The sequence below is a fragment of the Roseovarius salinarum genome, from assembly GCF_002834145.1.
GTDB classification, from domain to species: Bacteria; Pseudomonadota; Alphaproteobacteria; order Rhodobacterales; family Rhodobacteraceae; genus Roseovarius; species Roseovarius salinarum.
The window spans coordinates 247,553-302,665 of the sequence record NZ_PHNT01000001.1 but is presented as its reverse complement, the minus strand read 5'-3'; the positions used below and the strand labels follow the sequence as shown (position 1 = coordinate 302,665).

The window sequence follows — 55,113 nt, the reverse complement described above, 5'->3', positions numbered from 1 at the left end:
GGGTCGGGATAGGCGCCGCCGCGCGCGTTGCGCAGCGTCGCCACGTGGTCGATGTTCACGCCGAGGCGCAGTTTTCCGAGCGGCGTCATGGCCCGTCCTCCGGAGTTTTCGATTCCCTGCAAGCCTAGTCCTGATTCTCGCCCGCGTCAGCCTTCGCCGCTGCCTTTTCCCGAAGTGCCGTCCACTTTGCCTTGAGCACCCCCTTGCGCCGGTTCCGGTAGGCGCGGATCAGCGGAAGGCTGATGTGATAGGCGATCAGACCCGTGACCAGCCCCGGGATGATCCCGCCGACCATGTAGGGAAAGAACACCTCGTCGTAGAACAGCGCCAGCTTGCTCCAGTTGGCCGGGGTGTCGGTGAATATCGCGATCAGGTTGCTCTTGAAATCCCGCCACGCGTCGATGGACTTTGCCCCGAGCGACCGGCGCGCCGCGGCGCTGTCCAGCCCCTCGCGGCCCAGAAGGAAATACCCCGTCTGCAATGACACCACGCCGATGGGCAGGAAAGTCAGCGGGTTGCCCACGAAGGTCGCGAGCAACGAGGCGACGATATTGCCCCGGATCACCCATGCCAGGGCCACCGCACCGAAGAAATGCAGGCCGAAGAACGGCGTGAATGTCACGAAAACGCCGGCGAAGATACCGCGGGCGATCCGGTGCGGCGGATCCGGCAGCCGGCGCAACCGATGCTTGACGTAGTGAAAGGCACGCGCCCACCCGCCCTTCGGATAGAAGAAGTCGGCGACGATCCGCCAGATTGGCCGTCTGTCGCGTCGCTTGAAGACCACATCCCGCTCCCTGACTCAGGCCTGCACGGACGCTGCGGCACGCACCGGTTCGCGATGGCGCTCCACGGCCGCGACATCGCTTTCCGCGGCAAGTGCCGACATCAGACTGTGAAGCTGCTCGGCATTGCGCAACTCGACCTCGACCAGAAGGCGGTAGAAGTCCGGCTTTCGGTCGATGAACGTCAGGTTTGAGATATTGGCCTTCCTCTCGCCGATCAAGGTGCAGACGCGCCCCAGGACACCGGCATCGTTGCCGATGGTGACATCGAGCGCCACGTCGTAAACCGCCGGGTGGCGCCCGGCATGCCAGTGCAGGTCCAGCCAGCGGTCCGGCTGGTCCTCGTAGGCCGAGAGGGATTCGCAATCGATGGCATGGACCACCACGCCGCGACCGCGGAAGGTGATGCCGACGATGCGCTCGCCCGGCAAGGGCCGGCAGCAGCGCGCGCGTTCGAAGCTCTGGTCCGAGGCCAACCCGATGACGGCCCGCTCCTGCGCGATGGCCTCTCCCTGCTCGGGCGCCAGATCCGGGTAGACCGCGTTGAGCACCTGGCTCGCCGTCAGCTCCGCGCTGCCCAGCCGCGCGAGTATCTCGTCGGCCTCCTTGAAACGCAGGTTGCGTGCCGCCGTTTCCAGCGCCTTGTCGGTCGCCTTCTTGCCGACGTGTTCGAAGGCCGAACGTGCCAGTTCCCGCCCCAGCTTGATGTAGCGGTCGCGGTCGAGTTCGCGCAGCGCCCGGCGGATCGCGGCCTTGGCCTTGCCGGTGGTCGCGATTTCCAGCCAGGTGGCCTGCGGCGTCTGGCCGTCGGCGGTGATGACCTCGACGGACTGGCCGTTCTTCAACCGGGTCCAGAGCGGCACGCGCATTCCGTCGACCTTGGCGCCGACACAGGCGTTGCCGATGCGCGTGTGGATGGCATAGGCGAAATCGATGGGCGTCGCCCCGCGCGGCAGCTTGACCACGTCACCCTTGGGCGTGAAACAGAAAACCTTGTCGGCGTACATCTCCAGCTTCACCGCCTCGAGGAACTCGTCGTGGTCCTCCTCGGCGTCGAACTGTTCGGTCAGCGAGGAAATCCATTTCGCCGGGTCCACGGCAAAGGGGTTCTCCGCGCGCACGCCGTCGCGATACGACCAGTGCGCCGCGACGCCGGCCTCGGCCACGTCGTGCATCTGGCGGGTACGGATCTGCACCTCGACCCGCTTGCCGTCGCGGCCCGACACGGTGGTGTGGATGGAGCGGTAGCCGTTCGACTTCGGCTGGCTGATGTAATCCTTGAACCGCCCCGGCACGGCCCGCCACCGGCGGTGGATCGCACCGAGCACGGCATAGCAGTCCGCCTCGGACCGGGTGATGACGCGAAAGCCGTAGATGTCGGACAGGCGCGAAAACCCCATCTCCTTTTCCTGCATCTTGCGCCAGATCGAATAGGGTTTCTTGGCGCGGCCCAAGACCTCGGCCTCGATACCCGCCTTTTCGAGTTCGTGGCGCATGTCCTTGGTGATGCGGTCGATGATATCGCCCGATTCCTTCTGGAGCGTCAGGAACCGCCGGATGATCGAGGCACGCGCCTCGGGGTTGAGAACGCGGAACGCGAGATCCTCGAGCTCCTCGCGCATCCACTGCATGCCCATGCGGCCCGCGAGCGGCGCGAAGATGTCCATCGTCTCGCGCGCTTTCTTGACCTGCTTGTCCGGGCGCATCGCCTTGATGGTGCGCATGTTGTGCAGGCGGTCGGCCAGCTTGACGAGGATCACCCGCAAGTCCTTGGACATCGCCATGAACAGCTTGCGGAAGTTCTCGGCCTGCTGGGTTTCGGTGCTGGAAAGCTGCAGGTTGGTCAGCTTGGTCACGCCGTCGACCAGATCGGCGACCTCGGTGCCGAAGCGTTCGGCCACCTCCGCGTAACCGGCCTTGGTGTCCTCGATCGTGTCGTGCAGCAGAGCGGTGACGATGGTGGCATCGTCGAGCCGCTGTTCGGCCAGCACATGGGCCACGGCGACCGGGTGGCTCACGTAGGGTTCGCCGGAATGCCGCGTCTGACCCGCGTGCATTTCGCAGGCGAACGCGTAGGCGTCGCGAATCAGCGCCTCGTCTGTCTTCGGGTTGTAGGAGCGGACCAGTCCGATCAGGTCGTCGACGGCGATCATCCGCTCCGTATCCATGTTCCCTTGCGCCGTCCGCGGATCAGCCCTGCCCCTGCGCTTCCATCAGGGCGCGGAGCAGCTTTTCCTCGGACATGTCGTCCTCTGCCGGTTTGTCGGGTTCACCGCCCATGAGCAGCGACATCGAATCCTCTTCGGGTTCGTCGACCTCGATCTGGGTCTGGTTCGACTCGATCAGGCGCTCGCGCAGTTCGTCGGACGTCTGGGTTTCCTCCGCGATCTCGCGAAGTGCCACCACGGGGTTCTTGTCGTTGTCGCGGTCAACGGTGATCGGCGCCCCGGCCGAGATTTCGCGCGCGCGGTGCGCGGCGAGCATGACGAGCTCGAAACGGTTGGGAACCTTGTCGATGCAGTCTTCGGTGGTAACGCGGGCCATGCGGTCTCCGATCGGTTGGGCAGGCAGGAAGCCGGTTTTCTACGAGGTCGACGTGGGATTTGCAAGGGCGGAATCAAGGTCATGGGCCGCGCGGGCCGCCATCACACCGGTTCTGCGGCGTCACGCGCGTCACGCGGCAGTGCCGCGAGCATCTGCGCGACGGTCAGGCCAAGCCGGGGGTGCTGCCAGTCGGCAGCGACATCGGCCAACGGGACAAGGACAAAGGCGCGTTCCTGAAGCCGCGGATGCGGCAGGATCAGCCGCTCCGGCGCGCGGCGGGGCCGCTCGGCCTCGGGCAGGTCACGCCACGCGTCCTGCGTCGCCGCATCGGGCAGCACGGCATCTCCGGCGGCAATCAGGTCCAGGTCGAGCGTCCGCCGCCCCCAACGTTCCTGCCGCTCACGGCCGTACATGCCTTCGACGCGATGAAGCAGATCCAGGAAATCGGCGGGCGGACGCGCGCTGCCCAACCGTGCGGCGGCGTTGACGTAGTCGGGGCCGGCACCCGCCGGGAAACACGGCGTTGCATAGAAGCGGCTGACCGCCTCGACGCGTGTCCCGGCCGCGTCCAGCGCATCCAGCGCGGCGCGGAGCGTGTGCGCCGGTGGCCCCGCGCGCGAGGGCAAATTCGCGCCGAGCGCGACCAAGTACGGTTGATGACGATCCATCGGGCACCTATCCTTATGGGCGGGCGGATTGCCCTTGCAGAGCACCGGCAACGCTCCTAATTTCACCGTCCAGTCGTTGCCCGCCCTCACCACTCACGAACGAACAAAAGGGCAATGACATCCGATTCGGAAGGATATTTGATGTTCTACAAGGACGAACGGCTCGCGCTGTTCATCGACGGCTCCAACCTGTATGCCGCCGCAAAATCGCTCGGATTCGACATCGACTACAAGCTTCTGCGCGCCGAGTTCATGCGCCGGGGCAAGCTTCTTCGCGCCTTCTATTACACCGCCCTGCTGGAAAACGACGAGTATTCCCCCATCCGGCCGCTGGTGGACTGGCTGAACTACAACGGCTTCACCATGGTCACGAAACCGGCGAAGGAATACACCGACAGTCAGGGCCGCCGCAAGGTCAAGGGCAACATGGACATCGAACTTGCCGTCGATGCCATGGAACTGGCCCCTCGGATCGATCACATCGTGCTGTTCTCGGGCGACGGCGACTTCAAGCCGCTGGTCGAAAGCCTGCAGCGCCAGGGCGTGCGGATCTCGGTGGTGTCCACGATCCGCAGCCAGCCGCCGATGATCGCGGACGACCTGCGCCGGCAGGCCGACAATTTCATCGAGCTCGAAGACCTCAAGGAAGTCATCGGCCGCCCGCCGCGGGACAACCAGGGCGAACGCGATACCGCCTGACCTGCGCGACGCAGAAAGATCGTCTCTGGACGGGCGCATGTCGCAGGATTACCTCTCCCGCGATAGGAGGCGTAGCATGACCAAACCATCGCTGACCCTTTATCTGGCGGCGCCCCGCGGTTTCTGCGCGGGCGTGGACCGCGCGATCAAGATCGTCGAAATGGCGCTGGAAAAATGGGGGGCGCCTGTCTACGTGCGCCACGAGATCGTGCACAACCGCTACGTGGTGGACGATCTGCGGGCAAAGGGGGCCGTCTTCGTCGAGGAACTCGAGGAGTGCCCGGACGACCGGCCCGTCATCTTTTCCGCCCACGGCGTGCCGAAATCGGTGCCCGCCGAGGCCGCCAAGCGCAACATGCTCTACGTCGATGCGACCTGCCCGCTGGTGTCGAAAGTGCATATCGAGGCAGAGCGGCACCATGCGGACGGCTTTCAGATCGTCATGATCGGCCACGCCGGCCACCCCGAAACGGCCGGCACCATGGGCCAGCTTCCCGAGGGCGAGGTGCTGCTGGTGGAAACGCCCCGGGACGTCGCCGACCTCGAGGTGCGCGACCCCGAACGGCTGGCTTTCGTCACCCAGACGACGTTGTCGGTGGATGATACGATCGACGTGGTCGCGGCGCTGAAGGACCGGTTTCCGAACATCAAGGGCCCGCACAAGGAAGACATCTGCTACGCCACCACGAACCGGCAGGACGCCGTCAAGGCGATGGCCGCCAAGGCCGACGCGATGCTGGTGGTGGGCGCGCCGAATTCGTCCAACTCGCGCCGCCTGGTCGAGGTCGGCGCGAAAGCCGGCTGCGGCTATGCACAGCTGGTTCAACGCGCCACGGACATCGACTGGCGTGCTCTCGAAGGGATCACCACCATCGGCGTGACGGCGGGCGCCTCGGCACCCGAGGTCCTTGTCGACGAGGTCGTCGAGGCCCTCAAGGCCCGTTACGAGGTGACCGTCGAGGAAATCGAGACGGCCCGCGAGAACGTGGAGTTCAAGGTGCCGCGCGTCATGCGCGAACCTGCGTGAGCGCGGCGCGAATGCGGATCGTGACAAAAGCCGAGCGCGGCCATTGCCACCGCGCACGCCGCGCGCCATGTTGCCGCGCATGACGATACCGCGTTCCGCCCTCGCGCTCGGCATTGCCGGACTGATCCCCTTCGTCTGGGGGGCAATCACCGTGCTCGCCCCGGATCTCGGCCTGTGGACGGCGCAGACGATCGGGCCGCGCTTTGCCGGCCCCTATGTCATGCTCTTTTACGGCGCGATCATCCTGGCGTTCATGTCCGGTGTGCTCTGGGGGTTCGCCACGCGGCTGGACGACACCCGCGCGGCCATGGGCTACGTGCTGTCGGTGATCCCGGCCCTCTGGGCGTTCTTCATGACAGGGGGCGGCCCCACGGGCTCCGGCATTTCGCTGATCGCGGGCTTTGCCGGGATCCTCGGCCTGGATTGGCTGTTCTGGCACCACGGCGCCGCGCCGGGCTGGTGGATGCAGTTGCGCGTGCCGCTGACCGTGGTCGTGCTGGTTTGCCTGGCGATCGGGGTCTTCGCATGAGTGGCGATGCGGAAACGCTGAAATCCTATGCAGACCGCGCCGAGGAGTACGCGGCGTACATCGAAAGCGGATGGCACGACCCGGCCCGCGATGCTTTCGTCGCGGCCATGCCGCAGGGCGGGCGCGTGCTCGACCTCGGCTGCGGACCGGGTCGCGACGCGGCCGCGATGGCCGAGGCCGGCCTTCACGTCGACGCCTGGGATCCGGTGCCCGCGATGGTGGCGCTTGCCGGGGAACACCCCGGCGTGACGGCCCGGCAAGCCGGCTTCGACGAAATCGCGGGAGACGTCGTCTATGATGGTGTCTGGGCAAGCTTCAGCCTGCTGCACGCCCCCCGCACCGACCTGCCCCGGCACCTCGCCGCGCTGCACCGGGCCCTGAAACCCGGCGGGCGGCTGCACGTCGGCATGAAGCTGGGCGAAGGCGAGCACCGCGACAGCCTCGGGCGGCTATACACCTTCGTCACCGGGGCCGAACTGGACGGGCTCTTGCAGGCGGCGGGCTTTACCCCGGTCGCGCGGCAAACCGGCCGTGACACCGGTCTGGAGGGCCGCCCGCAGGACTGGATCACGGTGACCGCACGTGCCTGAGCTCTTCGCATTCACCGACGGCGCCTGCTCGGGCAATCCCGGCCCGGGCGGCTGGGGCGTGCTGCTGCAGGCGCGCGAGGGCGACCGCGTGCTGCGCGAGCGCGAGATCAAGGGCGGCGAAGCCACCACCACCAACAACCGGATGGAACTTCTGGCGGCGATCGCCGCGCTCGAGACGTTGGAGCGGCCCAGCACCATCACCATCGTGACCGACAGCAACTACGTGAAGAACGGCGTGACGACGTGGCTGCACGGCTGGAAGCGCAACGGCTGGAAGACGGCCGCGAAGAAACCGGTGAAGAACGCCGAACTCTGGCAACGCCTGGATGCCGCCCAGGCACGACACGACGTGACCTGGCAATGGGTGCGCGGCCACGCCGGCCATCCCGAGAACGAACGCGCCGACGAACTGGCGCGCGCGGGCATGGCGCCCTTCAAGCCGGGCAAGGCGGGCTGACCGGCGCCGCCTATTTGCCCCGCGGGCCGTAGGTCTGCCACAGCCAGATCAGCAGCAGCGCCCCCAGCACCGCGCCGATCAGCCCGGCGATCAGCCCCACCACCGCCAGCAGAAGGTGCAGCACCACCCAGCCGATCACCGCCCCGGCGATTCCGATGGCGATGGTGGTCAGAACGTCGGTTTGCAGGTTCATCATCCGCGTGGCGAGGAACCCCGCAGCTGCGCCGATCACGATCAGCCAGACAAACTCCATCATTCCGCTCCCTACCTGCGGCGCCGCCAGTGGGTCGGCACGATGACAAGTGCGCCGATGGCCGACAGGATCGCGTCCAGGCCCGGCGGCCCGAAGCTCACCCCGAACATCAGCCGGACGAAATAGAAGATGAAGGCCCCGCCCACGCAGATGATGATCGAGGCCAGGATCCCGTTGCGCGTGAACCCCGTCCGCTCGGACAGGTAGCCCACGATCCCCGCGATCACGACCGTGCCCGCGATAGCCGGAAACATCTCACCCCTCCCCCAGCCGGGTACCGGGCCGCACGGCCGTCCCGCGCAGGAAGGCCGCGGCGTCCTGCGGGCTGCGCCCTTCGCGCTGCACGCGCAGCAGTTGCACCGCCCCCGTGCCGCACGCCACGGTCAGCGCATCATCCAGCACCTCGCCCGGCGTGCCGGCACCCTCGGCCACGCGCGAGGCCAGCACCTTCACCCGCTGGCCGCCGATCTCGCGCCATGCGCCCGGGAAGGGCGACAACCCGCGGATCCGCGCGTCCACTTCCGGCGCCGGGCGGGTCCAGTCGATCCGCGCCTCCGCCTTGTCGACCTTGGCGGCGTAGGTCACGCCCTCCTCCGGCTGCGGCTGCGCGACGAGATCGTCCAGCCCCGCGAGCACCTCCACGATCAGCCCGGCCCCGATCTCCGACAGCCGGTCGTGCAGGTCGCCGGCGGTGTCCTCGGGCCCGATCGGCGTGGTGCGGCGCAGCAGCACCGGGCCGGTATCCAGCCCCGGCTCCATCCGCATGATGCACACGCCCGTCTCGGCGTCGCGGGCCATGACGGCGCGCTGGATGGGCGCCGCGCCGCGCCAGCGCGGCAGCAGCGAGGCGTGGATGTTCAGGCAACCGTGCCGGGGTGCGTCAAGCACCGGGCGCGGCAGGATGAGCCCGTAGGCCACGACCACGGCGACATCCGCTTCCAGCGCGGCAAAATCCGCCTGCTGCTGCGTGTCCTTCAGGCTCTCGGGATGCCGAACCTCGAGCCCCGATGCCTCGGCGGCCTGCTGCACGGGGCTGGGGCGTGGCTTCTTGCCCCGTCCCGCCGGCCGCGGTGGCTGGCAGTAGACGGCGGCAATGTCGTGGCCCGCGTCCACCAGCGCCCGCAGCGCGGGCACCGAGAAATCGGGCGTTCCCATGAAAACAACGCGCATCACACTTCCGGGCGTCAGCCCGCCTTTCTCGCTTTCCTTACCAGCATGTCGCGCTTCACCTTCGACAGCCGGTCGAAATACATCCGCCCGTTCAGGTGGTCGATCTGGTGCTGCACGCTGGTGGCCCAGAGCCCGACGAAATCGCGCTCCTCGATCCCGCCGTCGGCGTTCATGAACCGCACCGTCACCGCGCGGGGGCGCTCTATGCGGGCCGACACACCCGTCAGGTTGGGGCTGGCCTCATCGTGAGCGCGCAACTCGACGCTGGCGTGCAAGACCTCGGGGTTGGCCATGCGCACGGCCTGTCCGCGTTCGGAACTCGCGTCCACCACCGCGAGCCGCTGCATCACGCCGATCTGCGGCGCGGCCAGGCCCACGCCCGGCATCGCCTCCATCGTGTCGATCATGTCGGCCCATGTGGCCCGGATATCGTCGGTGATCCCGTCCACCGGCGCGGCGGGCGTGCGCAACCGCTTGTCCGGCCAGGGCAGGCAGTGCCGCACGGCCATCCGTGTCAGGCCCTTGCCTTCTCGCGCTTGCGCTTTTGCATGCGGCGCGTGATCATCTGGCGCTTCATCGGGCCGAGATGATCGATGAACAGCTTGCCGTTGAGATGGTCGATCTCGTGCTGAACGCAGGTGGCCCACAGACCGTCGAAGCCGGCCTCGTGTTCCCGGCCGTCCCGGTCGATCCAGCGCACCTGCACCTCCGCGGGGCGGGTGACCTCGGCGTATTCGTCGGGGATCGACAGGCAGCCTTCCTCGTAGGTGTTCTTTTCGTCCGAGGCCGCCACGACCTCGGGGTTGAACATCACCATGGGGTGCGGCGTGGCGCCTTCCTCCTTCACGCAATCGAGGACGATCAGCCGCTCCAGCACGCCCACCTGTGGCGCCGCGAGCCCGATGCCCGGCGCGTCGTACATCGTCTCGAGCATGTCGTCGGCCAGTTGCCGGCGCGCGTCGCCGAGGTCGTCCACGGGCGCGCACAGCTTCTTGAGCCGGGGGTCGGGATGGATGACGAGGGATCGCTTCATGATGCCTGATTTAGGCGATGGCGCGGCGAACCGCAACGCCCCTTGCACGCCGCGTGCGATCCACTAGCGTGGCCGCCAAAGGGAGGTTCGGCATGGATTTCGACGCAATCATCGACCGCCGGGGCAGCGGCTCCACCAAGTGGGACAAGATGGAGGAACTGTTCGGCGTCTCGCCCGATGACGGGCTGGCGATGTGGACGGCCGATTCCGACTATCCAACCGCGCCCTGCGTGCGCGAGGCCGTGCAGCGGGCCGTCGATCACGGCATCTTCGGCTATTACAGTGACTACGCCCCCTACAAGGCCGCGATCGCGTGGTGGATGCGCGAGCGCCACGGCTGGACGGTCGAGCCCGACTGGATCCTGACCTCGCAGGGGCTGGGCAACGCGATCGCGCTGTGCCTCGATGTCTGGAGCGCGCCGGGCGACGGCGTGGTGACCTTCCCGCCCGTCTATCACGAGTTCGCCGCCAAGATCCGCAAGACCGGCCGTCGCGTCGTCGAATGCCCGCTGGCACGCGACGGAGAGTCCTATGCCCTCGATCTCGAGGATGCGCAGGCGCGGCTATCGGGCGACGAGAAGGTGCTGCTGTGGTGCTCGCCGCAGAACCCCTCGGGCCGGGTCTGGACGGCCGACGAGTTGCAGGCGGTTGCCGATTTCGCCGCGCGCAACGACCTGATCCTGGTTTCCGACGAGATCCACCACGACCTTGTCTATGCCGGCCACAGCTTCCTGCCCACGGACGTGGCCGTGCCGCAGGTGCGCGACCGGCTGGTGGTGCTGACGGCGGCGTCGAAAACCTTCAACATCGCCGGCCAGCGCACGGGCAACATCATCATCCCCGACGACCGGCTGCGCGACGCGATGTCGCACCGCCTGCGCACGCTGGACTACGCCCCGTCCTCGTTGGGCGTGATGATGATCCAGGCGGCCTATTCGCCCGAGGGCGCGGACTGGGCCGACGCCCAGCTGGCGCATCTCGACGGCAACCGGCGCATGTTCGACGACGGCATCAACGCCATCCCCGGCCTGTGGTCGATGCCGCTTCAGGCGACCTACCTTGCCTGGGTGGATTTCTCGGCCACGGGGATGGACCACGACGAGATCGCGCGACGCATCCGCGACGACGCGCGCATCGCCGCCAGCCCCGGCCCGGCCTTCGGGGCGGGCGGCGAAAGCTTCATGCGCTTCAACCTCGCGATGCCCCGCCCGCAGATCCGCGAGGCCGTCACGCGCCTGCAAGCGGCCTTCGCCGACATTCAGTAGCACACGACGACCCTAATCCTTTCCCAGCAAAGCGATCGGCGCATCGGGGGCGCGCTCGAAATCGACGGGCTGTTCACCGGTGGCCTCGGTCATGCGCTTGTACTCGAACCGGATCTCGCCGGCCTCTTCCTCGGAGGCCACGATCAGGCACTGCGACAGGTGCCGCGCGCCGTCGTAAAGGTCGACCAGCCCGCGCAGGTGCGGCGCGTCCTCGGCGTCCAGCGCAAAGCCGCCCTCCCACGCGCGCAGGACGGGGTACCAGTCCTCGCCGACCTGCACCCGCAGCCGGTGGCTTTTCTTCTGCGCGCGCTTGCGCGCGGCATCCAGCCCCGCCTGCACGTCCTTGGGAAGGAATGTCGTCATCGGTCCGCGCCTTGCCGTCGTGTCGGGAAAATGGTTTCGCGACAACCGAGTCGCGTCAAGACACGAGTCGCACGCCCCGGGGCACGGACGATCGTGTCACCCTTTTGCAACCGCCCGCGGGCGCAGCACGTGCGGGTGCGCCGCATCGTAAAGCGCGCTGTCGGTGAAATCGCGGATCTCGCCCAGGACGGGGCCGACGAAAACCAGCGCGGTGCGCGTGATCTTCTCGGCGCGCACCCTGGCCTGGATGTCCGACAGCGTGCCGCGGATGAACATCTGGTCGGGCCAGCCCACGCGATAGGCCACCACCACGGGGCAATCGGCACCGTAATGCGGCGTCAGCACGCGCTCGATCTCGCGCAGGTTCCGCACGCCAAGGTGAATGGCCAGCGTCGCGCCGCTGCGCGCGAAATTCTCCAGCGTCTCGCCCTCGGGCATCGAGGTGGACTTCATCGAGACACGGGTCAGCACCAGCGACTGCGCGACTTCCGGCACCGTCAGTTCCTGGCCCAACGCCGCGGCGGCGGCGGCATAGGCCGGCACGCCGGGGACGATCTCGTAGCCGATGCCCTCGGCGCGCAGGCGGCGCACCTGCTCGGCGATGGCACCGTAAAGCGACGGGTCCCCCGAATGCACCCGGGCCACGTCCTGCCCCCGCGCGTGCGCGGCGACGATCTCGGCGTGCGTTTCCTCCAGCGTCATCGGCGCCGTGTCCAGAACCCGCGCGCCCTCTGGCGCGCAGGCAACGACCTCGGCCGGCACGAGGCTGCCGGCATAAAGGCACACCGGGCACTGCCCGATCAGGCGCTCGGCCTTCTTCGTCAGAAGCTCCGGGTCGCCCGGGCCCGCGCCAATGAAAAACACCGTCATGCCGAATCCCCCGTCTTCATCCTGCCCGAAATACTCATGTCCCGCCCCGGGCCGCCAGGTCGCCGTCGATCTTCCGGGCATACCCGCGCGGCGTGAACATGCGCGGGCCCGCACCGGTCCAGGCCAGGCGCGAGTTGCTCGACCCCACGAGCACCACCGTCAGCATGTCCACCTCGTCCACCTGCAGGTCTGCCAGCCGGCGATAGGCGACCTCTTCCTCGGCGCGACCCAGGGACTTCGCCAGCATCACCGGCGTGTCGCCCGGCCGGTGCCGCAGCAGGATATCCCGCGCCTCGGCCAGAAGCGTGCGGCGCGTTCTCGAGACCGGATTGTAGAAGGCGATCACGAAATCACCCTGCGCCGCGGCCTGCAGGCGGCGCAGGATGTCGTCGCGCGGGGTCAGCAGGTCGGACAGGGAAATGGTGCAGAAATCGTGCCCCAGCGGCGCGCCCGCCCGCGCGGCCGCACCCTGAAGCGCTGACACCCCGGGCGAGCAGATGACCTCGGCCCGCCGGGCCGCGTCCGAGACGCCGTGCGACTCCGCGCCGCGATCAAGAAGCTCGAACACCAGCGCGCCCATCGCGTAGATCCCTGCATCGCCCGAACAGACAAGCGCCACGTTGCGTCCCTCGCCCGCGGCCTCCAAGGCGTAGCGGCAGCGCGCCTCCTCGCCGCCAAGGGGAAAGTCGCTGCGCCGCTTGCCCGCGGCCAGCGGCCCCAGCAGGTCGATGTAAAGGCCGTAGCCCACCAGCTCCTCGGCCTCCGCGATCAGCCGGGATACCTCGGGCGTGCGCCAGCCCGCCTGCCCCGGGCCGATGCCCACGACAGAAAGCCGCCCGCGCGGCCGGCCCGGCAGCCCGGTCAGCGGCGCAGGCGCCCGGCCCAGCGCGCAGGTCGCGTTGGCGGTCTTGCATTTTTCGGCCGCCAGCGTGCCGCAAGCCGCCAGCGCCGCCCCCTCGGCCACGCCGTGGCAGCCGACCTCGGCAAAGACCACCTCGGACGGGTTGGCGAGCCGGCCGGCCTGCTCCTCGAGTTCGGCAGCGGTGAACAGGCGCAACGGCACGTCAAGGCGGCGGGCAACCTCCGCCATGGCCGGTTCGTCCGCCTTCAGGTCGATGGTGGCCACGCAGGCCACCGCCCCGGGAGCGACGCCGGCGCCTGCCAGCGTCTCGGTCACAAGCTGCCAAAGCTCATCCGTCCCGCACCCGCGGGCGCACCCCAGACCCAGAACATACCTCTGCGGATGGTAGACCAGCCGGTGCGGTCCGCCGTCGGCCGGGGCGTCGCCCACGACAAGCACGACATCGCCGCCGGTGTCGTCGATTCCGAAGATGTTGTCGCCGCGCACGGTGATCCCCGCGCCGCCCAGCAACGCCGCCATCGCCGCTTTCGCGTCGCCGGGATTGGCCAGACGGTAGCCCGCCGGCGGGGCATCCAGCGCCACGCCCATCGCGACGTCGCCCGCCGTGGTCACGGCCGCGGTCGCGTCCAGCGCCGCACCGACCGTGGCGGCCAGGCGGTTCGCACCACGGTGCCCGCCCAGCAAGGGCACAACGACCGCCCCGTCATCGCTGACCGAAACGACCGGCGGCTCGGCCCGCTTGTCGGCCAGAAGCGGCGCCACCGCACGGATCAGGATGCCGCTGGCGCAGACGCCCACCACCGGCACACCCGCGGCGAAAAGGTCGCGCGCGTGATCGAGCGCGTTGTCGAAAAAGGCATCGGCGCGGGCCACGCGGCCCGCGCGCCCGTGGACAGGCGCGCGCAGCGCCTCGGCCACGCGGTGTGCCGTGGCCTCGCCCGAGGACGACAGCGCCAGAACGACAGGATCTAGAGCCAAGGGTCCGCTCCCTTCGTCAAGAGGATCATCGAGAAATACGGCGCGGCCCGGGGCGCCTCGGCCAGCGGGCGGATCACCTCGCTTTCGAGGCTGGCGCGTTCGACGTAGACCGCACTGTCCGTCAGGCCCAGCGCGTCGATCACGCCGCGGATCTTGGGCAGGTGGCGCCCGACCTTCATGATCGCCAGGCTCTCGGCGCCGGCGATGCGCGCGCGCAGTTCGTCCTCGGGCAGTGGCCCGGGAAGCACGGTCAGCCGCTCGTTGCGCGCGGCCAGCGGCATACCGGCGCGCGCCGCGCAGGCCGTCACGCTGGTGACGCCCGGCACGACCTCCACGGCGTGCGCGCGCCGCAACCGCGCGAAGAGATACATGAAGGAACCGTAGAAGAACGGATCGCCCTCGCACAGGCAGACGACATCGCGGCCCGCGTCCAGCTCGGCCTCGATCCGCGCCGCGCCGTCGTCATAGGCGGCCTGCGCGGGCGCGCGCTCGGTCGTCATGGGCACCTCCAAGACGATCTCGCGCGCCGTCGGCGGGATGACCCCGGCCACGATGGCGCGCGCGAAGCTCTCGCCGCCGGCCAGCGACGGGTAGGCGACCACCGCCGCCTCGCGGATCAGCCGATGCGCGCGCAGCGTCAGCAGCTCCGGATCGCCCGGCCCGAGGCCCACACCATAGAGAATGCCGCTCATCGCTTCACCACGCTCCATTGCGTGACCGGCATCATCGGCCGCCAGCCCCGCCGCGGGCCGACGGGTTCGGCGCGCGCCACGGCGAGCCGTGTCAGTTCGCCGCCGTGGCGGGCGTGCGCGTCGAGCAGGACCGCCTCGCTGTCCAGCGTGACCGCGTTGCACACGAGCCGGCCCAGAGGGCGCAGCGCCGCGAGGGCGGCCGCGAGGCCGTCGGCCGAGACCCCGCCGCCGAAGAACACCGCGTCCGGCGCGGGCAGGTCGGCCAGCGCGCCGGGCGCGCGGCCCTCGATCAGCTCGAGCCGCGGCGCCCCCAGCGCCTGCGCGTTCTCGCCGGCAAGCGCGCGGCGGTCGGCGCGCGGTTCGATCCCGATGGCGCCGGCGTCGCGCGCCGCGCGCATCCATTCCACCGCCACCGAGCCGCACCCGCAGCCCACGTCCCACAACAGCGCCCCGCGCTGCGGCATCAGCCGGGCAAGCGTGACAGCGCGCACCTCCTGCTTGGTCATCGTGCCGTCGTGACGAAAGAGGTCGTCGGCAAGCCCCGGCGTGCGGGGCGCGAGCACCGCGTCCGTCCCCGCGATGCACTCCACCGCCAGCGTGTTGAATTCGGGCACCGCGTGGTCCCAGGCCTCGGCAACGCCGTCGAAGCGTGCCTCGTCCGGCCCGCCCATGCGCGCCAGAACGGACATGCGCGATGCGCCGTAGCCCCGCCGGGACAGGAACCGCGCGATCTGGCCGGGGGTCTCGGCGCCTGTCGTCAGGATCAGCAGGCGCGCGCCGGGCTGGATGAAGGGGATCATCTGTTCGACCGGCCGGCCGTGCACGGTCAGCGTGTCGAGGTCCGCCATGCTCCAGCCCATGCGGGCGGCGGCCAGCTGGAAGGCGGACAGATGGGGGTGATAGGTGATCTCGGCGGGATCGATGGCCCGCCCGATCCGCGCGCCCACCGAGAACCACAGGGGATCGCCGGTGGCCAGAACGACCACGCGCCGCCCGCGGAAGCCGCGCAGCATGTCGATGAGCGCGTCGAAGGGCGACGGCCACGCCACGCGTTCGGCGGTGACGGCGGCCGAAAGATCGTGGTGCCGGTCGCCGCCGACGATGACCTCGGCCGCTTCCACGACGCCGCGTGCGGCGGGCGCGAGCCCGGCCATCCCGTCCTCGCCGATGCCGACGATATGCAGCCACGCCTCAGCCACCGGCGTGCCCACGGCGTTTTCCAAAGCGATCCCCGCTCATGCCTCGCCCCCCGGGATGCCCGCGGCCAGCGCGTTGACCGCCGCAGACGCCATCGCGGAGCCGCCGCGACGCCCGCGCAGGGCGACGAAATCGCAGCCACGGGCGTTTGCCGCAAGCTCTGCCTTGCTCTCGGCGGCGCCCACGAACCCCACCGGGAAGCCAAGGATCACCGCCGGCCGGGGCGCGCCGGCGTCCAGCCGTTCCAGCAGGTGGAACAGCGCGGTGGGCGCGTTGCCGATCGCCACCACGGCCCCGGCGAGGTGGTCGCGCCACAACTCCACCGCCGCCGCGGAGCGCGTGGTGCCGATGCGCGCCGCGATCTCGGGCACGCGCGCGTCGTTGAGCGTCACCCGCACGGGATTGTCAGCCGGCAGCGCGCGGCGGATGATGCCGGCCGCGACCATCTCGCAGTCGCACAGCACCGGGGCGCCGGCGCGCAGCGCGGCCTGCCCCGCCGCCTGCGCCTGCGGGGAGAAAACCAGCCTGTCGGCCACCTCGACCATGCCGCAGGCGTGGATCAGACGGATGGCCAGCGCCTCCATTCCGGGCGGGAACCGGTCGAGGCGCGCCTCGCGCCGGACGGTGGCGAAGCTTTCGGCGTAGATGGCCGCCGGGTCTTTCTCATATGGCCGCACGGTCCGGCCCTACACCCGCGTCTTGCGCGCGCTTTCCGGGCCCAGCGGGTGGTCGGCGTGCGGATACCGGGGGTGGTGGTGATGATGGTGGTCGTGATCGTGCCCGTGGTGATGATCGTGATCGTGATGATGATGGTGATGTGCCTCACCTTCCAGCCGGCACAGGCCCGTGCAGAAGGTGTCGCACAGGCTGCAATCCTCGACGTTCGACCCCGGCGCCGACGCGCCCTGCCCCTCGACATGGTGGTGATGGCTTTCCTGCACCGCGCCGACCTCGGCCTCGAAGCCCAGAACCTGGGTGCGATACTTGCACAGAACACAGGTGGGCGGCGGCACGTCGCTGAAGGCCGGATGGCCCGCCCCTTTCGCGGCGGCCAGCTCCGCGCGCTGCTCGGGCGTGATGGTGCGGGCCTGCTGCCCCTCGATGGCCAGCACCTGCGTGCGGTAGGCGCAGGTGGCACAGTTGGGCGGCGGGTTCGGCCCGTCCTGTTCGCGCACCCGCTCGGCGAAGGTTTCCAGCACCTTTTCGTGATCGCCAAGGTATCCTGCCTTGACGAACTGCATGCCCGGGTGCTCCTGAGCGACGCGGTCGGTGAACCCGTAGATCCGGTCGATCAGGATGCCCGAGAACAGGAAGTAGGGGAAGACGACGACCCGCTTGTACCCCAGCCGCGCGACGTGTTGCAGGCAGGGCTCGACCAGTGGAAAGGTGACGCCGGAATACCCCACCTCGCACCAGCCGAAGCCTATGCCCTCCTGCAGCATCCGGGCGATCTTGGACACGTTGGCGTTGGCGTCCGGGTCGGAGGCGCCGCGGCCGATCACCACGAGGCAGGTGTCGTGCAGGCTGACGTCGCCCAGATCCGCGTTGGCGCGATCCACAGCGTCCTGCACGCGGGCGCCGGCGGCCGCGATCATCTTCGGGTCCACGCCCAGTTCCCGGCCGTAGCTGACCTCGATCCCGTGGGTTGCGGCATAGGTGTTAAGGACGGTGGGGATGTCGTTCTTCGAGTGCATCGCCGCGAACAGCATGCCGGGCACGGCGAGGATCCGGTCACATCCCTTCTCGCGCAGCCTGTCCAGCCCGTCGCGGATCACCGGGTTGGCGAATTCCAGATAGCCGTACTCGGTTTCCCACCCGTGCGGCAGATAGGCCGGAAGCTTTTCGGCCAGGGTGGCGAATTCTTCCACCGCCGACTGGCTGCGCGAGCCGTGCCCGCAGATCATCACGCCCGTTCTGGTCATGGCCTCAGGTCTCCTTCGCCGTGTCCTCGTCGGCGTCCCGTGTCTGCGCATCGGTCCGTGCGGAACGGCGCCGGGCCCGCAACCCGGCCCAGAGGCCCAGCGCGATGGCCGCGCCGATGGCGGCCAGGCCCAGCCAGTGGCCATGCCCGGCGGACTCGGCGACGTGGCCGGGATGCGCCCCGGCGGCGCCGGCGGGCAGGATCAGGCAGATGGTGAGCTTCTTCATGAGGTGTCCTCCTTTCGTGCAGCTAATCCGGCGGAAAGGAGCACATGCGGCGCCGATGGCACCCGACGATCGCAAGGCACCGCCCCCGGAGTGGGTCGGCTGCGCCCATGCACACCTCTCCGGCCCGCGGTGCGGGCATCGTCGTCACCGGGTATAGGTGCCCGGCGGCCTTCATGCAAACCAAGAAACGCCGAAGCGGACGCCGGCGGCGACATGTGCACTGCCGCACGGCGTCCCTGCAACTGTCGCAATGGCCGTGACCGGCCCGCCCGGCTAGGTCGGGCTTTACAGGAGGACTGCATGGGCAAACTTGTCGAAGGCGTCTGGACCGACGCGTGGTACGATACCGCGTCGACCGGCGGGAAATTCGTGCGGGACACCGCGAAATTCCGCAACTGGATCACGCCGGACGGAAGCCCCGGCCCGTCGGGCGAAGGCGGTTTCCCGGCCGAGTCAGGGCGTTACCATCTCTATGTCTCCTACGCCTGTCCCTGGGCGCATCGCACGCTGATCTTCCGAACCCTCAAGGGGCTTGAGGACCATATCGGCGTGTCCGTCGTGCATCCCGACATGTTGTCGGACGGCTGGGAGTTCCGCACCGATTACCCCGGCGCGACCGGCGACCGCTTGTACGGGCTGCCGTTCGCGCGCGACATCTACCTGAAGGCGGACCCGAAGATATCCGGGCGCGTGACGGTGCCGATCCTGTGGGACACCCAACGCGAGACGATCGTGTCGAACGAATCGGCCGAGATCATCCGCATGTTCAATTCGGCGTTCGATTCGCTCACCGGCAACACCGACGACTACTGGCCCGCGCCGCTGCGGCCCGGCATCGAGGACGTCAACGCGCGTATCTACGACACCGTCAACAACGGTGTCTACAAGGCAGGCTTCGCCACCAGCCAGGATGCCTACGATGCCGCCGTGCATCCCCTGTTCGACACACTCGACCGGCTCGAGGACCGGCTGTCCGGCAACAGGTATCTCATGGGCGACCAGGTGACCGAGGCCGACTGGCGCCTGTTCACCACGCTCGTGCGCTTCGACAAGGTCTACCACCTGCATTTCAAGTGCAACCGGCGACGGATCGTGGATTATCCCAACCTGTGGGGCCATACCCGCGAACTCTACCAATGGCCGGGCGTGGCCGGGACGGTGAACTTCGATCACATCGTGCGCCATTACCACTACAGCCACGAAACGATCAATCCGCACCGGATCATACCGATCAACCCGGACCTCGACTTCACCGCCCCCCACGGCCGGGGCTGAGGCGTCAGATCCGCGTCTGGATGCGGTATCCGGGCGCGTAAGCCAGCCGCGCGGTGGTGACGGCATCGTCGTGGTGCCACGTCGTGCGGTCGATGACGAAAAGCGCCGCGCCGGCATCCACGCCCAGAAGCGCCGCCTCGGCCGCCGTGGCGGACTGCGCGGAAAACGTGATGTCGCCATGGGTATAGGTCGCGTTGTCCACCAGCCATTCGTTGGCGCTGACCTTCGCGAAATCGGCATCCGCGGCCTGTGGCACGGTGGCCAGGTTGATCCACCGGTCCTCGATCGCCTGCGGCCGCCCGTCGGCCAGGTGCAGCGCCAGCACGTGCTGCGCGCGCGCGTCGGGGCCGAGGTTCAGCACCGCGCGCACCGGGCCGGGCGGCACGGCATCCTGGCGCGACTGCAAGGCGTATCCGTAACGCTGGCTGCGCGCCTCGATCTCGCGGCGGATCACGGGAATGTCCAGCGTGGCCTTGCCCACCGGATGCAGCGCCACGCGCGTGCCCGCCCGGCGGCGACGGTCGAGCAGGCCCGCGTCGGCCAGCGCACGCAGCGCGCGGTTCACCGTGCTGCGCGCACAGCCGAATTCCCGGGCAAGATCATCCTCGTTCGGGATGGAGTCACCCGGCTTCCATTCCCGTTCGCGGATGCGGCGCAGAACCTCGTCATGTACCGCCTGCCAACTGTTGAAACGCGTCTGCCCGGTCACAATGCCTCTCTCAAATCGGCCACGGCTCGCGCGTAGGCCGCGGTGATCTCGTCGCGGCGCGTGTGCCGGCCGTGCACCACGACATGGCGGCCGGCCGCCCAGACATCGCGCACCGCGCGGTCATCACCGGCGAAGATGTGAGTGTCAAGAATGGCGTCCCCGGCCAAACCCGCCATGTCGGGGTGCCCGGCGTCCAGCGCAACCAGGTCCGCCCAGGCACCCTGGGCGATCCGGCCGCTGTCGCGGCCGGCGGCCTGCGCACCACCTGTGCAGACGGCCTCGTAGATCCGCCGGCCCGTCGACGTCTCGGGCGTGGCCAGAACGGCGCGCGCCCGGTCGCCCAGCCGCTGCGAGTACTCGAGCGTGCGCAACTCCTCGGTCAGCGAGATGCGCACGTTGGAATCGGACCCAACGGCCACCGCGCCGCCCGCGTCGAACCACCGCGCACCGTCGAAGATGCCGTCGCCCAGGTTCGATTCCGTGATCGGGCACAGCCCCGCGACGGCCCCGGTGGCCGCCAGTCCGCGGGTCTCGTGGGGCGTCATCTGCGTGCAGTGGATCAGGCACCACCGCGGCGTCACCGCGACGTTGTCCAGCAGCCACTCCACCGGACGCCTGCCGTGGGCCGCCTGCACTTCCTCCACCTCTGCCTGCTGCTCGGCCAGGTGCATGTGCACCGGCCCGCCACCGGCGAGACCCGCCGCCGCGTGCAGCGCCTCGGGCGCCACGGCGCGCAGGCTGTGGGGCGCGACACCAAGGCCCGCGTCGGAGGGAAGCGCGGCCAGCGCCGCGCGGCAGGCATCGACCAGCCGCGCGAACCGGTCCGCATCGTTGCCGAAGCGGCGCTGGCCCGCGCCCAGCGGGCGTCCGTCGCAGCCGCCGAATTGGTAATGCACCGGCAACAGCGTCAGGCCCGCGCCAGTGGTGGCCGCGGCGGCCGCGATGCGCTCGCCCATCTCGGCCAACCGGTCGTAAGGGTGCCCGTCCGGCCGGTGGTGCAGGTAATGGAATTCGACGTTCGTGGCATATCCTGCCTCGAGCATCTCCATCTGCACGAAGGCCGCGATGGCCTCCACCTGGTCGGGATCCAGCCGATCGAGGAAGCGATACATCAGCTGCCGCCAGGTCCAGAAAGAATCCCGCCCCTGCGCGCCGCGGGCTTCGCTCAGACCCGCCATCGCCCGTTGAAAGGCATGGCTGTGCGCATTGGCCGGCGCGGGCAGCAAGACGTCAACGTTTTGCGCGGATGACGGGGCGCCGCCTTGCGCCACGTCGGCAATCCGGCCGTCTTTCCCGATCTCGACTGACACGTCGCGCGCCCAGCCCGAGGGCAGAAGGGCGTGGTCGGCACGGATGACTGTCATTGTGATCCCCTATTGACAGGTTAATATGTGCATACATAATAGCCAAAAGAACACGCCAATCAAGGATCGAGTCGCCATGCTTCTCCGAAACGCGCGGATCGCCACGATGCAGCCGGGTGCTCCCTACGGCCTGATCGAGCATGGCGTCGTCGCCGTGCAAGACGGCCGGATCGCCTGGGTCGGTTCCGAAGCGGACATTCCCGCGGACTGGGCCGATGCGCCGGGCGAGGATCTCGGAGGGCGGCTCGTCACCCCGGCGCCGATCGATTGTCACACGCACATCGTGCACGGTGGTGACCGCGCCGGGGAATTCGAGATGCGGCTCGAAGGTGCAAGCTACGAGGAGGTGGCCCGCGCCGGTGGCGGCATCGTCTCGACCGTCCGCGCCACCCGCGACGCGGACGAGGACGCCTTGCTTGCGCGGGCCCTGCGGTTTGCCGACGCGCTGATCGCCGAAGGCGCCTGCGTGATCGAGGTGAAATCGGGCTACGGCCTCGACGTGGAGACGGAGCTCCGGATGCTGCGCGCGGCGCGCGCCATCGAAACGGCGCGGCCGGTGCGGGTGCGCACCAGCTTTCTGGGCGCCCATGCCGTGCCACCCGAATACAAGGGCCGCCCGGATGCCTATATCGACGAGGTCTGCCTGCCCGCGCTGGAGGCTGTCGCGGCCGAGCGCCTGGCCGATGCCGTCGACGGCTTCTGCGAGGGCATCGCCTTCGATACCGACCAGATCGGCCGCGTGTTCGACCGCGCCGCCGCGCTGGGCCTGCCGTTGAAACTGCACGCCGAGCAGCTGTCGCACATGGGTGGCACGGCGCTGGCGGCGCGGTACGGTGCCCTGTCGGCCGATCACGTGGAATATACCACCCAGGCGGACGCGCAGGCGCTCGCCGACGCGGGCAGCGCCGCGGTGCTGCTGCCCGGCGCCTTCTACACCCTTCACGAGACGCAGCTGCCCCCCGTCGCGGCCTTCCGCGCGGCCGGCGTGCCGATGGCGCTGGCAACCGATTGCAATCCCGGCTCCTCGCCGCTGGCCTCGCTGCTGCTGACGATGAACATGGGCTGCACCCTGTTCCGCATGACGCCGGAGGAGGCGTTGGCGGGCATAACGCGCAACGCCGCCCGCGCGCTGGGGCTGGACGACACCGGCACGATCGCACCGGGCCTGCGCGCGGATCTCGCGATCTGGAACGTGAGCCAACCGGCCGAACTGGCTTACCGCATCGGGTTCAATCCGCTTCACCGCCGCATTTTCGGAGGACAGGGATGACTGTCACGCTTACCCCCGGCCAGACGGACCTGGCGACGCTGGAACGCCTGTGGCGCGACGGCGCGGCGGCGCGGCTGGACCGCGCCGTGAAACCCGACGTGGAGGCGGCGGAGGCACTGGTGCGGCGCGCCGCGGCGGGCGACGACCCCGTCTACGGCGTGAACACCGGGTTCGGCAAGCTTGCCAGCGTCAAGATCCCGGCCGGCGACACCACGGCGTTGCAGCGCAACCTGATCCTGTCGCATTGCTGCGGGGTCGGCACGCCACTGGACGAACCGGCAGTGCGGCTGATGATGGCGCTGAAGTTGCTGTCGCTGGGCCGCGGTGCCTCGGGCGTGGCGTGGCGCACGATCGAGCTGATCGAGGGGATGCTGGCCGAGGGTGTCACGCCCGTGGTGCCCGACCAGGGGTCGGTCGGGGCATCGGGCGACCTGGCGCCGCTGGCGCACATGGCCGCGGTGATGATCGGAGAGGGCGAAGCCTGGCACGATGGCGCCCGCCTGCCCGGGGCACGGGCATTGGCGAACGCGGGGCTGGGGCCGATCGAGCTGGGCCCGAAGGAGGGGCTGGCGCTGATCAACGGCACGCAGTTCTCCACCGCCTGCGCGCTCCTGGGGCTGTGGGACGGCTGGCGCTGCGCACAGGCCGCCACCGTCACCGCGGCGCTGTCCACCGACGCGATCATGGGCTCGACCGCGCCGCTGCAACCCGCGCTGCACGAATTGCGCGGCCACGCCGGCCAGACCGAGGCGGCGGCGGCCCAGCGCGCGTTGATGGACGGCTCCGAGATCCGCGAAAGCCACCGCGAGGGCGACACCCGGGTGCAGGATCCGTATTGCATCCGCTGCCACGCGCAGGTGACCGGCGCGGCGCTTGACCTGCTGCGCGGCGCGGCGCGCACGCTGGAGACCGAGGCGAACGCGGCCACCGACAATCCGTTGGTGCTGGTGGACGACACCCACCCGCAGGGTGGCATGATCGTGTCCGGCGGCAACTTCCATGCCGAGCCGGTGGGCTTCGCCGCCGACCAGATCGCGCTTGCGCTGGCCGAGATCGGGGCCATCGCCCAGCGGCGCGTGGCGCTGATGGTCGACCCGAATCTCAACTGCGACCTGCCGCCCTTCCTCACGCCCGAGCCGGGGCTGAACTCGGGCTTGATGATCGCGGAAGTCACCACCGCCGCGCTGATGAGCGAGAACAAGCACCTCGCCACCCCCTGCACCACCGACAGCACGCCGACCTCGGCCAACCAGGAGGACCACGTGAGCATGGCCGCCCACGCGGCGCGGCGGCTGGCCCGGATGAACGCAAACCTCGCCACGATCCTCGGGGTGGAGGCGATCTGCGGCGCGCAGGGCATCGCCTTCCGCGCGCCGCTGGCCACCAGCGCGCGGCTGCAGGCGGCCATCGCGCGGCTGCGCGCGGACATCCCCGCGATCGAGGCCGACCGGTATCTCGCGCCCGACCTGCAGGCGGCGGCGGCACTGATCCGCGGCGGGGCGCTGGCCAGTGCGGCCGGGCTGGAGATGGTGCTGTGAGCCGATGGCCGGCCCCCGGGCCAGCGCGCGCGGAGGGGCGCTGCCCCTCTTGGCCTGCGGCCAATTCACCCCGGAGTATTTCGGGCAAGATGAAGATCGGGAGGAAGGAATGACGCCGGTGGAGGTCAAGCGGGGCAACGGGCCGATCGTGCTGGGCATGCCCCACACCGGCACGCATGTGCCGGCGCCGGTCTGGGACCGGCTGAACGACCGCGGCCGTGCACTGGCCGACACCGACTGGAACATCCACCAGCTCTACGACGGGGTGCTTGGCGACGCCACGGTGGTGCGCGCGACCTTCCACCGCTACGTCATCGACGCCAACCGCGACCCGGAGGGCCACAGCCTGTACCCGGGGCAGAACACCACCGGGCTGGTGCCGCTGACGGATTTCGACGGGCACGGCATCTGGGCGACGCCGCCCGACGCGGCCGAGATCGCCGCGCGGCGGGCGGCATGGCACGCGCCTTACCACGCGGCGCTGGAGGCCGAGCTTGCGCGCGTGCGTTACCTGCACGGGGTGGCGGTGCTTTACGACTGCCACTCGATCCGGTCGCGGATCCCGTTCCTGTTCGAGGGCACGCTGCCGGACTTCAACATCGGAACCAACGGCGGCACCACCTGCGCGCCGGAGATCGCCGCGACGGCCGAGGCGGTCTGTCGAGGCGCCGAGGGCTATTCGACGGTGGTGGACGGCCGGTTCAAGGGCGGCTGGACCACACGGCACTATGGCCGGCCCGACGCGGATTGGCACGCCATCCAGATGGAACTGGCGCAATGCACCTACATGCACGAAGCGCCGCCGTGGACGTACGAACCGGCCCGGGCCGAGGCCGTCCGGGCGCCGCTGGGCGAACTGCTGGCGCGACTTGACGAACTGGCGCGGGCCGGGGGGCTGTCATGATGCCGCTGAAGGGGATGCGCGTGCTCGATCTGACCCGCGTTCTGGCGGGCCCCTACTGCACGGCACTGCTGGCCGACCTGGGCGCGGAGGTCATCAAGCTCGAGCCGCCGCGGGGCGACGACTACCGCCGCATCGGTCCCTTCACCGAGGGCGAAAGCGCGCTCTTCACGCTCAACAACCGCGGCAAGGCGGGGCTGGCGCTGGACCTGAAGACGCGCGCGGGCCTGGCCCTGGCCCGCCAGATCGCGGGACAGTGCGACGTGGTGGTCGAGAACTTCCGCCCCGGCGTGGCCGAGAAGATCGGGCTGGGGCCACAGGCCCTGCGCGCGGCAGACCCCGGGCTGGTCTACTGCTCGATCTCCGGCTTCGGACAGACAGGACCGTTCCGCGATCTTCCGGCCTATGACCTGGTGGTGCAGGCGATGTCGGGGCTGATGGCCGCGACCGGGGAAGAGGGCGGCGCGCCGCTGAAGACGGGTGAATCCATCGCCGACCTGACGGGCGGGCTGTTCGGGTCCTGGGCGATCATGGCCGCGCTGGTCCGGAAGACCCGCAGCGGTCAGGGTGCGACGCTGGACGTGGCGATGTACGACGCGCTGTTCTCGACGCTCACGACCAGTCACGCGCAGCACTTCTACGGCCAAACCCTGCCCCGGCGGGTGGGCAACCGGCACCCGCTTTCCACCCCGTTCGGCTGTTTCGGAACGGCTGACGGGCAGGTGGTGATCGCGGTTCTGACCGAGGCGCAGTTCGCGCGGCTGGCCGGGCTGATCGGCCGGCCCGAACTGCCCGGGGACCCGCGCTTTGGCAGTGATGGCGCGCGCACCGCGCACGAACCAGAACTGAAGCGCCTGATCGAGGACTGGAGCGGCGGGCAATCGACCGAGGCGGCGATGGTCGCACTGGCCGAGGCGCAGATCCCCTCGGCCCCGATCTGGGACATCGCCGCGGCCGGCACGAGCGCGCACGCCGCCGCGCGCGGGCTGGTGACGGACCTGCCGCATGCCGTGCTGGGCACTGCGCCCACCGTGGCCCAGCCGGTGATGTTTGACGGCGAGAAACCCGCCGCCGGCCACTCGGCCCCTGCGCTTGGCGCGGGCGCGGCGGACATCCTGGAAAGATACTGCGGCGTCGACGCCTCCCGGCTGGCCCGCCTGAAACAGGAGGGCGTGGTGGCATGACCGACCTCGACCACGTGCTGACCGAGGAGGAACGGCTGTTCTGCGACCTGCTGGAGCGGATCGTGGACGAACGCATCGCACCGTTGGCGACGGGCGTGGACGAAAGCGGCACCTTCGTTCACGACCAGCTGGCCGTTCTGGCCGAGGCGGGGATGATGGGCGCCAACCTTCCCGAGGATGCGGGCGGCCCCGGAATCTCGGCGCCGGCGCTGCTGCGCGCGGTGGCAATCGTGGCCGGCGGCTGTGGCTCCACCGCCTCGGCGCTGACGGCGCACTACCTTGCCACGGATTCCATCCTGATCGGCGGCACCGGGGCGCAGAAGGCCGATCTGCTGCCGAAGGCCGCCACGGGCGAGGCGCTGGGTGCCTTCGGGCTGACCGAGCCCGCGGCGGGCAGCGACCCGGCGGACATGAAGACGCGGGCCACGCGCACCGGTGACGGCTGGCACCTGAAGGGCACCAAGTGCTTCATCTCCAACGGCGGCGTGAGCGATTTCGTGGTCGTCTATGCCGTCACCGACCCGGAGGCGGGCCACCGCGGGATCTCCGCCTTCATCCTGCCCAGGGGCACCCCGGGGTTCGTGCCCGGGCCACCGGAAAGGACCATGGGCCTGAAGGGTGGACATGTCTTCACCCTGAACATCGACTGCCACCTGCCTGCCGAGGCTTTGCTGGGCGAGGCCGAGGGCCAGGGGTTCAAGACCGCGATGAAGGTGCTCGACAACGGCCGGGTCGAAGTGGCCGCGCAATGCCTGGGCATGGCCGAGGCGGCGCTGGGGGCAGCCAAGACCTACGCGCGGGACCGCGTGATCGGCGGGGAGGCGCTGGCAGCCAAGCAGGGCATCCGCTGGATGCTGGCCGACATGGGGCTGGAGCTTCAGGCAGCGCGGCTGATGGCGCTGGAGGCGGCCCGCCAGCGCGACCTTGGCAACCGCTTCAGCACCGCCGCCGCGATGGCCAAGCTCAAGGCCTCAGAGGCCGCGGGCCACGTGGCCGACGCCGCGCTGCAGATCCATGGCGGCTATGGCTATACCCGCGACTTCCCGCTTGAACGGATCACCCGCGACCTGCGGATCATGCGCATCTACGAAGGATCGTCCGAGATCCAACGCAACATCATCGCCGGCCACATGCTGGCCTGACCGAGGAGACCCGTGATGACCGACCCCCGCCACAACATCCGCGACATCTATCCCGACACCGGTTCCGAGATCAGCACGAGAAGCTGGCTGACCGAGGCGCCGATGCGCATGATGATGAACAACCTGCACCCCGACGTGGCCGAGAACCCGCACGAGCTGGTGGTCTACGGCGGGATCGGACGCGCGGCGCGCACCTGGGAGGATTTCGACCGGATCGTGGACACCCTCAAGGGGCTGGAAGACGACCAGACGCTTCTGGTGCAGTCGGGCAAGCCGGTGGGCGTGTTCCGCACGCACAGCGATGCGCCGCGCGTGCTGATCGCCAACTCGAACCTCGTGCCGCACTGGGCCACCTGGGACCATTTCAGCGAACTCGATCGCAAGGGGCTGATGATGTACGGCCAGATGACGGCCGGAAGCTGGATCTACATCGGCAGCCAGGGCATCGTGCAGGGCACCTTCGAGACCTTCGCCGAAGCCGGGCGCCAGCACTACGACGGCAGCCTTTCGGGCCGCTGGATCCTGACCGCGGGGCTTGGCGGCATGGGCGGCGCGCAGCCGCTGGCCGCCGTCTTCGCCGGGGCCTGCTGCCTGGCGGTGGAATGCGACGAGGCCCGCGCCGAGTTCCGCAAGCGCACGGGCTACGTCGACGAGATCGCGCATGACCTCGACACCGCCCTGGAGATGATCGGACGGTGGACGAAGGCGGGCGAGGCGAAGTCGGTGGCGCTGATCGGCAACGCCGCGGATGTCTTCCCCGAGCTGGCCAGGCGCGGTGTCCACCCCGACATCGTCACCGACCAGACAAGCGCGCACGACCCCGTGCACGGGTACCTTCCGCGGGGCTGGAGCGTGGCCGAATGGCGCGCGCGGCAGGAAACCGAACCCAAGGCGGTGGAGGCCGCGGCGCGTGCCAGCATGAAGACGCACGTGCAGGCGATGGTGGATTTCTGGAACGCCGGCGTGCCGACGCTCGATTACGGAAACAACATCCGGCAGGTGGCGCTGGAGGAGGGGCTGGAAAACGCCTTTGCCTTTCCCGGTTTCGTGCCCGCCTACATCCGGCCGCTGTTCTGCCGCGGGGTGGGGCCGTTCCGGTGGTGCGCCCTGTCGGGCGACCCCGAGGACATCTACCGCACCGACGCCAAGGTGAAGGAGCTGATCGACGACCCGCACCTTCACACCTGGCTGGACATGGCCCGCGATCGTATCAGCTTCCAGGGCTTGCCCGCGCGCATTTGCTGGGTCGGGCTGGGCCAGCGGCACAGGCTGGGACTGGCCTTCAACGAGATGGTCCGCAACGGCGAGCTCAAGGCGCCGGTGGTGATCGGGCGCGACCACCTCGATTCGGGTTCCGTCGCCTCGCCCAACCGCGAAACCGAGGGCATGCTCGACGGCTCGGACGCCGTCAGCGACTGGCCGCTCCTGAACGCGCTGCTGAATTGCGCCAGCGGGGCGACATGGGTCAGCCTGCATCACGGCGGCGGCGTGGGCATGGGCTTTTCCCAGCACTCGGGAATGGTGATCTGCTGCGACGGGACCGAGGACGCGGACCGGCGCATCGCCAACGTGTTGTGGAACGACCCGGCCACCGGCGTGATGCGCCACGCCGACGCGGGCTACGACATCGCGCTCGATTGCGCGCGCGAGCACGGTCTGAACCTGCCGGGGATTCTGAAATGAGGGCGGCAGGAAAGACCGGCTGCGCCATGGGTGCGCACCCTGCGGGCTGGCGTGGGCCGGGGGGCATCCCGGCACCCGTGGGCTGGCCGGGCGGCCCCCACCCGACGGAGGGAGCATGAGCCTCGATCGGTTCAAACAAGCACAGGATGGCGTCTGGCCGCGCCCCTTGGAGGAGATCCGGGCGGGACGGAAGACGAGCCACTGGATGTGGTACGTCTTCCCCCAGCTCCGGGGCCTGGGCCGGTCGGCCACGGCACAGCATTACGGCCTCAAGGACATCGAGGAGGCGCGCGCCTATCTCGATCATCCCGTGCTGGGGCCGCGCCTGACCGAGATTTCCCGGGCGATGCTTGCGCACGCGGGCACGCCGCCCGAGGACATCCTGGGACCGGTGGATTCGCTGAAGCTGCGCTCCTGCGCGACGCTCTTTCTGGAGGCCGGCGGGCCACGGGAGGTCTTCGGCGCCCTGATCGACGCCTTCTACCAAGGAACCCCCTGCCCCGAGACGCGACAGATGCTCGGGGCGGATACGGACCATCACCGGAAATAGAACCGGGCGTGGTTTTCTGACAATCTGTCATCGAAGGAGGAGGACGAAGCAATGAAAAGACGCGACTTCATGAAGGCCGGTGCCGTCGGCACGGCGGCCACCGCCCTGGCGACGCCCGCCGTGGCGCAGGACAAGCGCCAATGGACGATGGTCACCGCCTGGCCGCGCAACCTGCCCGGGCCGGGCGTGGCGGCGCAGACCCTCGCCGACCGGATCAGCACGCTTTCGGGCGGGCGGCTCGAGGTGAAGCTCCATGCCGCCGGCGAGATCGTTCCGGGCTCGGGCGTGTTCGACGCCGTCTCCGAGGGCACGGCGGACCTGTATCACGCCGTCCCCGCCTACTGGGGCTCGAAATCCAAGGGCATCCTGCTGTTCGGCTCGCAGCCCTTCGGTCTGCGCGCCGAGGAACAGGTGGGGTGGATGGTCCACGGCGGCGGCCAGGAGCTTTATGACGAGATGTACGGCCGCTTCGGCGTGAAACCCTTCCTGTGCGGCAACTCGGGGCCGCAGTGGTTCGGCTGGTTCCGCGACGAGATCACCTCGGTAGACGACCTCAAGGGCATGAAGTACCGCTCCACCGGGCTGGCATCCGAGATGTGCAGCGAACTGGGCATGGCGGTGCAGGCGATGTCGGGCGCCGCGATGTTCCAGGCCCTGCAATCCGGCGCGCTGGACGCGGGCGAATTCATCGGGCCCTGGACGGACTCCGCGCTGGGCTACCACCAGATCGCCAAGAACTACTATTGGCCGGGCGTGGGCGAACCGTCCTCGGCCGAGGAGTGCGGCGTGAACCTGGAAGCCTACGAGGCGCTGCCCGACGATCTCAAGCAAGTGGTCAAGACGGCATGTTCGAGCCTCTACAACGATGTCTGGACCGAATACGAGACCAAGCACGCCCGCGCGCTGGTCGAACTGGTCGAGAACGAGGGCGTCACGCCCCGCAAGCTGCCCGACGAGGTCGTGACCGAACTCGGCAAGGCCGCGGAGACCGTGATCGGCAGCCTGCGCGAGGATGACGACGAGCTGGTGCGCCGTATCGCGGAAAGCTTCGTCGCCTACCGCGATTCGGTGGGCCGCTACATGGTGCACGCCGACAACGGCCAGATGAACGCCCGGGCAAAGGTCCTGGGCTTCTGAAGACCCTTGGCCCGGCGTGCGCGGCGTGCCGGGCCGATACGACGCGGGCAACGGGGGAACAGCGCATGGAACGCATCGCCGACCGACTGGATGCCATCAACCGCCACACCGGGCGTGTGATCCGGTGGCTGGCACTGATCATGGTGCTCGTGCAGTTCGCCGTCGTCCTGCTGCGCTACGTCTACGGGATGAGCTGGATCGCCCTCAACGAAAGCGTGCTCTACATGCACGCCACGCTGTTCATGCTGGGGGCGGGGTATACCCTTATGGTGGACGACCACGTGCGCGTGGACATCTTTCAGGCCAAGGCGGGCGCGGCCGGCAAGGCGCGGATCGACCTGTTCGGCCATCTCGTCCTGCTGATCCCGTCGATGCTGGCGCTGCTCTACTGGTCCTGGCCGTCCGTTCGCAACGCCTGGGCCATCCTCGAGGGGCCGATCTCCGTCGGCGGCATCCCGGCGGTGTTCCTGCTGAAATCGCTGATCCCCGCCTTCTGTGTGCTGCTGATCGTCCAGTCGGTCGCCTGCCTGCTGCGCAACATCCTGACCCTCGGAAACGGGGGCGCACGGTGATCCTCGAATACATCGACCTTCTGATGGTCGCGGCCCTGATGGGGGCGATCCTGATCGGCTTTCCCGTCTCCTTCGCGATCGCGGGCACCGCGATCATCTTCGCCTATGCCGGCTGGGCGGCCGGTGCGATGAAGCTGAACCTGCTGGGCGCGCTGGGCCAGCGCGTCTTCGGCGTGATGACCAACGACGTCCTGATCGCCATCCCGCTTTTCGTGACGATGGGCGTGATCCTCGAACGCTCGCGCATCGCCGAGGACCTGCTCGATACCATGGGCCGCCTTTTCGGCCAGCTCCGCGGCGGGCTTGGCATCTCCGTCGTTGTCGTCGGCGCGCTGCTCGCCGCCTCCACCGGCATCGTGGGCGCCACCGTGATCGCCATGGGGCTGATCGCATTGCCCACCATGTTGCGCACGGGCTACGATCCGCGGCTGGCCTCCGGCCTCGTCTGCACCGCGGGCACGCTGGGGCAGATCATCCCGCCCTCGACGCTGCTGATCATCCTGTCCGACGTGATGTCCTCGGCCTACCAGCAGGCCCAGTACGAGCAGGGCAAGTTCAGCGTCGAGACGATTTCCGTGGGCCAGATCTTCGCCGGCGCGCTGGTGCCGGGGCTGTCGCTGGTGACGATCTACATCCTCTACATCCTGCTGCGGGGGGCGATCCGGCCGCAAGACATGCCGCCCGCGCCCACGCCCGGGGGGCGGCCCGGGCTGGCGACGGTGACGGGCGCGGTCGTCCCGCCGGTCGTGCTGATCGTCGCCGTGCTGGGCGCCATCCTGGGCGGCGTGGCGACACCGACCGAGGCGGCCTCGGTGGGCGCGGTGGGCGCGATCCTGATGGCCGGCGCCCGGCAGGGCGTTGACCACCGCCTGATCCTCGCTGGCGCGGCCGCCTTCCTGACGCTGGCCGTGGCGGCGGGGCTCGCCCCGGTCCGGCTTCAGCGCAGCGATGCGGGGGCCGCCGACTGGGCGCTCGGGGCGGTCTACGCCGCGCTCGCGCTCGGCGGGATCATCGCGCTGGCGGCGTCGTTGCGCCAGCTCTACCGGCGCGACCTGCTTGTCGGGGCGCTGACCACCACGATGACCGTAACCGCGATGATCTTCGGCACGATCCTGATGGCAAGCGTCTTCAGCCTTGTCTTCGTCGGGCTGGGCGGCGAGGAGAGGGTCGCCACCATCCTTGAGACGATGCCGGGCGGGCCGACCGGTGCGCTGATCTTCGCGATGGCGCTGATCTTCGTGCTCGGGTTCTTCCTCGATTTCGTCGAGATCACCGTGATCCTGCTGCCGCTCGTGGCGCCGGTGCTGATCCTGATGGGGCACGATCCGATCTGGCTGGCGATCCTGATCGCGATCAACCTGCAAACGTCGTTCCTGACACCGCCTTTCGGGTTTTCGCTGTTCTACCTGCGCGGTGCGGCCCCGCCCGAGATCACCACCGGCCAGATCTATGCCGGCGTGGCGCCCTTCATCCTGCTGCAGATCATCGGGATCACGGTCATATGGGCGGTGCCGGAACTGGCGACCTGGTTGCCCGAGGCCGTTTTCTGAAAAGGCGTCTCCGCCGGGTTCAGCCCGGCGTGGCGGGGTTGAGTCGCACGGCGTGAACCCACCACCCGGGGTTCTGTTCGGTCAGCCGACCCTGCGCCGAGGCGGCTGTCTCGGCATCGTTGTAAATGCCGAAACAGGTGGCGCCCGAGCCCGACATGCGCGCCAGCAGGCAGCCCGGTGTGGCCCTTAGCGTGGCAAAGACCTGGCCGATGACCGGCGCGACCTCCAGTGCCGGCGCCTCCAGGTCGTTGCGCATTTCCGAAAGCCAGGCCACCAGCGCGGCGGAGTCCGGCAACTCCGGCAACGCATCGGGCATCGGCGGATTGTCCGACCGGGTCAGCCCCGCGAAGACCTGGCGCGTCAGAACCGGCAGATCGGGATTGACGAGAACGGCATGGATTTCCGGCAGGTCCGGCAGAAGATCGACGCGTTCACCGACACCCCGCATCCGCGCAGGCCCGCGTGTCATGCACACCGGCACGTCGGCGCCGAGTTCGAGCAGCGCTTCGGGCGCGGGGACGGGTTTGCCGGTCAGCTCCGACAACGCCCGCAACGTGGCCGCGGCATCGCCGGATCCCCCGCCGATCCCGGCGGCCGGCGGCAGGTTCTTTTCCAGCTCCATCGTGGCCGTTGCACCGAACAGCTCTGCCGCGCGCCAGACGAGATTGTCGCGCCCCGTCGGCACCCCCTCGGCCATCGGCCCGGTCAGCGAGAGGGTCGTCTCGTCGGCCGGCGAGATCCGCACGCGGTCGCCGATATCGGCAAAAACCACGAGCGAGTCGAGTTCGTGATACCCGTCTTCCCGGCGCCCCGTCACGTGAAGCGTCAGGTTGACCTTGGCGGGAACGAAGAGCTCAACCGCCATTTTCACCGGCCACTGTAAGCGGGGGCGACCCTTCCTCGGCAAGCACCCGGTCCAGACCGACCTCGAGTTTCCGGCGAATTCGCTCAAGCTCGACGTCCGGCGACGGGTTCTCCTTGTCCACGAAGGACAGGGCACGGCGCCACTGGAACCGCGCCTCGGTCTTGCGGCCGACGGCCCACAGGACATCGCCCAGGTGGTCGTTGACGACCGGGTCCATCGGCATGAGTTCGACGGCGCGCTCCATGTGCTCGACCGCCTCGTCGTACCGGCCGAGCCGGTAAAGCGCCCAGCCCAGGGAATCCACGATGTAGCCGCTGTCGGGCTCCGCCTCGACGGCCCGCTCGATCATGGACAGTGCCTCGTCAAGGGTCTCACGCTTTTCCACAAGCGAATACCCGAGATAGTTGAGCACCTGCGGCTGGTCGGGGTTGAGTTCCAGCGCCCGGCGGAAATCGGCCTCGGCCTTTTCCCAGTTGTCCAGCCGCTCGTGGCAGATGCCGCGCGCGTAGTGGACGAACCACTGGTCCGTATCGCGGTTCTCGTAGATCTCAAGTGCCGCGTCATAGGCGCGCGCTGCACGTTCGAACTGCTGCTGCTGGCGCAGGTGGTCGCCCAGCGTGACGTGCACGCTGGCCATGCGCGGGTGTGTCTCGGTGAGCTGGGCCAGCACCTCGATCGCCGCATCGTCCTTGCCCGCGCTGCGCAGCGCCTCGGCCCGGCCCATCTCCGCGACGTGAAACGCCGGGTGGTCGCGCGGGACACGCGCGTAGGACTCGGTGGCCAGTTCGTAACGCTCCAGCGCTTCCAGAAGTTCCGCCGAAAGCAGCACGGCATCGACGTGGCCGGGATCGAGATACTCGGCCACGCGGGCATACAGCAACGCATAATCCTCGCCCGCATCCGACCGCAGTGCCTGGCCGAGCGAATAGAAAACCTCGGCAATTCCTTCGCGCGCGCCGCGGATCCTGGTGAACGAAAGGCGTTCGCCGTCTTCGAGGCGCGCGCGCATACGCGTCACGCGCGGACCGGGATCGGCCCCGAAGACATCCGAGATCAGCGCGAGCGCATCCTCGTTGCGATCGAGCTGGCTGAGCACCTCGATCCACGCCAGCGTGCCGCGCCGCGTGCGCTGGATCTGCGTGTCGCCGGCATTGGAATATATCTTGTCGGCACCTTCGAAATCGCCCACCGAGGCCAGCGCCAGCGCCTTGTGATAAAGCGCGAAAGCGTTGAGCCCGCGTTCGCGCGACACCTCATCGAACGCGTCGAGCGCCTTTGACATGTCGCCCTGCCCAAGGTGCGCCCAGCCGGCGATAAGCCCGTCGCCAAGCGGCCCGATCCCGCGGCCGGCGTCGATCCGCCCGAGCAGCGCGCCGTACTCTCCGGCCTCGACCTCGCCGGCGATCAGCGCCATGTGCGCCACCTGGCTTTTCAGGTCGTCGGCCTCCATCTTCGCGGCGACGGCCCGGGCCTTTTCCATCTCGCCCAGAGACATCTGCGCGATGATCGTGCTTTCCAGCAGGGCGGGGTTGCCCGGGTCGGAGGCCAGCGCGCGGGTGTAATACTGCGCGGCCGCCTGGAAATCGTTGGCATACCTCGCTTGCCGCGCCGCAAGGTACGGCCCGACCGCCGGATCGGCGAACACGGGAAGCGCAAGGGCCTGCAGAAGGGCCGCGAGGCTCAGGGGAAGAAGGGCTCGTATGGTCACGCCTGTGTGCTCCGGCTGTCTCGGGGTGATCGCCCAGATGTAGCGCGTGGCGCCAGCGTCATCAATGCCGGCCACCAGCCGCCGCGGCGCGATCACATGTTCGGGTAATTGGGGCCGTCGCCCCCCTGCGGCGTCACCCAGTGGATGTTCTCGCTGGGGTCCTTGATGTCGCAGGTCTTGCAGTGCACGCAGTTCTGGAAGTTGATGACAAAGCGCGGCTCCTTGCCTTCCTCGCGCACCACCTCGTAGACGCCCGCCGGGCAATAACGCTGCGCCGGTTCGTCGTAGCGCGGAAGGTTGACGGCGATCGGCACCGACTCGTCCTTCAGCGTCAGGTGGCAGGGCTGGTTTTCCTCGTGGTTGGTCATCGCGTAGGAGACGTTCGTCAACCGGTCGAAGCTGATCTTCCCGTCGGGCTTGGGATAGTCGATCTTCTTGTGCTTCTCTGCCGGCTCGGTCGCCTCGGCGTCGTTCTTGCCGTGGCCGAGCGTGCCCAGCAGCGAAAAGCCCAGCGTGTTGGTCCACATGTCGAAGCCACCCAGGGTCAGCGACGCGGTCAGCCCCATCTTGGACCAAAGCGGCTTGACGTTGCGCACCTTCTTCAGGTCCTTGCCGATGGCGCCCTCGCGCACCTCGGATTCATAGGCGGTCAGCTCGTCGCTGCCGCGCCCGGCCTCCAGCGCCTCGTGCGCGGCCTCCGCCGCGGCCTTGCCCGACAGCATGGCGTTGTGGTTGCCCTTGATGCGCGGGACGTTGACCATGCCGACCGAGCAGCCCAGCAACGCCACCCCCGGCGCCACCATCTTGGGCATCGACTGGTAGCCGCCCTCGGAAATCGCCCGGGCGCCGTAGGCCACGCGCTTGCCGCCCTCCAGCAGCTTGGCGACCTTGGGATGGTGCTTGAACCGCTGGAACTCCATGTAGGGATAGACGTGGGGATTGGTGTAGTTCAGGTGCACCACGAAGCCCACGTAGACCTGGTTGTTCTCAAGGTGGTAGATGAAGCTGCCGCCCCCCGCGTTGCTCCCGAGCGGCCAGCCCATCGTGTGGGTGACCTCGCCCTCGTTGTGCTTGTCGGGGTCGACCTCCCAGATCTCTTTCATGCCAAGACCGTATTTCTGCGGCTCGCGGCCCGCGTCCAGGCCGTACTTGGCGATCACTTCCTTGGACAGGCTGCCGCGCACGCCCTCGCAGAGGAAGACGTAGCGCCCGTGCAACTCCATGCCGGGCTCGTACGACGGCCCAGGGGTGCCGTCGGGGTTGCGGCCGAATTCGCCGGCGACCACGCCCTTCACGCCGCCCTGCTCGTCATAGACCATCTCGGAACACGCCATGCCGGGGAAGACCTCGACACCAAGCTCCTCGGCCTGCTCGGCCATCCAGCGGCACACGTTGCCCATCGAGACGATGTAGTTGCCGTGGTTGTTCATCAGGGGCGGCATCGGCCAGTTGGGCACGCGGATCGATCCGGCCTCGCCCATGACGTAGAAATTGTCCTCCTTGACGGGGGTGTTGAGCGGCGCGCCCTTTTCCTTCCAGTCGGGGATCAGCGCGTCGAGGCCGGACGGGTCGAGCACCGCGCCCGACAGGATATGCGCGCCCACCTCGGACCCCTTTTCAAGCACCACGACCTCGCGGTTGGGATCCAGCTGCTTGAGACGGATCGCGGCGGACAGGCCTGCAGGGCCCGCCCCCACGATCACGACATCGTATTCCATGGCTTCGCGCGTCGTCTCGGACATGTCGGACATCCTTTCCCGGGCGTATCGCTCTTGGCTGGGGCGTTCCGCCCGTGACTACCGCGCCGTCACACGGAAGGTCAATTGGAACACGACGTCCCGCCGTCCCGAAACGGCATGCTCGACCCTCCCGATGCCCTGATTGCACGGGCGCGGCGCATCGTCTATTGCATCGCCCGCACCCCTCGGGGCACTCTGCCAAGAAAACACCAGAGAAGGCCCGCGCTGGGCGAGCCCGAACCGCCCCTTGCCGAAATTGGACGCTCGACATGGAAAAGATCCCGATGACCCGCGCCGGGTATGCCGCGCTGGAAGCCGAATTGAAGCAACTCAAGTCAGAGGAGCGGCCCGCGATCATCCGCGCCATTTCCGAGGCGCGCGAGCACGGTGACCTGTCGGAGAACGCGGAATACCATTCCGCAAAGGAAAAACAGTCCTTCATAGAGGGCCGGATCAAGGAGCTGGAGGGCGTCCTGGGCCTGGCCGAGGTTATCGATCCGGCCAGCCTGTCCGGCCCGATCAAGTTCGGCGCCACCGTCACGCTGGTCGACGAGGAGACCGACGAGGAAAAGACCTGGCAGATCGTCGGCGAATACGAGGCCGACATCAACAACGGCCTTCTCAACATCAAGTCGCCCATCGCGCGCGCCCTTATCGGCAAGGAAGAGGGCGACAGCGTGGAAGTGCGCACGCCAGGTGGCGAGAAGTCATACGAAGTGCTAAAGGTCGCCTATATCTGACAGGCTGACGCCCATGCGCGAACAAGAGGACTCGCCGCCGACCCCGCTCGGTATCTACGACAGGGGCCAGCAGGACCGTATCACGTCGATCGAGGTGGTCGCGTTGACCCTGTCCGTGCTGTGGTTGGGGGGCGCGGCCGTGTTCTTTCTGGTTCTCGTGCCCGGCAACGCAGAAGGCGGTGTGACCAGCGAGGGGGTCGTGCGCTTCGTCGGGATCATGCTGGCCGTCTTCATGCCGGTGGCGATGATCTGGGTCGCCGCCATCGCCGCGCGCACCGCAAGGGTGATGCGCGAGGAAAGCAACAGGCTGCAAACCGCCATCGACGCCGTGCGCCAGAGTTACGTCGCCGGAGTGCAGAACCGCAATGCGGCCGAGCCCTCGGTCAGCCGAAAGCTCGACGAGATCGCGGCCGCTCAGCGCAAGACGGAGTCCGCGCTGGCGATCTTCTCCTCGACCAGACAACCGCCGCCGGCCCGCGCGGCCCGGCCCGCGGCCGAGGCGGCGCCCGCCGCCGGCGACGATCAGGTCGCCCTGCCACTGGGGACGGAAGCCGAGGACATCGCGCCGCCGGTGGACCGCGCGGACTTCATCCGTGCGCTCAACTTCCCGGACACCGTGGACGACAAGGAAGGGTTCGCCGCGTTGCGCCGCGCGCTGAAGGACCGCGAGACGGCCCGGCTGATCCAGGCGGCGCAGGACATCCTGACGCTGATGTCGCAGGACGGCATCTACATGGACGACCTGCGCCCCGACCTCGCCCGGCCAGAGGTCTGGCGGCGCTTCGCCGCCGGCGAACGCGGCCGCGCGATCGCCGGGCTGGGCGGCATCCGCGACCGATCCTCGCTGGCACTGACGAACGCGCGCATGAAGCGGGATGCCATCTACCGCGACGCGGCGCACCATTTCCTGCGGCGGTTCGACAAGATGGTCACCCAGTTCGTCGAAACCGCAAGCGACGCCGAGATCACCGAACTGTCAGACACCCGCACCGCGCGGGCCTTCATGCTGCTGGGCCGGGTCGCCGGCACCTTCGACTGAAACCCGTCACCTGCCCAGCGAGAGCGTGTGTTCGCGCAGCCACGCCATGAACCCGCGCGGATCCTTGTGCAGCATTTCCATGCGCTCGTCGCTGATGGGTTCGCCCACGATCGGCGCCTGCGGCTTGTTGCAGCTATGCACGATCTCGTGCAGCAACAGCGCCTGACGCAATGTCGACGACAATCGGTTGGCCATCTGGTACCAGCGCGAATTGGCGCCCGGGAAGTAGATGGGAACCACCCGCGCACCCGACCGCCGGATCATCTGCGCGGTAAAGACGTTCCACTCACGTTCGATCGCCGGTCCGAACAACGTGTCGGACGAGGCGACGACGCCGGAGGGAAAGAGGCTGACCAGCCCCCCCTCCTTCAGATGCGCCATGGCGCGGGCGCGCATCTCGACGCTCTTGCGCTGCGCGTCGGGTTCATGCGGGAACGGCACCGGGATCATGTAGGAGGCCGCGACCTCGTCGATGCCGGTCAGCAGCGCACGGGTCAGGATCTTGTAATCGCTGCGCCGCCGTCCGATCAGATCGGCCAGGATCATCCCGTCCACCATGCCGTGCGGGTGGTTGGCCACGGCCACCACCGGCCCCTCGGGTGGTATGTTCTCGATCTGCTCGGGCGGGGTCAGCAGGTCGATCCCCATGGTGTCGAGGGCCGCACGCCAGAACGCCTGCCCCTGCGGCGCACCGCGCTTTTCGAACTGGCGGATCATGCGCAGGATCGTGATCTTGCCGGTCACCCATTCGATCGCGCGGATGGTCGTGGCTTTAAGCGCGCTGTCGAAGGAATTGGCATAGGTCAGGCTACGCCTGTCGTACTTGGTGAAGGTGAGCGATTGCCCATCCTGACCGCTCGGTTGGTCCTGGGGATCCCTGGCCGCCTGCTCTGGTGCCGTTCGTTCGCGCATGGATGCGCCCCTACATGTCTTCGCCGAACTTGTCAGCCACCAGCGCCTCCACGGCATCGGCCAGCGGGCCGGCGTCGGGGCCGCTCGCCTGCAGGTCAATAGTCGTTCCTTTCGATGCTGCCAACATCAAAAGACCCATGATGCTGTCGGCACTGGCCGACTGGCCATTGTGCACGATCTCGGCGCTGGCGTCGAAGCCCTCGACCACCTCGACCAACTTGGCCGACGCCCGCGCGTGAAGGCCTTTCTCGTTCAGAATCTCGAATTTTCGGGTCACGGTCTCGGACATTGGGGGCCTTCACTCCGGCGTGGCGGTCTGGCTGTCGATATACTTCCGCCCGGCCTCCAGCGCCGCGCGCGCGGCGTCGGGCACCGACAGGTGGCGGGATTTCGCCAGCTTGATCAGAAGCGGAAGATTCGCGCCGTACACGATGCGGCGGTTCTCGACCGCGCAGGCCCGCAGCGAAAGGTTGGAGGGCGAGCCACCGAACATGTCGGTCACGATGATCACCCCGTCGCCGGTATCGACCGCGTCCGCCGCGGCGCAGATGTCGGCCTGCTTGGCCGCACGGTCGTGATCGTTCTCGATCCCGATCGCGCGCACGCCGGGTTGGGCGCCGACGATATGTTCGATCGCTGCGAGGTATTCGGTGGCCAGGCCGCCGTGCGCCACGATCACGATGCCGATCAACGCCCCTTTTCCTTCAGCTTTGTATCGTTCCTTGCGGGGGAATCGGACGGCCGGATGTCAAGCCGCTCCAATTCGCGATGTCTTATTGACACCTGCCAGCCGGCATCCGCAAGTGCCCCCGCCAAAGTTTCTGCCACCACGACTGAGCGGTGGCGCCCGCCGGTGCAGCCGAAGGCGATGGACAGATGTGCCTTCCCCTCGGCGACATAGGCGGGCAGCAGCATCTCGGTCAACGTCCGCACCTTGGAAAAGAACGGGTCGAACAGTGCATCCGCCCTGACGTAATCGGCAACCGCCGGCGCGCGCCCGTCGCTGTCGCGCAGCGCCTCGTCCCAGTAGGGATTCGACAAGAAACGGCAATCGAAGACCATGTCGACTGCCCGCGGCAAGCCCCGCTTGTAGGAAAACGACTGCACCGACACCGCCAGCTCGCCCCCGGCGCCGGGCGCGAACCAGCGTTCGATGTCCGCCCGCAGGTCGTGCGGCGACATCTCGGAGGTGTCCAGCAGCACGTCGGCGCGGGCCCGGATCGGCCTCAAAAGGTCGAATTCACGCGCGATGCCCTGCTCGGGGCTTTCGGCGGGCGCCAGCGGATGGCGCCGTCGCGTTTCGGAAAACCGCCGCAGCAGCACGTCGGTGCGGCAGTCGATGTAAAGCACGTCCATCTGCAACGGCGCATTGGCGGCGAACTCGTCGATCAGCGCGATCAGCGCGTTGGTCGAGAAATCGCGGTTGCGCGCGTCCACCCCCAACGCCAGAGGGCGTTCCGGCGCGGGCCCCGCCGCGAGCCGCGGCAAAAGGCTGAGCGGCAGGTTGTCGATCGCCTCGTAGCCCATGTCTTCGAGCGCACGGATCGCGGTGCTGCGACCGGCGCCCGAAGGACCGGTGACAAGGATCACCCGCGGGGCTTCCTTTGTCTGATCGTGCATCAAGGCACTCCTTCACGCGCGTCTTTCGTGACGCAGATATAGCAACACCGCCGCAGGAAAATGGCCGGTGCCCGGATTCCACAGCTCCGGCAGCGCACGGCCGAGAACGGTTGCCTCGCGGAACGGCGGCAGCCGGTCGGGTTCGGCCCGGTCCATGGTGACGACCAGATCCAGCGCGACGGGCCCGGCCGGCGGCATTCCGAGGATACCGACGCCGCGGGCCTCGATCAGCCCACGGATCGCCCGGGGGGCATCGGCCATCACGACATCGCCGTTGCGCCATACCAGGGTGCGATCGTCGGCCACCAGCTGCGCGCCCTGCGCCAGAAGCGCGAGCGCCAGTGCCGATTTCCCGGTGCCCGCAGCGCCGCGGATCAGGACGCCGCGACCGTCCAGCGCGACAGTCGTGGCGTGTACGGTTTCCGCCTCCTCCGCGGTTTCGGCGCCGGCCATGTCTCAGACCGGCAGGCCGACCACGAAACGCGCGCCCAGCGGTTCGGAGGTGATGTCGGCCTCGGTGGGGCGGATGTTCTCGGCCCAGATGACGCCGCCGTGCGCCTCGACGATCTGCTTGGAGATCGCCAGCCCGAGGCCGGAGTTGTTGCCGAACTCCTTCTCGTCGCGCTGCGAATAGAAGCGGTCGAAAACCTTCGTGAGCGCCTCCTCGGGAATGCCGGGGCCGGTGTCCTCGACCACGACAAGCACGCGGTTGTCACGCTTGCGGGCCCAGACGCGGATCGCATCGCCGTCCTCGCAGAAGCTGATGGCGTTGGTGATCAGGTTCACGAAGACCTGCGCCAGCCGAGGCTCCAGCCCCGTGATCACGATCGGGTGGTCCGGGAAATCGGTGATGAACTCCACGCCCTTGCCGCGGGCCTCGTCGCCGAGGTACTCGGTCAGGCCGCGCAGCATGTTCAGCAGGTCGAAGGCCTCCTGTTCCTCCTTGACCAGTTCGCTGTCGAGTCGAGAGGCATTCGAGATGTCGCTGACCAGGCGGTCCAGACGGCGCACGTCGTGCTCGATCACGTCGAGCAGCTTCTCGCGTTGCTCGGGTTTCTTGGCGACCCGCATTGTCCCCACCGCGGAGCGCAAAGATGCCAGGGGGTTCTTGATCTCGTGCGCGACGTCCGCGGCGAATTGCTCGTTGCTGTCGATGCGCTGGTATAGGGCTGCCACCATGCCGCGCAGCGCGCCCGACAGGCGGCCGATCTCGTCGGGGCGTGCCGTCAGGTCCGGGATCCGCACCCGCCCCTTGCCGCGCCGGGACCGGTCGCGGTTGCCGCCGATTTCCGCCGCGGAGGCGAGATCGGCCAGCGGGTTTGCGATGGTAGAGGCCAGGATCAGGCTGAGCCCGATGGACACCAGCGTCGCGATGATGAACATCTGCAGGACGCGTTCACGTTCGGCGCGGACCAGATTGTCGATCTCCCCCGACGTGCTGGCCAGCGTGACGGCGCCGATTGCCTTGCCCTCGTGTTCCACGGGCGTGGCGACGACGAACGCAGACCGGCCGTCGCCATCGCCGGCAACCTGCGTGCCACGCGCGACGGTATCGGCAACGAGCGCGCGGGCCTGTTCCTCGACCGAGGGCGGTGGCCGGTCGCCCTCATCGGACGAGAAAGGCCTGGAGATCCAGGCCCAGGCAGCGCTCAGCGCGTCGGTGATGACGGTCGGGCGGGGATCGTAGGCCATTCCGCGCCCGGCGGTGCCGCCAACCCGGTGGCCGGCAAGCGTGCCGCGGTCGTCGAACACGAAAACCTCGACACCCGAACGGATATCGAGCCCCTCGAGCGTGCGGCCGACGTCGGCCCCGTCGCCCGTGATCAGGTTGACCGGCGCACCGGCCGGCATCTGCGCCTCGAGCACGTCGGCGACCAGTTCGGCCTCGCCCACGAGGCCATTGGCGCGTTGCAGCGCCAACCCGTCGCGCGACGCATTCAGATACAGGATGCCGGCGACCAGGACATTCAGCGCGATCAGGTTGAACGTGATGATCTTGCGGGTGAGAGGCGACGCGCGCAGGGAGATGAAACCGCGGTTCTCGCGGCGCTCACGCAACTCGTCCTCGACGATGTTGTCGGGCGCCACGAAATCGTCCCCAAGGACGACGTCCCCGCTGTCCTGCGTCCTTGTGTCCCGCACGTCCGTTCTCTCGGCAAGTGCCATCTACTCTTCGTTGTACCTGTAGCCTATGCCGTAGAGCGTCTCGATCGCCGAGAACTCGGAATCGACGGACCTGAGTTTCTTGCGCAGGCGCTTGATGTGGCTGTCGATCGTGCGATCGTCGACATAGACCTGGTCGTCGTAGGCGACATCCATCAGCTGGTCGCGGCTCTTGACGAACCCGGGGCGCTGCGCGAGCGCCTGCAGCAAGAGGAATTCCGTTACCGTGAGCGAGACGTCCTCTCCCTTCCAGGTCACGGCGTGGCGCAGCGGGTCCATGCGCAGCGCGCCGCGCTCGATCACCTTGGTGTCCTCGCTGTCGGGGGGAAGATCGCCCGCGATAGCATCCTGCCGGCGCAGCAACGCGCGGATACGCTCCACCAGCAGACGCTGCGAGAACGGCTTTTTCACATAGTCGTCGGCGCCCATGCGCAGGCCCAGAACCTCGTCGATCTCCTCGTCCTTCGAGGTCAGGAAGATCACGGGAATGGCAGACTTCTGGCGAAGGCGCTGCAACAGGTCCATCCCGTCCATCCGCGGCATCTTGATATCCAGCACGGCCATGTCGGGAAGCCTCTTGCTGAACGCGTCGAAGGCCTGCTGGCCGTCGTTGTAGGTCTCGACTTCGAACCCCTCTGCCTCAAGGGTCATGGAGACGGACGTCAGGATGTTCCTGTCATCGTCCACAAGGGCGATCTTTGACATCGTGATTTCCTATTCTGCTCTGGTGCCTGTTTTTTCGCGCATTATGCGCTGTTTCACCCTTTACAATCAATCCAAAACTGCGAATCGCCGGAAGCGCACCCCAAGTTGGCGCAGAATTCCCTTAGAAATGATTGAATTGCCACGGATTTCGGCTGCCCGGCGATTCGCGGGGCAACGGAATGCGCGTTGGTTGCGCTAACGTTCAGGTGGTTGCGCTAACTGTGCGGATGCGTCCTGTTAATCCGCGGAAGCGTCATGCTAAGACCCGTCCATCCGGGCCGCCGAGCCCGTCCGGCGCACGTGCCGCACGGCGCCGGAACGCAAGGAAACCCGCCGCGACGCCCGCGGCTACCAGGAGCTTGAAGACCATGACATTTGGACGAGTGAACCCGAAATTCCGGCTCGAGGACCAGGGCATCGGGGAACTGGGCAATGTCTACTACAACCTGATCGAACCCGCCCTGATCGAGGCCGCGCTCAAGAACGGCGAAGGCAGCCTCGGTCGCGGGGGCGCATTCCTGGTCTCGACCGGCAAGTTCACCGGCCGCTCGCCCAAGGACAAGCACGTGGTCAATACGCCGGGCGTGGCGGGCGACATCTGGTGGGACAACAACGCCGAAATGTCGCCCGAAGGCTTTGATGCTCTCTACGCGGACATGCTGGAACATATGAAGGGCGGCGACTATTACGTGCAGGATCTCGTCGGTGGTGCCGACCCCAAGCACGCGATCAACGTGCGCATGGTGACCGAACTGGCATGGCACGGGCTGTTCATCCGCCACATGCTGCGCCGTCCCGAGCGTGCGGAGCTCGACGGTTTCATCGCCGATTTCACCGTCATCAACTGCCCCAGCTTCCAGGCGGACCCGCAGAAGCACGGCTGCCGCAGCGAAACGGTCATCGCGCTGAACTTCGAAAAACGGATGATCCTGATCGGCGGCACGGAATACGCCGGCGAGAACAAGAAATCGGTGTTCACGCTGCTCAACTATCTCCTGCCCGAAAAGGGCATCATGCCGATGCACTGCTCGGCCAACCACGCCGAGGGCAACCCGGTGGACACGGCGATCTTCTTCGGGCTGTCGGGCACCGGCAAGACGACACTGTCCGCCGACCCTGCCCGGGTGCTCATCGGTGACGACGAGCACGGATGGTCCGAACGCGGCACCTTCAACTTCGAGGGCGGCTGTTACGCCAAGACCATCAACCTCGACCCCGAGGCGGAGCCGGAGATCTACGCGACGACCGAGAAGTTCGGCACGGTGATCGAGAACATGGTCTATGACCGGGACACGCTCGAACTGGATTTCGACGACGATTCCCTGACCGCGAACATGCGGTGTGCGTACCCGCTCCACTACATCTCCAACGCCTCGGAAACCGCGCTCGGCGGGCACCCCAAGAACGTCATCATGCTGACCTGTGACGCCTTCGGCGTGCTTCCCCCGATCGCGCGGCTGACGCCGGCGCAGGCGATGTATCACTTCCTGTCCGGGTTCACGTCGAAGGTCGCCGGTACCGAGCGCGGCGTGACCGAGCCCGAACCGACCTTCTCCACCTGTTTCGGCGCGCCCTTCATGCCGCGGCGGCCCGAGGTCTACGGCAACCTGCTGCGCGAAAAGATCGCCAAGCACGGCGCAACCTGCTGGCTGGTCAACACCGGCTGGACGGGCGGCGCCTACGGCACCGGTTCGCGCATGCCGATCAAGGCCACGCGCGCCCTGCTCAGCGCCGCGCTCGACGGCTCGCTCAACGACGTGGAATTCCGCAAGGATCCGAACTTCGGGTTCGACGTCCCCGTCGAGGCGCCGGGCGTCGCCGAGGTTCTGCTCGACCCGCGCCGCACCTGGGAAGACCCCGAGGCTTACGACGCCCAGGCAGCCAAGCTGGTCCAGATGTTCGCGGACAACTTCGAGCAATACGTCCCCTACATCGACGAGGACGTGAAGGCCGCCGCCATCGGCTGAGGCCGGCGCCGGGACGGGGGCTGCAACCGCGGCCCCGGTCTTCACCTTGGTCGAAATACTCCGGGGGTGAGGCCGAAGGCCGAGGGGGCAGCGCCCCCTCTCGCCGGCGCCGCCTCAGCGCGTCGGTTCCGGCGTCTCGCCGCTGTAGTCGTAGAAGCCCCGCCCCGTCTTGCGGCCCAGCCAACCGGCCTCGACGTATTTCGTCAGCAGCGGACAGGGGCGGTATTTCGTGTCCGCGAGCCCGTCGTGCAGCACGTTCATGATCGCAAGACAGGTGTCCAACCCGATGAAATCCGCCAGTTCGAGCGGCCCCATCGGGTGGTTGGCGCCCAGCTTCATCGACCGGTCGATCGAGCGGACGTTGCCCACGCCCTCGTAGAGCGTGTAGACGGCCTCGTTGATCATCGGCATGAGGATCCGGTTGACGATGAAAGCCGGGAAGTCCTCGGCGCTGGCGGCCGTCTTGCCCAGGTTTTCGACCACGCCCAGGCAGATGTCATAGGTTTCCCGGTCGGTGGCGATGCCGCGGATCAGTTCCACGAGCTGCATCACCGGAACGGGGTTCATGAAGTGAAAGCCCATGAACTTGCCGGGGCGGTCGGTGCGGCTGGCGAGCCGGGTGATCGAGATCGACGAGGTGTTCGAGGTCAGGATCGTGTGCGGCTCAAGGTGCGGCACGAGTTCCTCGAAGATGGCCTGCTTGATCTCCTCGCGCTCGGTCGCCGATTCCACGATCATGTCGGTCGCGGCAAGATCGGTCAGCGTGAGCGTGGGCGTGATCCGCGCGAGGGCGGCATCCATGACGCCCCTGTCGAGTTTCCCCTTGGAAACCTGGCGCTCCATGTTCTTGCGGATCGTGGCCAGGCCCTTGTCCAGGGCCTCCTGGCTGACGTCGTTGAGAAGAACCTCGTAGCCCGCGGCCGCCATCACGTGGGCAATGCCGTTGCCCATCTGCCCCGCGCCGACGACGCCGATTTTCCGGATGTCCATGCGCCTGCCCCCGTCGTTGTGCGCGGCAACCATAGGCCCGCCGCCCGCCGGGCCGCAAGGGGGCGCGCCGCTTAAAGATCGAAACGAATTGACGCTTTAGGGCTTTGGCAACGCCGCGCCCCGACTCTCGGCGACGGGTGAATAATTCATGGTGGGTGAAATGGCTTACGAGCGTCTTTCGGGGGCGTCCCTCGACTATCTGCCGTGCCGGTACGGCAAGTCCCGGCTGTTGTTCCGCGGGCCGCGCCGCCGGCTGGACGGATGCTACGCCGCATTTCTCGGGGGAATCGAAACTTACGGCCGCTTCGTGGCGCGTCCCTTTCCCGCCCTGGTGGAAGAGGCCACGGGCGTGAAATGCGTGAATTTCGGCTGCGCGCAGGCCGGCCCCGACGTCTTCCTCAACGATTCGGAGCTCATCGGCGCTGCGGGCGGCGCGCGGCTGGCGGTGCTGCAACTGCCGCCGGCCACGAACCTTTCGAACCGGTTCTACACGGTGCATCCCCGGCGCAACGATCGTTTCGTCGAAGCCTCGGACCTGCTGCAGACGGTGTTCCGGGACGTCGATTTCACCGAGGTCCACTTCACTGGTCATCTCCTGGCACGGCTTCAAGCGACCTCCCCGGAACGGTTCCGCATGGTGCGCGACGAACTCGAAACCGCCTGGGTGGTGCGCATGAAACAACTGATCGAACGGATCGGCGTGCCGACGGTCCTGCTCTGGATGCAGACCCGGCCGGGGCCGGCGTCAGATCCGGGCAGCGGCCCCGCCGAGGCCGGGGCGGCGCCGGCGTTCGTCACGGCCGAGATGGTCGAAACGCTACGCGAGAAGGCGGCCTCGGTCGTCACGGTCTGCCCGAGCGAACCAGCCCGCGCCGACGGCACACGCGGCATGGTTTTCGGGCCGGTCGAGGCGCCGATCGCCGCGCGCCTTCCCGGCCCGGCCGTTCACCGGGAAACGGCCGTGGCGCTGGCACCCGTCGTCTCGGAGCTGGCCGGGCGAACGTGAAAAGGCCCGCCGGACGGCAGGCCTTTCCAATCCGTGCAAGATGTGCCGCGACACGCCGCGGCGTCAGAGCTTCTCGGTCATCTCCGGGACCGCCTCGAACAGGTCGGCGACAAGGCCGTAGTCGGCGACCTGAAAGATCGGTGCCTCCTCGTCCTTGTTGATGGCGACGATGACCTTGGAGTCCTTCATTCCCGCCAGGTGCTGAATGGCCCCCGAGATGCCCACCGCAACGTAGAGGTCGGGTGCCACCACCTTGCCGGTCTGGCCCACCTGCCAGTCGTTGGGAGCAAATCCCGAGTCGACCGCGGCGCGCGACGCACCGACGGCCGCGCCCAGCTTGTCCGCCAGTTTCTCGATGAGCTGGAAGTCCTCTTCCGAGCCCACGCCACGGCCGCCCGAAACCACGACCCCGGCCGACGTCAGCTCGGGGCGGTCGGACTCGGCGACCTTGTCCTCGACCCATTCGCTCAGGCCCGGGTCGGCGGCGGCGTCGACGGTCTCGACCGAGGCCGCGGACTGTTCGCCCACCGCGTCGAAATTGGCCGTGCGGATCGAGACCACCTTCTTGGCATCGCGCGACTTGACGGTCTGCACCGCGTTGCCGGCGTAGATCGGCCGTTCGAAGGTGTCGGCATCCACGACACCCGAGACATCCGTTATCACCATCACGTCCAGCAACGCGGCCACGCGCGGCAGGATGTTCTTGGCGTCGGTGGTGGCCGGTGCGACAACGTGGTCATAGTCGGCAGCCAGGTCCGCGATCAGGCGCGCCACCGGCTCGGCCAGGCGGTGACCGTAAAGGTCGTGCTCGGCGCAGAGCACCTTGGCCACGCCCTCGATCTTCGCGGCCTCTTCGGCGGCGGCAGAACAGGTCGCGCCGGCACACAGCACGGTCACATCGCCCAGTTCCTTCGCCGCGGCCACGGCCTTGGCGGTGGCATCCCACGACAGTTCGCCGTCATTGACTTCTGCAAGAAGAAGAACAGCCATCACACAGCCCCCGCTTCCTTGAGTTTCTCGACAAGTTCATCGATCGAGCCCACGATCTCGCCCGCCTTGCGCGCCGGCGGCTCCTCGGTCTTGAGGACCTCCAGCCGCGGGGTGACGTCGACTCCGTAGTCCTCGGCCGTCTTCTCGTCCAGCGGCTTCTTCTTCGCCTTCATGATGTTGGGCAAAGAGGCATAGCGCGGCTCGTTGAGACGCAGGTCGGTGGACACGATCGCCGGCATCTTCACCTTGATGGTCTGCAGGCCGCCATCGACTTCGCGGGTGACGACGGCGTGGTCGCCCTCGATGTCGATGTTGTTGGCATACATCGCCTGGCTCCACCCCAGCAGCGCGCCCAGCATCTGCCCGGTGGCGTTCATGTCGTTGTCGATGGCCTGCTTGCCGCACAGCACGAGGCCGGGCTCCTCTTCCTCGACAACCTTGGCCAGGATCTGCGCAACCGACAGCGGTTCGATGTCGGTATGCACGTCATCGGCCGCGGTGACCAGGATCGCACGGTCGGCGCCCATCGCCAGGGCCGTGCGCAGCGTTTCCTGCGCCTGTTTCACGCCGATCGAGACGGCGACGACCTCTTCGGCCTTGCCGGCCTCCTTCAGGCGGATGGCCTCCTCGACGGCGATCTCGTCGAAGGGGTTCATCGACATCTTCACGTTGGCCAGATCGACACCGCTGCCATCCGCCTTAACGCGGACCTTCACGTTGTAGTCGATCACGCGTTTGACAGGCACAAGCACCTTCATTTGCATGGTCTCCCTTGAATTGGCGAAGAGCCGACACCGACTCTCCCGAACTCTCTTGCGCGTTCATATCGCCTTCGTCTGGGGCGCAACAGGGCAAAATCGTCACCTTTGCGCCCGGCGACGTCGCGTCGGAAAGATTGCCTCTCGCGGGCTATCGGTTGGCCCCGGGAGTCCAGAGCACGTCGTCGTTGCCGTTGTCGTTGCTGACACGACCGGCCACGAAGAACCAGTCGGACAGCCGGTTGAGGTAGGTCACCGCGGCCGGGTTCACCTCTTCCGTGGTGGCCAGCTCGACGGTCAGGCGTTCCGCCCGCCGGGCGACGGTGCGGCACATGTGCAGATGCGCCGCCAGCGCGCTGCCACCGGGAAGGATGAAACTGCGCAGTGGCTCGAGCACCGCGTTCATCCCGTCGATCTCGGATTCCAGCCGCGCGACCTGGCCGTCGCTGACACGCAGCGGGGTGTACTCGGCTTCGGCGTCGCTGGCCAGATCGGGGCGGCACAGGTCGGCCCCGAGGTCGAACAGGTCGTTCTGGATGCGCGCGAGCGCCGCGTCCGTCTCGCCGGTGGCTTGCAGCCGGGCCAGCCCCACGGTGGCGTTGACCTCGTCGACCGTGCCGTAGGCTTCCACCCGCAGCGCATGCTTGGCCACGCGCGCACCGTTGCCCAGCGCGGTTTCACCGGCATCGCCGGTCTTGGTATAGATCTTGTTGAGCACAACCATGTCATTGCCCCCCTTGCCTGCGGATGTAGACGAAAAGCAGGATCAGCAGAACGGCGACGAACTGCGCGCCGATGCGCCAGCGCATGATCTTGTTGGCATGCTTGCGGTTGAATTCACCGCCGCGGCCGAACGTCCCGATACCGAAGATCAGGATGGCCGCAACGGCACCGCAGGCGACCACCACGATGATGAAAAGAGGATCGTCTGCCATGCGCCTTCCCGTGTCTGCGTTACGTGTCTTCCGCTCATGTAGCGGGCCGACCGCGAAAAGCGAAAGCGATTTCTGACAAATCAGCCCTTCGAGATAACCCAATCCAGCGCGCGCGTCGGCAGGATGCGCCGCAGCGTCCCCATCAGGTAGGTCGGCGTGGTGACATAGTAGCGCGCCCTTGGCCGGCGGCTCTCCAGCGCGCGGATCAGCTTGCGCGAAACCGCCGCGGGCGGCAGTTCGAACCGGTCGGGGGTGTAATCGGCGTAAAGGCGCGGGATCAGCCTTTCGCGGTAATCGTCGGCACGGGCCGAGGCTTGCCAGTCGATCCAGCGCTCGAATTGCGGGATGGCGTTCTGCCGGATCTTCGAGGTCACCGGCCCCGGCTCGATCAGCACGACGTGAATCCCGGTGCCGCGCATCTCGATACGCAGCGCATCGGTCAGACCCTCCAGCGCGAACTTGGTGCTGACATAGGCGCCGCGCCAACCGATCGCCACGAGCCCGAGCACGGACGAACACTGCACGATGCGCCCGTGCCCCTGCGCCCGCATCGCCGGGATCACCCGACGGGTGAGGTCATGCCAGCCGAACAGGTTGGCCTCGAACACCTCGCGCAGGGCACCGCGCGGAACATCCTCGGCAAGGCCCGGGCAGGCAAAGGCGCCATTGTTGAACAGCGCGTCCAGCCGTCCGCCGGTCGCGGACAGGACCTGATCGACCGCCTCGGCGATGCTGTCCTCGTCGGCGTAGTCCAGGCGCGGGCTTTCGAAGCCCTGCGCGCGCAGGCGGTCGCAATCGCGTGACTTGCGGCAGCTTGCAAAGACACGCCAGCCCTGGGCGCGCAGCCTGTGGGCCGCGTCGAGCCCGATACCGGAGGAACACCCGGTGATGAGGATCGCGGGTTTGGTCATGACCGACCTATGGCGCGGGCCGGGTCGCGATGCAATCAGTTCGGCGGCTCCGTCGCCGTTGCCGGCACCTTAAGCGTCCAGCGCGGCACCCAGCCCACACGGCCCGTCGCAAGCACCTGCAGCCGCAGCCAGTCGCCGCCCGGATCGTCCATCACCGCCACTTCCGAGCCCGGCGCGACCACGGCGATCCGCGGGAAAAGGATGCCAGGACCGTCACGCAGGTTTGTGGACATGTCGCTGACCCGCCGAATCTCGGCATCGGCAGGGATATCCGGCGGCCCGGTGGATGCCTCCGCCCCGCCCCCGGGCGCGTCGTCGGACGAGTCAAGGGAAACAGAGACACGTGTGGGCTTTCCATCGGTGCCAGCCGCCTTCGCGGGCGCATCGGGCATATCGCCGCCGGCGCTGTTTGGCCGTGTGCTTCCGGGGCGCGCCTGCGGCCGGACATTGCCGATCTCCGCGCGGACCTGAAGGGAATTGGGCCGCGGGGCATAATCCGCCCCGCCGCTGAGTTCATAGAACGCCAGCGCCAGGAAGCCGAAAACCACCACGATGAAGCGCCACATCCCGCGTCTCCCCCAGCGCCGCCGTCGCGGCAAGAAACCGGAGCCTACACGATTCGTGCGGCCAGTTCAGGGGGAACGGGGACAGGCCCGGTCAATGTGCTTGTCCTGCCCCCACGCCGTCGCTATCACCCGGCCATGACCGACCTGCTGGACGAAAACGGCGACCTGCCCGCGCCGACGGCCGAACCGCTGCGCCGCGCGATCGGCGAGCGGTACCTGACCTATGCCCTGTCCACCATCATGCACCGGGCGCTGCCGGACGCGCGCGACGGGCTCAAGCCCGTGCACCGTCGCATCCTGTACGCGATGCGCGAGCTGCGCCTCGCGTCCACCGGCGGGTTCCGCAAGTCGGCCAAGATCTCCGGCGACGTGATGGGCAACTACCACCCCCACGGGGACGCGGCGATCTACGACGCGATGGCGCGGCTGGCGCAGGATTTCGCGGTGCGCTACCCGCTGGTCGACGGTCAGGGCAACTTCGGCAACATCGACGGCGACAACCCCGCCGCCAGCCGCTACACCGAGGCGCGGATGACGGCGGTCGCAGAGGCCATGCTGGAAGGGCTGGACGAAAACGCCGTCGATTTCCGGCCCAACTACGACGGCACGCTGACCGAACCGGTGGTTCTGCCTGCCCGCTTCCCGAACCTTCTGGCCAACGGCGCCAGCGGCATTGCGGTTGGCATGGCCACGAACATCCCGCCGCACAACATCGTCGAACTGGTGGATGCCTGTCTGCACCTGATCAAGACGCCGGACGCGCGCGACGACACGCTGCTGAACCACATACCCGGCCCGGATTTCCCGACCGGCGGCGTGATCGTCGAGCCGGCCGAGACGATCGCCCAGGCCTACCGCACAGGCCGCGGCAGTTTCCGGCTGCGCGCGCAGTGGGAGCGCGAGGAGCTGCCGCGCGGCCAGTGGCAGGTCGTGGTCACCGAGATCCCGTACCAGGTGCAGAAATCCAAGTTGATCGAGAAGATCGCGGAACTGATCCAGACCAAGAAGGTGCCCGTGCTTGCCGACGTGCGCGACGAAAGCGCCGACGACATCCGGCTGGTGCTGGAGCCGCGGTCGCGCAACGTGGACCCGGACGTGATGATGGGAATGCTGTTCCGCAACAGCGACCTGGAGGTCCGGTTCCCGCTGAACATGAACGTGCTGATCGACGGCGTCACGCCGAGGGTCTGTTCCCTCAAGCAGGTTCTGCGCGCCTTCCTCGATTTCCGACGCGAGGTGCTGATCCGCCGCGCGCGCCACCGGGTCGAGAAGATCGACCATCGTCTCGAGGTGCTGGAAGGGCTGATCGTGGCCTTCCTGAACCTCGACCGCGTCATCGACATCATCCGCTACGACGACGCGCCGAAGGCCGCGCTCATGCGCGAGGACTGGGGGCGCGATTTCACCCGTGCCACCTCGGAAGACGATTACGTGTCCCCGCCGCCGGCCGAGGGCGGCGACGGCCTTAGCGAGGTGCAGGCGGACGCCATCCTCAACATGCGCCTGCGCAGCCTGCGCCGGCTGGAGGAAATGGCGCTCATCAAGGAACGCGACGACCTGATGGCGGAGCGCGCGAACCTCGAGGACCTGCTGGACAGCGAGGACCTGCAGTGGCGCCGCGTGGCCGAACAGCTCAGGGAGGTCCGCAAGACCTTCGGCAAGGACGATCCGGGTGGTGCGCGGCGCACCCGCTTCGCCGAGGCCGTGGAAGCCGAGGATGTCCCGCTGGAGGCCATGATAGACCGCGAACCGATCACCGTGGTGTGCTCGCGGATGGGGTGGATCCGGGCGATGACGGGGCACATCGACCTCAACCGCCAGCTCAAGTTCAAGGACGGCGACGGCCCGCGTTTCATGTTCCACGCCGAGACGACGGATCGGCTGCTGGTCTTCGCGTCGACGGGGCGTTTCCACACCGTTCCCGCCGCCAACCTGCCGGGCGGGCGCGGCATGGGCGAGCCGCTGCGCCTTCTGACGGACCTGCCCAACGAGGCGGAGATCGTCGAGCTTTTCATCCACCGCCCGGGCCGCAAGCTGCTGGTGGCATCGGACGCAGGCGACGGCTTCCTGGTTTCCGAGGACGAGGTCGTGGCGCAGAAGCGGGCAGGCAAGCAGGTGCTCAACCTCAAGGGCGACGCGCGCGCGAAGATATGCAAGCCGGTGACGGGCGATCACGTCGCCGTGGTGGGCGAGAACCGAAAGGTGCTGGTGTTCCCCGTCGACGAACTGCCCGAGATGGCCCGCGGCAAGGGCGTGCGGCTGCAACGCTACAAGGACGGCGGGCTGTCGGACGTGACCACCTTCGATCTGGCGGAGGGGTTGTCTTGGAAGGACCCGGCCGGGCGCACGCGCACCGAGACGGACCTGACCGAGTGGCTGGGCAAGCGCGCCACCGCGGGCCGGATGGCCCCGCGCGGCTTCCCCCGCGACAACCGCTTCACCTGAGCGGCCTGCGGGCGCACGACCGCTTGCCCCGGGCCGCCACGCTTCCTAT

General features: G+C 68.2%; 59 protein-coding genes (1 of these 59 running past the window's edge). 22 read left to right on the top strand and 37 right to left on the bottom strand.

All coding sequences use genetic code 11. The features are described 5' to 3' along the window. The 5 genes from CEF10_RS01560 to folK form a co-directional block, all read right to left on the bottom strand. Positions 1–89: the beginning of a pyridoxine 5'-phosphate synthase gene (locus CEF10_RS01560; RefSeq protein ID WP_101065587.1), read on the bottom strand. It extends 682 nt beyond the left edge of the window; 89 of the gene's 771 nt are visible here — the first part of the coding sequence; it begins with the start codon at positions 87–89; the stop codon falls past the left edge of the window. Between the two features lie 35 nt (positions 90–124). Next, entirely contained in the window at positions 125–787 is a 663-nt protein-coding gene (locus tag CEF10_RS01555) for a DUF2062 domain-containing protein (RefSeq protein ID WP_101065586.1), read from the bottom strand. 15 nt (positions 788–802) lie between these two features. Then, complete coding sequence (locus CEF10_RS01550; RefSeq protein ID WP_101066031.1) at positions 803–2,938, bottom strand: RelA/SpoT family protein; 2,136 nt, start codon at positions 2,936–2,938, stop codon at positions 803–805. Between the two features lie 37 nt (positions 2,939–2,975). After that, the gene (rpoZ, locus tag CEF10_RS01545; protein ID WP_101065585.1) at positions 2,976–3,329 is read right to left on the bottom strand and encodes a DNA-directed RNA polymerase subunit omega; all 354 of its coding nucleotides are present in this window, start codon (positions 3,327–3,329) and stop codon (positions 2,976–2,978) included. 101 nt (positions 3,330–3,430) lie between these two features. Then, complete coding sequence (gene folK / locus CEF10_RS01540) at positions 3,431–4,042, bottom strand: 2-amino-4-hydroxy-6-hydroxymethyldihydropteridine diphosphokinase (RefSeq protein WP_408638401.1); 612 nt, start codon at positions 4,040–4,042, stop codon at positions 3,431–3,433. A gap of 96 nt (positions 4,043–4,138) precedes the next feature. Here folK and CEF10_RS01535 point away from each other — a divergent pair, with 96 nt between their 5' ends. The 5 genes from CEF10_RS01535 (at position 4,139) to rnhA (ending at position 7,299) form a co-directional block, all read left to right on the top strand. Continuing rightward, positions 4,139–4,696 (top strand): LabA-like NYN domain-containing protein, encoded by a 558-nt coding sequence (locus tag CEF10_RS01535; RefSeq protein WP_101066029.1) that lies wholly within the window; start codon positions 4,139–4,141, stop codon positions 4,694–4,696. Positions 4,697–4,772: 76 nt separating this feature from the next. Further along, positions 4,773–5,723: a 4-hydroxy-3-methylbut-2-enyl diphosphate reductase gene (gene ispH, locus CEF10_RS01530; protein ID WP_101065583.1), complete on the top strand. Its 951-nt coding sequence runs from the start codon at positions 4,773–4,775 to the stop codon at positions 5,721–5,723. Positions 5,724–5,802: 79 nt separating this feature from the next. Continuing rightward, positions 5,803–6,252 (top strand): DUF3429 domain-containing protein, encoded by a 450-nt coding sequence (locus CEF10_RS01525; protein WP_101066027.1) that lies wholly within the window; start codon positions 5,803–5,805, stop codon positions 6,250–6,252. After that, complete coding sequence (locus CEF10_RS01520; RefSeq protein WP_101065582.1) at positions 6,249–6,842, top strand: class I SAM-dependent methyltransferase; 594 nt, start codon at positions 6,249–6,251, stop codon at positions 6,840–6,842. The genes CEF10_RS01525 and CEF10_RS01520 overlap by 4 nt, the downstream gene beginning before the upstream one ends. After that, positions 6,835–7,299, top strand: a complete 465-nt coding sequence (gene rnhA / locus CEF10_RS01515) for a ribonuclease HI (RefSeq protein ID WP_101065581.1) — start codon at positions 6,835–6,837, stop codon at positions 7,297–7,299. The genes CEF10_RS01520 and rnhA overlap by 8 nt, the downstream gene beginning before the upstream one ends. Positions 7,300–7,309: 10 nt before the next feature. Here the strand turns inward: rnhA and CEF10_RS01510 are convergent, their stop codons facing one another. Genes CEF10_RS01510 through def (CEF10_RS01490) form a run of 5 tightly spaced genes read right to left on the bottom strand, consistent with a single transcriptional unit; the run spans position 7,310 to position 9,755 of the window. Continuing rightward, positions 7,310–7,552, bottom strand: coding sequence for a GlsB/YeaQ/YmgE family stress response membrane protein (locus CEF10_RS01510; protein WP_101066025.1), 243 nt, complete (start codon positions 7,550–7,552; stop codon positions 7,310–7,312). Between the two features lie 11 nt (positions 7,553–7,563). Then, positions 7,564–7,806 (bottom strand): hypothetical protein, encoded by a 243-nt coding sequence (locus CEF10_RS01505; RefSeq protein ID WP_101065580.1) that lies wholly within the window; start codon positions 7,804–7,806, stop codon positions 7,564–7,566. A gap of 1 nt (position 7,807) precedes the next feature. Next, the gene (gene fmt, locus CEF10_RS01500; RefSeq protein WP_101065579.1) at positions 7,808–8,722 is read right to left on the bottom strand and encodes a methionyl-tRNA formyltransferase; all 915 of its coding nucleotides are present in this window, start codon (positions 8,720–8,722) and stop codon (positions 7,808–7,810) included. A 14-nt stretch (positions 8,723–8,736) separates the two neighbouring features. Further along, positions 8,737–9,231 (bottom strand): peptide deformylase, encoded by a 495-nt coding sequence (def, locus tag CEF10_RS01495; RefSeq protein ID WP_101065578.1) that lies wholly within the window; start codon positions 9,229–9,231, stop codon positions 8,737–8,739. A 5-nt stretch (positions 9,232–9,236) separates the two neighbouring features. After that, the gene (def, locus tag CEF10_RS01490; protein WP_101065577.1) at positions 9,237–9,755 is read right to left on the bottom strand and encodes a peptide deformylase; all 519 of its coding nucleotides are present in this window, start codon (positions 9,753–9,755) and stop codon (positions 9,237–9,239) included. A 92-nt stretch (positions 9,756–9,847) separates the two neighbouring features. Between def (CEF10_RS01490) and CEF10_RS01485 the strand changes: the two genes are divergently transcribed. Beyond that, complete coding sequence (locus CEF10_RS01485; RefSeq protein WP_101065576.1) at positions 9,848–11,020, top strand: MalY/PatB family protein; 1,173 nt, start codon at positions 9,848–9,850, stop codon at positions 11,018–11,020. A 12-nt stretch (positions 11,021–11,032) separates the two neighbouring features. On the opposite strand, the gene CEF10_RS01480 is transcribed toward CEF10_RS01485, so the two are convergent. The 8 genes from CEF10_RS01480 to CEF10_RS01445 form a co-directional block, all read right to left on the bottom strand. Then, on the bottom strand, positions 11,033–11,383 hold the full coding sequence (locus tag CEF10_RS01480) for a hypothetical protein (RefSeq protein ID WP_101065575.1): 351 nt from the start codon (positions 11,381–11,383) through the stop codon (positions 11,033–11,035). Positions 11,384–11,479: 96 nt separating this feature from the next. Continuing rightward, entirely contained in the window at positions 11,480–12,253 is a 774-nt protein-coding gene (gene cobM / locus CEF10_RS01475) for a precorrin-4 C(11)-methyltransferase (protein ID WP_101065574.1), read from the bottom strand. A 34-nt stretch (positions 12,254–12,287) separates the two neighbouring features. Then, a complete protein-coding gene (gene cobJ, locus CEF10_RS01470) occupies positions 12,288–14,093 on the bottom strand; it encodes a precorrin-3B C(17)-methyltransferase (protein ID WP_101065573.1) in 1,806 nt (601 codons plus the stop codon). Continuing rightward, a complete protein-coding gene (cobI, locus tag CEF10_RS01465) occupies positions 14,084–14,785 on the bottom strand; it encodes a precorrin-2 C(20)-methyltransferase (protein WP_101065572.1) in 702 nt (233 codons plus the stop codon). Before cobI ends, cobJ begins: the two co-directional genes overlap by 10 nt. Further along, entirely contained in the window at positions 14,782–15,984 is a 1,203-nt protein-coding gene (cbiE, locus tag CEF10_RS01460; protein WP_101066023.1) for a precorrin-6y C5,15-methyltransferase (decarboxylating) subunit CbiE, read from the bottom strand. Before cbiE ends, cobI begins: the two co-directional genes overlap by 4 nt. A 36-nt stretch (positions 15,985–16,020) precedes the next feature. Further along, positions 16,021–16,659: a precorrin-8X methylmutase gene (locus CEF10_RS01455; RefSeq protein WP_101065571.1), complete on the bottom strand. Its 639-nt coding sequence runs from the start codon at positions 16,657–16,659 to the stop codon at positions 16,021–16,023. 9 nt (positions 16,660–16,668) lie between these two features. Beyond that, positions 16,669–17,904, bottom strand: coding sequence for a sirohydrochlorin chelatase (locus CEF10_RS01450; protein WP_101065570.1), 1,236 nt, complete (start codon positions 17,902–17,904; stop codon positions 16,669–16,671). 4 nt (positions 17,905–17,908) lie between these two features. After that, positions 17,909–18,130 carry a DUF6732 family protein gene (locus CEF10_RS01445; protein WP_101065569.1) on the bottom strand — a complete coding sequence of 74 codons (222 nt, stop codon included), beginning with the start codon at positions 18,128–18,130 and terminating at the stop codon, positions 17,909–17,911. A 300-nt stretch (positions 18,131–18,430) separates the two neighbouring features. Here CEF10_RS01445 and CEF10_RS01440 point away from each other — a divergent pair, with 300 nt between their 5' ends. Then, positions 18,431–19,405, top strand: a complete 975-nt coding sequence (locus CEF10_RS01440) for a glutathione S-transferase family protein (protein ID WP_101065568.1) — start codon at positions 18,431–18,433, stop codon at positions 19,403–19,405. A 4-nt stretch (positions 19,406–19,409) separates the two neighbouring features. On the opposite strand, the gene CEF10_RS01435 is transcribed toward CEF10_RS01440, so the two are convergent. Both CEF10_RS01435 and CEF10_RS01430 read right to left on the bottom strand, forming a co-directional pair. Further along, positions 19,410–20,114: a GntR family transcriptional regulator gene (locus tag CEF10_RS01435; protein ID WP_101065567.1), complete on the bottom strand. Its 705-nt coding sequence runs from the start codon at positions 20,112–20,114 to the stop codon at positions 19,410–19,412. Beyond that, a complete protein-coding gene (locus CEF10_RS01430; protein WP_101065566.1) occupies positions 20,111–21,478 on the bottom strand; it encodes a formimidoylglutamate deiminase in 1,368 nt (455 codons plus the stop codon). Before CEF10_RS01430 ends, CEF10_RS01435 begins: the two co-directional genes overlap by 4 nt. A 76-nt stretch (positions 21,479–21,554) precedes the next feature. Here CEF10_RS01430 and hutI point away from each other — a divergent pair, with 76 nt between their 5' ends. The 10 genes from hutI (at position 21,555) to CEF10_RS01380 (ending at position 33,005) form a co-directional block, all read left to right on the top strand. After that, the gene (gene hutI / locus CEF10_RS01425) at positions 21,555–22,748 is read left to right on the top strand and encodes an imidazolonepropionase (RefSeq protein ID WP_101065565.1); all 1,194 of its coding nucleotides are present in this window, start codon (positions 21,555–21,557) and stop codon (positions 22,746–22,748) included. Continuing rightward, positions 22,745–24,286 carry a histidine ammonia-lyase gene (hutH, locus tag CEF10_RS01420; RefSeq protein ID WP_101065564.1) on the top strand — a complete coding sequence of 514 codons (1,542 nt, stop codon included), beginning with the start codon at positions 22,745–22,747 and terminating at the stop codon, positions 24,284–24,286. Before hutI ends, hutH begins: the two co-directional genes overlap by 4 nt. Positions 24,287–24,395: 109 nt before the next feature. Next, complete coding sequence (gene hutG / locus CEF10_RS01415) at positions 24,396–25,190, top strand: N-formylglutamate deformylase (RefSeq protein WP_101065563.1); 795 nt, start codon at positions 24,396–24,398, stop codon at positions 25,188–25,190. Next, entirely contained in the window at positions 25,187–26,371 is a 1,185-nt protein-coding gene (locus tag CEF10_RS01410; protein ID WP_101065562.1) for a CaiB/BaiF CoA transferase family protein, read from the top strand. Before hutG ends, CEF10_RS01410 begins: the two co-directional genes overlap by 4 nt. After that, a complete protein-coding gene (locus CEF10_RS01405) occupies positions 26,368–27,513 on the top strand; it encodes an acyl-CoA dehydrogenase family protein (RefSeq protein ID WP_101065561.1) in 1,146 nt (381 codons plus the stop codon). The genes CEF10_RS01410 and CEF10_RS01405 overlap by 4 nt, the downstream gene beginning before the upstream one ends. A gap of 15 nt (positions 27,514–27,528) precedes the next feature. Then, a complete protein-coding gene (gene hutU, locus CEF10_RS01400; protein ID WP_101065560.1) occupies positions 27,529–29,196 on the top strand; it encodes a urocanate hydratase in 1,668 nt (555 codons plus the stop codon). 115 nt (positions 29,197–29,311) lie between these two features. Next, entirely contained in the window at positions 29,312–29,746 is a 435-nt protein-coding gene (locus CEF10_RS01395; protein ID WP_101065559.1) for a DUF1810 domain-containing protein, read from the top strand. Between the two features lie 51 nt (positions 29,747–29,797). Next, positions 29,798–30,883: a TRAP transporter substrate-binding protein gene (locus CEF10_RS01390; RefSeq protein ID WP_101065558.1), complete on the top strand. Its 1,086-nt coding sequence runs from the start codon at positions 29,798–29,800 to the stop codon at positions 30,881–30,883. 65 nt (positions 30,884–30,948) lie between these two features. Then, the gene (locus CEF10_RS01385) at positions 30,949–31,455 is read left to right on the top strand and encodes a TRAP transporter small permease subunit (protein WP_101065557.1); all 507 of its coding nucleotides are present in this window, start codon (positions 30,949–30,951) and stop codon (positions 31,453–31,455) included. After that, positions 31,455–33,005, top strand: a complete 1,551-nt coding sequence (locus CEF10_RS01380) for a TRAP transporter large permease (RefSeq protein WP_198586131.1) — start codon at positions 31,455–31,457, stop codon at positions 33,003–33,005. The genes CEF10_RS01385 and CEF10_RS01380 overlap by 1 nt, the downstream gene beginning before the upstream one ends. 19 nt (positions 33,006–33,024) lie before the next feature. Here the strand turns inward: CEF10_RS01380 and CEF10_RS01375 are convergent, their stop codons facing one another. The 3 genes from CEF10_RS01375 to CEF10_RS01365 form a co-directional block, all read right to left on the bottom strand. Next, a complete protein-coding gene (locus tag CEF10_RS01375; protein WP_101065556.1) occupies positions 33,025–33,870 on the bottom strand; it encodes a 4-(cytidine 5'-diphospho)-2-C-methyl-D-erythritol kinase in 846 nt (281 codons plus the stop codon). Further along, on the bottom strand, positions 33,860–35,578 hold the full coding sequence (locus CEF10_RS01370; protein WP_101066019.1) for a tetratricopeptide repeat protein: 1,719 nt from the start codon (positions 35,576–35,578) through the stop codon (positions 33,860–33,862). Before CEF10_RS01370 ends, CEF10_RS01375 begins: the two co-directional genes overlap by 11 nt. Before the next feature lie 92 nt (positions 35,579–35,670). After that, positions 35,671–37,320 carry an electron transfer flavoprotein-ubiquinone oxidoreductase gene (locus CEF10_RS01365; RefSeq protein ID WP_101066017.1) on the bottom strand — a complete coding sequence of 550 codons (1,650 nt, stop codon included), beginning with the start codon at positions 37,318–37,320 and terminating at the stop codon, positions 35,671–35,673. A 266-nt stretch (positions 37,321–37,586) separates the two neighbouring features. Between CEF10_RS01365 and greA the strand changes: the two genes are divergently transcribed. Together greA and CEF10_RS01355 are read left to right on the top strand one after the other, a co-directional pair. Beyond that, a complete protein-coding gene (greA, locus tag CEF10_RS01360) occupies positions 37,587–38,057 on the top strand; it encodes a transcription elongation factor GreA (RefSeq protein ID WP_101065555.1) in 471 nt (156 codons plus the stop codon). Between the two features lie 13 nt (positions 38,058–38,070). Further along, a complete protein-coding gene (locus CEF10_RS01355) occupies positions 38,071–39,096 on the top strand; it encodes a hypothetical protein (protein ID WP_101065554.1) in 1,026 nt (341 codons plus the stop codon). Positions 39,097–39,102: 6 nt separating this feature from the next. On the opposite strand, the gene CEF10_RS01350 is transcribed toward CEF10_RS01355, so the two are convergent. From CEF10_RS01350 to CEF10_RS01320, 7 genes are read right to left on the bottom strand one after another with little or no spacing between them, the layout of a single operon-like run. Further along, positions 39,103–40,008 (bottom strand): lysophospholipid acyltransferase family protein, encoded by a 906-nt coding sequence (locus tag CEF10_RS01350; RefSeq protein WP_101065553.1) that lies wholly within the window; start codon positions 40,006–40,008, stop codon positions 39,103–39,105. Positions 40,009–40,018: 10 nt separating this feature from the next. Beyond that, complete coding sequence (locus CEF10_RS01345) at positions 40,019–40,297, bottom strand: HPr family phosphocarrier protein (RefSeq protein ID WP_198586123.1); 279 nt, start codon at positions 40,295–40,297, stop codon at positions 40,019–40,021. Between the two features lie 9 nt (positions 40,298–40,306). Beyond that, on the bottom strand, positions 40,307–40,699 hold the full coding sequence (locus tag CEF10_RS01340) for a PTS sugar transporter subunit IIA (RefSeq protein WP_101065552.1): 393 nt from the start codon (positions 40,697–40,699) through the stop codon (positions 40,307–40,309). After that, on the bottom strand, positions 40,696–41,628 hold the full coding sequence (gene rapZ, locus CEF10_RS01335; RefSeq protein WP_101065551.1) for an RNase adapter RapZ: 933 nt from the start codon (positions 41,626–41,628) through the stop codon (positions 40,696–40,698). The genes CEF10_RS01340 and rapZ overlap by 4 nt, the downstream gene beginning before the upstream one ends. A 12-nt stretch (positions 41,629–41,640) precedes the next feature. Then, positions 41,641–42,081: an HPr kinase/phosphorylase gene (locus CEF10_RS01330; protein ID WP_101065550.1), complete on the bottom strand. Its 441-nt coding sequence runs from the start codon at positions 42,079–42,081 to the stop codon at positions 41,641–41,643. A gap of 3 nt (positions 42,082–42,084) precedes the next feature. After that, positions 42,085–43,794 (bottom strand): sensor histidine kinase, encoded by a 1,710-nt coding sequence (locus tag CEF10_RS01325; protein ID WP_101065549.1) that lies wholly within the window; start codon positions 43,792–43,794, stop codon positions 42,085–42,087. Next, positions 43,795–44,496, bottom strand: coding sequence for a response regulator transcription factor (locus tag CEF10_RS01320; protein WP_101065548.1), 702 nt, complete (start codon positions 44,494–44,496; stop codon positions 43,795–43,797). A gap of 368 nt (positions 44,497–44,864) precedes the next feature. Here CEF10_RS01320 and CEF10_RS01315 point away from each other — a divergent pair, with 368 nt between their 5' ends. After that, the gene (locus tag CEF10_RS01315; RefSeq protein ID WP_101066013.1) at positions 44,865–46,463 is read left to right on the top strand and encodes a phosphoenolpyruvate carboxykinase; all 1,599 of its coding nucleotides are present in this window, start codon (positions 44,865–44,867) and stop codon (positions 46,461–46,463) included. A 114-nt stretch (positions 46,464–46,577) separates the two neighbouring features. Here the strand turns inward: CEF10_RS01315 and CEF10_RS01310 are convergent, their stop codons facing one another. Continuing rightward, the gene (locus CEF10_RS01310; protein WP_101066011.1) at positions 46,578–47,453 is read right to left on the bottom strand and encodes a 3-hydroxybutyryl-CoA dehydrogenase; all 876 of its coding nucleotides are present in this window, start codon (positions 47,451–47,453) and stop codon (positions 46,578–46,580) included. A 160-nt stretch (positions 47,454–47,613) separates the two neighbouring features. Here CEF10_RS01310 and CEF10_RS01305 point away from each other — a divergent pair, with 160 nt between their 5' ends. Then, a complete protein-coding gene (locus tag CEF10_RS01305) occupies positions 47,614–48,459 on the top strand; it encodes a DUF6473 family protein (RefSeq protein WP_101066009.1) in 846 nt (281 codons plus the stop codon). A 63-nt stretch (positions 48,460–48,522) separates the two neighbouring features. Here the strand turns inward: CEF10_RS01305 and CEF10_RS01300 are convergent, their stop codons facing one another. The 6 genes from CEF10_RS01300 to CEF10_RS17020 form a co-directional block, all read right to left on the bottom strand. Continuing rightward, positions 48,523–49,449, bottom strand: coding sequence for an electron transfer flavoprotein subunit alpha/FixB family protein (locus CEF10_RS01300; protein WP_101065547.1), 927 nt, complete (start codon positions 49,447–49,449; stop codon positions 48,523–48,525). Next, complete coding sequence (locus CEF10_RS01295; protein WP_101065546.1) at positions 49,449–50,207, bottom strand: electron transfer flavoprotein subunit beta/FixA family protein; 759 nt, start codon at positions 50,205–50,207, stop codon at positions 49,449–49,451. Before CEF10_RS01295 ends, CEF10_RS01300 begins: the two co-directional genes overlap by 1 nt. Before the next feature lie 151 nt (positions 50,208–50,358). Continuing rightward, entirely contained in the window at positions 50,359–50,931 is a 573-nt protein-coding gene (locus CEF10_RS01290; protein ID WP_101065545.1) for a cob(I)yrinic acid a,c-diamide adenosyltransferase, read from the bottom strand. A 1-nt stretch (position 50,932) separates the two neighbouring features. Next, positions 50,933–51,142 carry a twin transmembrane helix small protein gene (locus CEF10_RS01285; protein WP_101065544.1) on the bottom strand — a complete coding sequence of 70 codons (210 nt, stop codon included), beginning with the start codon at positions 51,140–51,142 and terminating at the stop codon, positions 50,933–50,935. Positions 51,143–51,222: 80 nt separating this feature from the next. Next, positions 51,223–52,053, bottom strand: a complete 831-nt coding sequence (locus CEF10_RS01280; protein ID WP_101065543.1) for an SDR family NAD(P)-dependent oxidoreductase — start codon at positions 52,051–52,053, stop codon at positions 51,223–51,225. A gap of 35 nt (positions 52,054–52,088) precedes the next feature. Further along, positions 52,089–52,619, bottom strand: a complete 531-nt coding sequence (locus tag CEF10_RS17020; protein ID WP_198586122.1) for an SH3 domain-containing protein — start codon at positions 52,617–52,619, stop codon at positions 52,089–52,091. A 135-nt stretch (positions 52,620–52,754) separates the two neighbouring features. Between CEF10_RS17020 and CEF10_RS01270 the strand changes: the two genes are divergently transcribed. Then, positions 52,755–55,064: a DNA topoisomerase IV subunit A gene (locus tag CEF10_RS01270; protein WP_101065542.1), complete on the top strand. Its 2,310-nt coding sequence runs from the start codon at positions 52,755–52,757 to the stop codon at positions 55,062–55,064. Positions 55,065–55,113: the final 49 nt, after the last annotated feature.

Bases quoted from the DNA above. Each gene is read 5' to 3' on its own strand.
- hutU (WP_101065560.1), top strand. From the start codon at position 27,529: ATGACCGACCCCCGCCACAACATCCGCGACATCTATCCCGACACCGGT.
- CEF10_RS01485 (WP_101065576.1), top strand. From the start codon at position 9,848: ATGGATTTCGACGCAATCATCGACCGCCGGGGCAGCGGCTCCACCAAG.
- CEF10_RS01310 (WP_101066011.1), bottom strand. From the start codon at position 47,453: ATGGACATCCGGAAAATCGGCGTCGTCGGCGCGGGGCAGATGGGCAAC.
- CEF10_RS01520 (WP_101065582.1), top strand. From the start codon at position 6,249: ATGAGTGGCGATGCGGAAACGCTGAAATCCTATGCAGACCGCGCCGAG.
- CEF10_RS01285 (WP_101065544.1), bottom strand. From the start codon at position 51,142: ATGGCAGACGATCCTCTTTTCATCATCGTGGTGGTCGCCTGCGGTGCC.
- fmt (WP_101065579.1), bottom strand. From the start codon at position 8,722: ATGCGCGTTGTTTTCATGGGAACGCCCGATTTCTCGGTGCCCGCGCTG.
- CEF10_RS01445 (WP_101065569.1), bottom strand. From the start codon at position 18,130: ATGAAGAAGCTCACCATCTGCCTGATCCTGCCCGCCGGCGCCGCCGGG.
- greA (WP_101065555.1), top strand. From the start codon at position 37,587: ATGGAAAAGATCCCGATGACCCGCGCCGGGTATGCCGCGCTGGAAGCC.
- CEF10_RS01365 (WP_101066017.1), bottom strand. From the start codon at position 37,320: ATGTCCGAGACGACGCGCGAAGCCATGGAATACGATGTCGTGATCGTG.
- hutG (WP_101065563.1), top strand. From the start codon at position 24,396: ATGACGCCGGTGGAGGTCAAGCGGGGCAACGGGCCGATCGTGCTGGGC.
- def (WP_101065578.1), bottom strand. From the start codon at position 9,231: ATGGCCGTGCGGCACTGCCTGCCCTGGCCGGACAAGCGGTTGCGCACG.
- rapZ (WP_101065551.1), bottom strand. From the start codon at position 41,628: ATGCACGATCAGACAAAGGAAGCCCCGCGGGTGATCCTTGTCACCGGT.
- CEF10_RS01315 (WP_101066013.1), top strand. From the start codon at position 44,865: ATGACATTTGGACGAGTGAACCCGAAATTCCGGCTCGAGGACCAGGGC.
- CEF10_RS01280 (WP_101065543.1), bottom strand. From the start codon at position 52,053: ATGACCAAACCCGCGATCCTCATCACCGGGTGTTCCTCCGGTATCGGG.
- def (WP_101065577.1), bottom strand. From the start codon at position 9,755: ATGAAGCGATCCCTCGTCATCCATCCCGACCCCCGGCTCAAGAAGCTG.
- CEF10_RS01350 (WP_101065553.1), bottom strand. From the start codon at position 40,008: ATGCGCGAACGAACGGCACCAGAGCAGGCGGCCAGGGATCCCCAGGAC.
- CEF10_RS01395 (WP_101065559.1), top strand. From the start codon at position 29,312: ATGAGCCTCGATCGGTTCAAACAAGCACAGGATGGCGTCTGGCCGCGC.
- CEF10_RS01535 (WP_101066029.1), top strand. From the start codon at position 4,139: ATGTTCTACAAGGACGAACGGCTCGCGCTGTTCATCGACGGCTCCAAC.
- CEF10_RS01480 (WP_101065575.1), bottom strand. From the start codon at position 11,383: ATGACGACATTCCTTCCCAAGGACGTGCAGGCGGGGCTGGATGCCGCG.
- CEF10_RS01375 (WP_101065556.1), bottom strand. From the start codon at position 33,870: ATGGCGGTTGAGCTCTTCGTTCCCGCCAAGGTCAACCTGACGCTTCAC.
- rpoZ (WP_101065585.1), bottom strand. From the start codon at position 3,329: ATGGCCCGCGTTACCACCGAAGACTGCATCGACAAGGTTCCCAACCGT.
- CEF10_RS01320 (WP_101065548.1), bottom strand. From the start codon at position 44,496: ATGTCAAAGATCGCCCTTGTGGACGATGACAGGAACATCCTGACGTCC.
- CEF10_RS01525 (WP_101066027.1), top strand. From the start codon at position 5,803: ATGACGATACCGCGTTCCGCCCTCGCGCTCGGCATTGCCGGACTGATC.
- CEF10_RS01345 (WP_198586123.1), bottom strand. From the start codon at position 40,297: ATGTCCGAGACCGTGACCCGAAAATTCGAGATTCTGAACGAGAAAGGC.
- CEF10_RS01430 (WP_101065566.1), bottom strand. From the start codon at position 21,478: ATGACAGTCATCCGTGCCGACCACGCCCTTCTGCCCTCGGGCTGGGCG.
- CEF10_RS01550 (WP_101066031.1), bottom strand. From the start codon at position 2,938: ATGATCGCCGTCGACGACCTGATCGGACTGGTCCGCTCCTACAACCCG.
- CEF10_RS01505 (WP_101065580.1), bottom strand. From the start codon at position 7,806: ATGTTTCCGGCTATCGCGGGCACGGTCGTGATCGCGGGGATCGTGGGC.
- CEF10_RS01355 (WP_101065554.1), top strand. From the start codon at position 38,071: ATGCGCGAACAAGAGGACTCGCCGCCGACCCCGCTCGGTATCTACGAC.
- CEF10_RS01385 (WP_101065557.1), top strand. From the start codon at position 30,949: ATGGAACGCATCGCCGACCGACTGGATGCCATCAACCGCCACACCGGG.
- CEF10_RS17020 (WP_198586122.1), bottom strand. From the start codon at position 52,619: ATGTGGCGCTTCATCGTGGTGGTTTTCGGCTTCCTGGCGCTGGCGTTC.
- hutI (WP_101065565.1), top strand. From the start codon at position 21,555: ATGCTTCTCCGAAACGCGCGGATCGCCACGATGCAGCCGGGTGCTCCC.
- CEF10_RS01295 (WP_101065546.1), bottom strand. From the start codon at position 50,207: ATGAAGGTGCTTGTGCCTGTCAAACGCGTGATCGACTACAACGTGAAG.
- cobM (WP_101065574.1), bottom strand. From the start codon at position 12,253: ATGACGGTGTTTTTCATTGGCGCGGGCCCGGGCGACCCGGAGCTTCTG.
- CEF10_RS01270 (WP_101065542.1), top strand. From the start codon at position 52,755: ATGACCGACCTGCTGGACGAAAACGGCGACCTGCCCGCGCCGACGGCC.
- CEF10_RS01440 (WP_101065568.1), top strand. From the start codon at position 18,431: ATGGGCAAACTTGTCGAAGGCGTCTGGACCGACGCGTGGTACGATACC.
- CEF10_RS01410 (WP_101065562.1), top strand. From the start codon at position 25,187: ATGATGCCGCTGAAGGGGATGCGCGTGCTCGATCTGACCCGCGTTCTG.
- ispH (WP_101065583.1), top strand. From the start codon at position 4,773: ATGACCAAACCATCGCTGACCCTTTATCTGGCGGCGCCCCGCGGTTTC.
- hutH (WP_101065564.1), top strand. From the start codon at position 22,745: ATGACTGTCACGCTTACCCCCGGCCAGACGGACCTGGCGACGCTGGAA.
- CEF10_RS01325 (WP_101065549.1), bottom strand. From the start codon at position 43,794: ATGGCACTTGCCGAGAGAACGGACGTGCGGGACACAAGGACGCAGGAC.
- CEF10_RS01390 (WP_101065558.1), top strand. From the start codon at position 29,798: ATGAAAAGACGCGACTTCATGAAGGCCGGTGCCGTCGGCACGGCGGCC.
- CEF10_RS01450 (WP_101065570.1), bottom strand. From the start codon at position 17,904: ATGACCAGAACGGGCGTGATGATCTGCGGGCACGGCTCGCGCAGCCAG.
- CEF10_RS01300 (WP_101065547.1), bottom strand. From the start codon at position 49,449: ATGGCTGTTCTTCTTCTTGCAGAAGTCAATGACGGCGAACTGTCGTGG.
- CEF10_RS01510 (WP_101066025.1), bottom strand. From the start codon at position 7,552: ATGGAGTTTGTCTGGCTGATCGTGATCGGCGCAGCTGCGGGGTTCCTC.
- CEF10_RS01290 (WP_101065545.1), bottom strand. From the start codon at position 50,931: ATGGTTGTGCTCAACAAGATCTATACCAAGACCGGCGATGCCGGTGAA.
- CEF10_RS01330 (WP_101065550.1), bottom strand. From the start codon at position 42,081: ATGGCCGGCGCCGAAACCGCGGAGGAGGCGGAAACCGTACACGCCACG.
- CEF10_RS01405 (WP_101065561.1), top strand. From the start codon at position 26,368: ATGACCGACCTCGACCACGTGCTGACCGAGGAGGAACGGCTGTTCTGC.
- cobI (WP_101065572.1), bottom strand. From the start codon at position 14,785: ATGAGCGGCATTCTCTATGGTGTGGGCCTCGGGCCGGGCGATCCGGAG.
- CEF10_RS01305 (WP_101066009.1), top strand. From the start codon at position 47,614: ATGGCTTACGAGCGTCTTTCGGGGGCGTCCCTCGACTATCTGCCGTGC.